The following is a 57671-nucleotide window of genomic DNA, read 5'->3' as shown; positions in this document are numbered from 1 at the left end:
TAACACTTATTTGTCACTAGACCTGCCTTAAAAATAGGAACCAGGGAAAGAATATCTTTATACGTTCCTTGTGAATTCTATTCATGAAGTAAGAGTGCAAAAGTCTTCCTTTGGGACTTGGGGTGGAACTCTTAAATAACATTGTCAGCAACACCAAATTATTTATGCAAGAAGTCTATTAATGATACCAATTTGAAAAAAGAATGCGACAAATAAAGCATATGTAGAGACGCGATTCATCGCGTCTTCACCCAATGATATGTTGCAATCATTAATTGAATTGGTATGAGTAGCGGTAACTGATGCTATTGTGACTACCAAAGTTAGCATCTGTAAAATCACAGAATTGATATCAAATTCATTTGCTCACCTATTTTTTATTGATGGGTGTAGTAACTTATTTTGTTCAGATGTATAAACTTGGTTTTGCCAAGAAAACTGTCATGTCTCAAGCCAAATTAAGACCAACAAATAACTAATAGGAATTTACCATGCACCAACCATTTGAACCACAAAGACGAAAACTTTTACAAGGATTATTAACATATTCAGCCTTAGGATTATCTGGTTTTGCTGCCCCGATAATTGGAGACATATTACAAGCCAATGCTCAGACAAAACGGTCAGGAGTTAATACTAAAATAGTACGAGTGGGTTATCAAACTTCTGGAGATTTAGTCAAAATCAAAAAAGTTTTAGAACCACGACTTAAATCTATCGGTGTGGATATAGAATGGACACCATTTCCGGCGGGACCCCAACTGTTAGAAGCTATGAATGTAGGTAGGGTTGATATTGGTTCAGTGGGAGAAACACCACCAATATTTGCTCAAGCAGCAGGTGCGCCACTGGTGTATATCGCTGGACGCAAACCCAGTAAGGGTGAAGGTAGTGCGATCATTGTCAGAAAAAACTCACCTATTAAGCGAGTTGCAGACCTCAAAGGTCAGAAAGTAGTTTTTCAAAAAGGTTCAGCATCACACTATCTACTTGTCAGTGCTTTAAAAGAAGCAGGTTTGAAATTTAAGGATATTCAAGCCATCAGTTTAGCGCCTGCGGAAGCTCGTGATGCCTTCCTGCAAGAAAAAATAGATGCGTGGGTAACATGGGACCCCTTCTATGCTTTTGTGCAGAAAAATGCTGGCGCTCGCACTTTAAGAAATGCGGCTGGAATTGCTACTCAAGGTGGGTTTTATCTATCACGGCGCGAATTTGCTGTCCAAAATCCTGAAGTGGTGAAGGTAATTTTAGATGAGATAGACAAACTAGGACGATGGGCAGAAAGTAACCCTAAAGAAGTAGTGAAAATTCTGGCTCCTGAACTGAAGCTGGAACCGTCACTTTTAGAAACTGTGGTGCGCCGACGCACTTATGGATTAAGAAGACTTACTCCTTCTCTAGTTGCTGAACAACAGCGCATTGCAGATTTATTTTACGCAGAGAAGATCATACCGAAGAAAATTGATATTAGACAGGCATTACTTACTTCTCAACAATATGCAGCGATCACGCCTCAGCGTATTAGTGGCCGATAGAAAAATCTTGGCATTTTGTAGTTTCTATCCCCTAGCGATCGCACTTTACTTCAAAAATATATACCATAGCAATGAAAATACCATTTCTTGATCAACGGCGTAAATTCTTTAAACAGCTTGTACAATATTCGGCATTAGGATTATTTGCTTTCTCAACACCCCTAGTAGGTAGCTTATTACAGAGTACTCAAGCCCAAACCCAACGAGGATTTGTTGCCAAGGAAATCAACCTAGCTTACCAAACTTCTGGTGATATTGTTAAAGTCCGAAAAGTTGTAGAGCCACGGTTTAAAGCTTTGGGTATCAAAGTGAATTGGGTAGGGCCATTCCCAGCCGGGCCGCAATTGATAGAAGCAATGAACGCAGGTAGAGTTGATATTGGTACTGTGGGAGAAACACCACCGATATTTTCCCAAGCCGCAGGCATCACAGAAGTTATCTACATTGCTGGACGCACTCCTAGTCGGGGTCAAAACCAAGGTGTTGTAGTAAGAGCTGATTCTCCGATTAAAAAAGTAGCTGATATTAAAGGGAAAAAAGTTGCTTTTCAGAGGGGATCAAATGCACATTATTTACTAGCAAAAGCTTTACAAGAAGTGGGCTTAAAAATTAGTGATGTGCAAATTGTTGGTTTAACTCCATCAGAAGCTCGTGATGCTTTCATTCAAAACAAAGTGGATGTTTGGGTAGCTAGTGACCCATTCTTAGCTCTGGTGGAAAAAATTATTCCGATTCGCAATTTGAGGAATGCAGCCAAAATTAACACATTGGGTGGATTTTACCTCGGCAGACGTAGATTTGTCACTCAAAATCCTGAATTGGTAAGGGTGTTTTTAGAAGAAGCAGACAAGGTAGGCGAATGGGCAGAAAAAAATCCCACTGAAGTTGCTAAGGCTTTTGCACCGGAACTGAAATTGGAAGTATCAGTTTTAGAAAAGGTAGCACGCCGACGTACTTATCGCTTAAGAAGACTCTCACCTACGATTATTGCTGAACAACAACGGGTAGCTGATTTTTACTTTCAAGAAAAAATAATTCCCCGCAAAATCAACATAAAAGATGCACTACTACCCCCACAATTATCGGCAGCAATTACACCCAAGCGTCTGAAATGATTGCGATCGCATCTCTGATGAATTAATTGAGCGATTGGTGCAAAATTTATTTTCACTAACAAATGGGCGGCATTTTTCTCAATCGTCGCCTTGCCATATTCCTACAAACTTCAATAAATAGAGATTAATCCTATGCAACCAGATGACAATTTTGATCAACCTTCTCAAGCAGATATACAAGAGCAGAAAGAAACGACAAATCCTCAATCTCGTGGTAGTGGAAAAAGACGTGGCAGACTTTTTGGGCGAGACGGTGTTAGTAGACGTTTATTTCTTGGTCATGCTGGTTTGTTTACTGCTACTAGCGTTGTGACTGGGATGATCGGTTCGTCTTTCTCTGGTTCCAAACAGGGAGATATTGCACAAGCTAGAGAAATTGCTCAGGGTAGATATCGCGTTCGAGATTTTAACTATATAAAGTTTCGTCAGCAAGCCTTTCAAGTCCGCCTCCAAGCAGCGCAAAATAATCGGCAAATTGACATCCCACCCCATCCTACCAACGGCGATGAGGAACGCTATGCCAACAAAATTGCTACAGACACGAGGGGATTACCACACGATCAAAGAGGTGAAGTTGATCTGCAAGCTTATGATTCTTTGATTAAGGCATTAACAACACAGAACCCAGATGACTATGAAAAGATTATTTTGGGTGGTACAAGAAAGTTAGTGAATCCTCAAGGGCCGTTGGCAATTAGTTTAGAAGGAATTAATGCTTCTCAGATAGCAGTTCCACCGCCACCAACCCTAAATAGTGCCGAACAAGCGGCGGAGGCGATTGAACTCTACTGGCAGGCTTTATTAAGGGATGTGCCTTTCAGTCGATTTGCTCAAGATCCGAATGTCGCCGCAGCGATCGCCGAACTCAATAGCCTACCGGAGTTCCGGGGGCCAAAACAGAACGGTTTTGTCACTCCGCAAACTTTATTTCGTGGTAGCGTTATCTATGTTGATCAGCGCGATCGCTCAGGTAGGACAACAAAATACGTTACTCCTCCAGGAGTGCTGGATGGCCCCCACATTTCCCAATTTCTGTTGCGGGAAATTCCTTACAATACTCAATTCATTTCACCCTTGATTCGTACTGCTCTAGCTGGTAGGGACAATGATTTTCTCACTAATTACAATGAATGGCTAACTGTCCAGAATGGAGGTAGTTCTGGCAAGTCCATTAAGTTCGATCCCACACGCCGTTTTGTTTTCACTGTTCGTGATCTGAGCGAACTATCACGCATTGGTGGGGCTTTGTTCTTTGGAGCTTTGTTAATTCTCAATAGCATTAGCGCACCGTTAAATCCAGGAAATCCCTATATCAACTCCAAAACTCAAGTTGGTTCTGCTGCTACCTTTGCATCGGCACATTTCCAAGCCTTACTCAACTTAGCTCCCTCACGGGCAATCAGAGCTTCTTATTGGCAAAAGTTTTACGTACATCGACGTTTACGACCAGAAGCTTATGGTGGATTGGTTTATAACAACATTGTCAATGGAACTAGTTATCCGATTAATTCCCAAGTCTTCAATTCCACAGCCTTAGCTCGCACCTTCAGCACTTTTGGTACTTATTTGTTACCCCATGCGTATCCAGAAGGCGCACCATTTCACTCTTCTTACACTGGTGGTGCTGCTTCGATTGCGGGTGTGCAAGCTACGTTGTTGAAAGCCTTTTTTAATGAGAATTTTGTGATTCCCAATCCTGTAGAACCTGATCCCAATGACCCCACCAAACTAATTCCCTACAGTGGCCCAGCTTTGACAGTCGGTGGTGAGTTGAATAAGCTGGCGACGAACTATTACATCGGTCGTGGTCATGGCGGTATTCATTGGCGTTCCGATGGTGCAGCTGGCTTAGCGTTAGGTGAGGAAGTTGCTATCAGTATTCTTAGAGATGAAAGACTGGGATACAACGAACGGTTTAATGGTTTTACCTTCACCAAATTTGACGGTACAAGAGTGACTGTCTAAATCCAAGGGACTTTTTCTCACGGTCTTCGCTGTTCTCCATACTCCAATTAGCAACAAAAACCAGTTAAGGGATGAGACTTGATTTTCTCTAAATACTTGTGATACTCTGCCTTCATCTATAAATTACAGTTACTTGATAGATTAACCGTAGTTTGTACATACACAGTGTGCATCAAATGGGAATTAGCCCTTATGCCGAAAGATTGGTATGAATGGCACGACCTCTACAACACTGAGCCAAAATTGCAGCAGCGTCTAGAAATCGTGCGGGAATATATTGCTTATAGCTTAAATGCCTTACCAGATGGGGCTATTCGGATAGTGAGTGTCTGTGCGGGTGATGGGCGAGATTTACTAGGAACTTTAAAAAACCACCCCCGGATAAATGACGTATACGCACGACTTGTTGAACTCAACCCCCAGTTAGTTGAACGTGGACGAGCGACTATAGAATCATTGGGTTTAGCCAAGCAAATTGAGTTGATCAACGGTGATGCAACTCTTGCTACTAACTACGTAGGAGCAGTACCCGCAGATATTGTGATTGTGTGCGGTGTCTTTGGCAATCTGGCTGAGGAAGCAGAACTCAATCGCTTACTAGATAACCTGAGTTTTCTGAGTAAACCAGGTGCTTTTGTTATCTGGACTCGTGGACACTCTAATGGTATTCCCTACTCTGACAATGTGCGGAAAATTTTAAGTGCATCTGGATTTGAGGAAGTTAGCTTTAACCTAACAGCCACGGGAGATATGGGCGTAGGTCTTCATCGATACCTCGGTGAAAATTTACCTGAACCCAAAGAGCAACAGTTATTTGTGTTTTCGGGCGTTCCTAGAGCAGCGAGGTAAAAATGTCTATTCAAAACACAGTGTCAGGTTGGGAAGAACTTTTAGCAACTGCTAGAAACCATACTTCTGCGCGTCGGGTCAAAAGGCCAGGGCAATCTCCTTCTACTGCACCCATCCCCAGTAGTTTACATAAACTCCCGCCAAATACAGAACCACCAGTCCTGCTTTACCGAGATACTAATTCCTGGTGTCCTTTCTGCGAGCGAGTTTGGTTCGCACTGGAAGAAAAAGAAATTCCCTTTGCTACAGAGTTTATTGATTTAAGTAACAAACCCAAATGGTATACCGATTTAGTTCCGACAACGCTTGTCCCAGGGGCAAAAATTGAGGGGAAGTTAGTATATGAATCCAAAGATATTCTCTTGGCTTTAGAAGAAAAGTTTCCTCATCCTTCCTTATTACCAGAAAATCCAGAGGAAAACGCTGTTGCTAGACAGTTGGTTGAGGAGGCGGATACTAATGGTTTTAGGAGTATTGCTTTCAGATTCTTGAGAGAAGCGCCTGTAGATGTTGATGAGTTGGCAAAGTTACAGGCAGAGTTTGAAGCTCAGTTAGATGAACTTGAGCAAACTTTGGCGAAGTATCCCGGCCCTTACTTTGTTAGTACATTTAGCTTGGTAGATATTATGTATAGCCCTCATCTGGATAGATTGGCGGCTAATTTACCTGTGTATCGGGGGTATCACATCAAAGGAAATCCGCGTTTTCCTCGGATTAATGCTTGGTTTGACGCACTGAATCAGCATCCTGCTTATCATCGGGTGAAGTCGGATAATATTACCAATAATTTACTGTTGCGTCGCCGATGGGGAGTGGAACCCATTGGTAATCCTCTACCTCTGGATGTGGCGGATAGTGAGAAAATTCAATATAGAGCCGAAGCAGCTGAGAGATTGAGCGATAATCGGGAAGTGGCGATCGCAGATATTATCAAAAACTCTGGAGTCCAAGCACTAGCGGCAGATGGTGACTTTACCACAGTTAAAGAAGCAGTTGATTTTCATTTGCGACAACTGGCTGATTTTTTACTTCATGGTAACGGTGAAACTTTAGCGGGTGGTCGGACTGGTGGTAAAAATAGCACTGTTGATCCTATTTTCGCTGCTGTGGGGGCGATCGCTTTTGCATATTTGAGAAATCGCATTTGCGCTCCTCGTGATATGAGTGCTGGTGCAGCAACGGCGTTTCGAGCGGCAATTGATAAATTGTTGGCTTCTGTTTATTAATTTTGTGGGCGTTGCTGATGATCAAATTACCTCACGCAGAGGCGCAGAGAGTAAGAGAGTTTCATGCTCGAATTTAGCAAAGCTCAAATTTATCAGGAGGGAAGGAAATTGCTAACAGCCTATAGGGAAGATGAACTACAACTGAGCGCTGATGTATTGGTAATTGGCGGAGGCCCTGCCGCAGCATGGGCAGCCTGGTCAGCCGCATCCCAAGGAGCCAAAGTCATCATTGTTGATAAAGGTTTTCTGGGTACGAGTGGTGCGGCGGCGGCCAGTGGTAACGGCATCATGGCTCCTTCTCCAGAGAATTGGGAGAAAGTTGGAGCCGAGCGTTATCGCATCGGGAAAAACCTCGCTAACTTACGTTGGATTGAACGGGTTATCGAAAAAACTTGGCTGAGTTTGCCTCTGGTGGAAAGTTGGGGCTATCGTTTCCCTAAAGAAGATGGGGAATCTGTGCGTCAGAGTTATTATGGCCCTGAATATATGCGGGTGCTTCGCAAAAACCTCTTGCGTGTTGGTGTGCAGATTCTTGACCAAAGTCCTGCCTTAGAGCTTTTATTAGCTGATGACGGCTCGGTGGCAGGTGCAAAAGGTATACAGAGACAACATCATCGTAGTTATACCGTTCGTGCTGGTGCAGTAGTCTTGGCTAATGGCGGTTGTGCATTCTTGAGCAAAGCATTAGGTTGCAATACTAATACAGGTGATGGACTGCTGATGGCAGTAGAAGCTGGTGGCGAACTCTCTAGTATGGAAGCTTCTAATCACTATGCCATCTCGACGGCTTTTAATGCGACGGTAACTAGAGGTGTTCCCTTTGGTTGGGCTAGTTATAGCGATGAAGCGGGTAATGATCTCGGTGGTTATGTCAATGGTCGTCGTGATCCTTCTTTCCTACCTAATGCCCTGCTCAAAGGCTCCGTTTATGCTCGTTTAGATCGAGCTACGCCTGAAGTTAAGGCAGTGATTGAAAAATCTCATTTCATTGCTTTTCTACCTTATAAAAAAGCTGGTATTGACCCCTATACAGAACGAGTGCCTGTGACACTGGTTCTGGAAGGGACAGTCCGTGGGACAGGTGGAATCAGGATTGTGGATGATACTTGTGCTACAAAGGTTCCTGGCTTATATGCGGCGGGTGATGCTGCATCACGGGAGTTTTTAGCCGGTTTAGCTTCTGGGGGTGGCGGCCCCAATGCTGCCTGGGCAATCTCCACAGGGCAATGGGCAGGAGCAGGGGCAGCTGCTTTTGCCAAGAGTTTGGGCGCTCATCCTCATGAACGGGTGGCGCGTCCGGCTGGTCAAGTGGGATTGCGCTCATCTTCTCCTACTTCCGCAACATTCGATAACGAGGCGATTGTGCATGGTGTACAAGCCCAGATGTTTCCGTTGGAGAAGAATTACTTGCGGTCTGAGCAAGGACTTTTAGATTCCCTTGCTAAATTAGAAACGCTGTGGCAGCAAGTACAAGGAAACCCCAAACAAGATACAGTCCGTGATGTAGAATTTTCTCGTCGAGCAGCTGCTCTGACGGCTGTAGCACGATGGGCATATTTTAGCGCGTTAAACCGCGAGGAAACACGCAGCGAACATATTCGCATAGATTATCCCGAAACCGATCCAAATCAGCGTTATTACCAAGCTACAGGCGGTTTAGATAAGCTTTGGGTGAGGCGTGATTGGATTACGGATGCTCCTACTAAACAACCAGTAATCACTACTCCCACCACATCATCTGTATCAAAGTTATAGCAGGAGCAGGTCATGATTGAGCTTGTCAGCCATAAACTCTGTATCAATTGCAATTTGTGCGTCCAAGTTTGTCCTACTAATGTCTTTGACTCTGTACCTGACCAACCACCCATAATCGCCCGCAAGGAAGACTGTCAAACTTGTTTTATGTGTGAGGCATATTGTCCTGCGGATGCGCTCTATGTTGCACCCCAATCTCATACAGATATGGAAATCAATGAGGATGATTTAATTGAAAGTGGCATCATGGGTGAATATCGTCGCCTCTTAGGTTGGGGATATGGTAGAAAAAGCAATAGTGAATTGGATACAGCTCATAAACTGCGCCAATTACCCCGTCCTTATCAAAGTTAATTTGGGTATCTAGGGACTAGATTTTAACTCATCACTCTAAAGCACTTTTTGACGTAGTTCTGGAAAGACTTTAGATACTTTTTTCAAGAGATAATCGCCATAAGTCCCACGAAATTCGTGAACACTAGCTTTATCCCAGCGATCGCTTTGATCATCTTTTACTACTACATCCTTCAGATCAATGGGTTTGACTTCAGCGTTAAAGTTAGGATCAAAGAAGAACGGGAACGAAAGGCGATTACTTGTTGATAGGTTGCGAACGCGGTGGGGTGTGGAGCGATATAGTCCTCTTGTCATGCGATCGAGCATATCCCCAATGTTACATACAAAGGAGCCAGGAATAGGAGGAGCATCTATCCAACCAGACTTGGATTTGACTTGCAATCCGCCGATGTTATCTTGCTTGAGAATAGTTAATACTCCGTAATCTGTATGTTCGCCAACGCCCCATTCAGATTGAGACCCTAAATTAGGAGGGTAATTAAAAATGCGAAATAATATCAATGGATCTTTCGTATAACGTTCTGCAAAGTAAGACTTGTCTAAATCTAGACTCAAGGCTATACCAGCCATGAGGATGTGTCCGAGTTTGGTCATTGAGTCTATATATTCAAGTACAGTTTCCCTAAATCGGGGAATATTAGATGGAAAGAGATTGCGACCGTGCATTGGTGTACCAGCTTTCACCAGTGGGTGATTGTCTTCTAGCTCGGAACCAAAATAAATACCTTCTTTTAAGTCTGGTCTACCTGATGTTAACTCGTTCCCCACAGGGAAATATCCTCGCCACGCTTTACCACCAAGAGCCATAGAAATTCTCAGTTTAGTTTCTTGATCCTGGGCGAAGAACTCTTGACTGAGATGTTCTAACTGCGTTTGCAGTTGTTCATCAACTCCATGTCCAACAATATAAAAAAAACCGTAATCTTGGCACGCTTGTTTGACCTGCTCTGCAAAGACATCAAAAGAGTTATTCTTTTGGCAAGTTAACCCACTAATATCAATGATGGGAAGTTGTAAGACTGTCATACTTTGTTTCTCCTTAGTGTGTGGACACGAATAACTAGAATTATATCGATACCAGAATTTTGAATATGGCGATCGCTAATCTTTTTAGAGGATCAAAGTAGGCGTTTGTCCACATTATCATGTGAATTTTCTTGTAAATACAGGTAATTTGATTGATTTACCGTAGTATTGATTATATAATTTTCATTGATTCACAAAAGAAAAATTATTGAGTAATACAAACTGAACAATAAAAGTTGTCAATTCAATAAATAAATCATCCCAAAATATGCAATATAACCAATTAGGTAATAGCGATCTACGAGTTTCTGATATTTGCCTTGGCACAATGACCTATGGGCAGCAAAATACTATAGAAGAAGCCCATCAACAACTAGATTATGCAATTGCTCAAGGAGTTAATTTCATAGATGCGGCTGAGATGTACCCAGTACCGACCAGCGCTGAAACTTATGGCTTAACGGAGACTTATATTGGAGAATGGTTAAAAAATCAACAGCGAGAGCAACTAATAATTGCTACTAAAATCGCGGGGCCTGGTCGTGGCTTTAAATGGGTACGTGGTGGAGCAAAAGCCATTGACCGCGATAATATCAAACAAGCCGTGGATGATAGTCTGCAAAGATTACAAACAGATTATATCGATTTATATCAAATTCATTGGCCTGATCGTTATGTACCCCGTTTTGGACAAACAGTTTTCGATCCCACTCAGGTAGGGGAAACGATTCCCATCACTGAACAGCTAGAAGTTTTTGCTGATGTCATCAATGCCGGAAAGATTCGCTATATTGGCTTGAGTAATGAAACTCCTTGGGGTGTAGCACAATTTAGTCATGCGGCTAAACAATTGGGATTACCTAAAGTTGTCTCAATTCAGAATGCTTATAACTTGCTCAATCGAAATTTTGATGGCGCACTTGCAGAAACAGTTTATTACGAGAACATTCCTTTATTAGCTTATAGTCCTTTGGGATTCGGCTATTTAACTGGTAAGTATCTTCATGGTAAACCAGAGAAAGCAAGAGTTACTTTATTTGAAAACTTTGGTCAGAGATATTTAAAACCAAATGTTAGCAAAGCAGTAGCAGCTTATGTAGATATTGCCAAAAGCCATCAACTGAGTCCTGCACAACTAGCGATCGCATTCGTGCGGAGTCGTTGGTTTGTTGCTAGTACGATTATTGGTGCTACTACACTAGAACAACTCAAAGAGAATATAGAAAGCATCAATGTAGTTCTTGATAAAGACATTTTGGCAGAATTGGATGCAGTTCACACTCAATATCCAAATCCAGCACCATAAAACAAGATACCCAACTTCTCGAAGAAGTTGGGTATCTCTGAATAAAGCAAAGGTGTAGAAAATTATGGCGATGCTAATAAACCAATCCTTCCTATTCATACAGGAATATCAACATGGCTGAAATTAAGATATACAGCGCGGTAGTTTGCCCTTATGCTCACCGTTCGCGTTTGGTACTTCAAGAAAAAGGCATTGACTTTGATTTGATAGAGATTAATTTGCAGAACAAGCCAGAAGGATTTACAGATATTTCTCCTTATGGCAAAGTACCAGCACTAGTACATGGTAATCATCGAGTTTGGGAATCAGCAGTAATTAACGAATATCTGAATGAGGTATTTCCTCAGCCGCCTCTTCTACCCAGTAGTCCTATTGCTAAAGCCCAAGCTCGTATCTGGATTGATTTTGCTAATACTAGATTCGTTCCGGCTTTTTCTGCTTTGTTGCGTAGTCCCGATATTCAACAGCAAGAAGCGGCTAAACAAGAACTGTATAAACATTTAGAGTTTATCGAAAATGAAGGTCTAGGGAAGTTATCAGGAGACGGCCCCTACTGGTTTGGTGAATCAATTAGTCTAGTTGATTTCACCTTTTATCCCTGGTTTGAGCGTTGGCCTGCACTGAAGCATTATCGAGGTTTGGCGCTACCAGAGGAATTTACTCGTCTACGTCGCTGGAAAAAAGCTGTAAAACAACGTGATTCAGTTGTGGCGATCGCTAATAGTAAGGAGTTCTATATTGAGCGATATGCTAGATTTGCTACTCCTGTCGCTGCATAGTCAACCCTGGGAGAAAGTCAAAGGTTAAAGACATTTTCGCTTTCCCTAAGTGTTCGCCACTCAAATATTTTGGGTGGCGAACAACTAAAAATAGTCAGGCGGGATATTGCTTTAATTAGGATAACTAGTCTGCTATAAATTGGGTAACTCAATCCTGGGGGGAGATTAGCTAGACAGCAGAGCATCTTCTGTTACCAAGCTTGATCTGCGGAAATAAGAAGCGGAATTTAGTCCCATTTTATGGCAAGATTCAGCACACTTGCGGCAAATAGCAGCACAGAACATCATTGTGGCATCACCGCTCATCTGTTCGCAAGCGATAGCAGTGCGATCGCAAATTTGGGCGCACAAGCTACAGGTGTTTCCCATAAACTCAGAACCGTCATTAATCATGTTGACGCACATCATGCACATTTCTGCACAGTCCCGCATCATGGACATCATACTCATATCCATGTATCTACCATTCTGATTCTTGCAATACTTAATAGTATCAATGCAAGTCGTTTGACATTCTATGCAGTTTTGTTTGCAAGCTTCCATTTCAGCAAGTATGGATTCAGTTGTCATCATAGAAATAGTCTCCTTGCTTTTGCAGTAGGTAATGTGGCTGACTTAATTAGCAAGGTAACCCTTTATTTTTGGGAAAGCAATAGTTTCCAAATTTCTAGTAATTTGAAGGACGCTATATCTATGTACTTGACGTAAATTACTCGGCTTGCCAATATTTCATGAGCTTACCATTGGCTACAATCCTCATTAATTAAGGACTTGGACTATTCTGTTAGTCATGATGCACTACTTTGTTGAAGTTCAGGTATCCCTTAATATGCAAAATTTTCCATCCGTTGATTTGATTTGTCATCTTCCTAAATCAAAAAAAGTTGACAAATAATATCTTTTTCATTTACTAGCTGTTTCAGCCTAAAACCCTTATATAGCAAAGATTATAGCTATATAAATCATTGAGGTAAATGATTATTTGAAAAAAAGCTATGAGTACATTTTCCTATAGCTCCTTAATGTCATAGTTTCATGACTTTGAGGCGAAAGCTGAAAATAACTTCATATCTAAATTTCTTTACATAATAGACTTGCCTTTTATTGTTAACCATGCAACACTGCTATATTATCATTAAACTACTTAATTTCTACCGACTAACAGGAGTTAGTTCCAGGAAGTCTTGTTACTACTAAAATAGTTATTTTGTAAAAGTGCTTACAGAGTAAGGTTTTAAGGTTAAGTAGACTCAACAAGAATTAAAGAAAAGTAGCGTTGATGGATAAATCTTGCTTGTTTGTAACACTCCTAATCCCAAAGTTTTAGCCATAGTAATCCTCTCATCGGTTGCGTAAGGTGGATATTCCACCTTATTTACTTAATTTTACATTTTGAAATATTTGGTTCTAAAAAATGAGTCAATTAATAAAAGATTTTGCAAATATATCTCAATCGTGGACAAGTAAACGCACTACTCGTCGTCACGCTTTATTTGCTCTTGGCTGTAGCCTAGTATTGTCTACCACACTATTTAGTTGTAGCCCTTCCCAAAATAATAACCAGCAACAAGCATCTTCTTCCGCATCTAATGTAGCAAATACAAATGCTACTAATAAAGTGGTGAGGATTGTCCGCTCCAAACAATTGACAGCTTTAGCGGTTCTAGAACAAAAACGTATTCTAGAAGAGCGACTAAAACCTTTAGGTTACAAAGTAGAATGGCCTGAATTTGCTGCTGGCCCTCAGCAATTAGAAGCTTTGAATACAGGCGCACTGGATATTGCTTCAACTGCTGAATCACCTCCTATCTTTTCCCAAGCAGCAGGGACACCTCTAGTTTATTTAGCTGCTAATTCTTCTGATGGTAAAGCAGTGTCGCTGTTAGTTCCTGCTAACTCTAATGTTAAAAGTGTTAAAGACTTAAAAGGTAAGAAAATTGCTTCTCAAAAAGCATCTATCGGTCACTATCTTATAGTCAGGGCTGTAGAAAGAGAAGGGTTAAAACTGAGTGATATACAGCCAGTTTATCTACCACCTCCCGATGCGAATGTGGCATTTAGTCAAGGTAAAGTTGATGCTTGGTTTATTTGGGAACCATTTGTGACTAGAAATGTACAACAGAAGGTTGGTAGAGTTTTAACAGATGGTGGCAATGGTTTACGGGATACTAACAACTATGTCTCTACAACCCGTAAGTTTTACCAAGAAAATCCAGAGTTAATCAAAATATTTCTGGAAGAACTGCAAAAAGCCCAAAATTGGGCAAAAAATAACCCCAAAGAACTGGCTAACTTACTTGCTCAAACTACTCAACTTGACCCGCCTACATTAGAAATTATGCACAGTAAGTATGATTTCACACTCATACCAATTACTGAACAAATTATTAATAAACAGCAGGAAGTTGCTGACAAATGGTACCGCTTAGGGCTGATACCAAGAAAGGTGAATGTCAGAGAGGGCTTTTTAACTCCAGAACAATATGCAGCAATTACTCCCCAGGAAGTGCTGGCAAAAAAATAGTATTGGGGAAGGTTTCATAGTTGATAGCGCTGCGTGTGTCAGTGGTTTTAAATCTAGTTGAATATCTTCTTTCTAGGCGGTCGTTAGCTGTTTTGCCAATTACTAACAAAAACTCTATTCCCTTTTGGGTAGAGTTTTTTATTATGTCTACACTTACGTTAAGCTAATGCGCGCCTTAATTGCATAACTACTAATCAGGGCTGTCAACAGCTTTCACGATGGATTGTGCAAATTGCTAATTTAGCAACATTGTATTATTGTCAAGCATTTGACGAAATTAGACAATATGCCATACAATCTACAGTAAGCACATCAAGTTAGTGTTGTTTACTCATTTGGTTGAAGGGAAAAATCGAAATGGCATTAGCCCAACATATCAGTATTCAGAACGATACAAGAGTAAATCTTCCTTTTTTAAGTAAGATATCTCAAACAGTTATAACTTTTTATGGTCGGTTATGGTGGCATACGCAAGCGTATACTACTGTTTTGGGTATGATGTTTTTAGTATTAACTAGTTTAGGATTTTTATCTATTTATTGGTTTGGGAAAAAGCTGACTCAAGGACTTCAGCATGGAACTGTTGCCGAACAAAAATGACTATAGATAAAAGGTTGTGTTTGGTATCTTATCTAGCTCCTAATTGGTGGCAGTTCTATCAAGCGATCGCCACTTATTTAGGTCGGGTTGTACAGATGGAAATCCAACTACAGCCAGGTGAATGTGATCCTCTAGAAGACCCCTTATTATTACAAGACCAACTAGACCTAGCTTTTATTTGTGGATTACCACTAATTCGCTATAGTCAAACAGTTACAACTCAATTGCAAACATTGGTTGCCCCTGTGATGGAATCATCGCGCTATGGTAACCATCCTGTTTACTTTGCAGATGTCATCATCAATACTAAAAGTAAGATGACAAAGTTTGCAGATTTGTCAGGAAAAACATTTTGCTATAACGACCTTGGTTCTAATAGTGGTTACAATTTACTCTGTCATCATTTAATTCAGCAAAGATATCCGGAAAATTTCTTTAGCAACACCCTACAATCAGGTTCACATCAGCGTTCAATTCGCTGGGTAGTTGAGGGATTGGCAGACTGTGCAGCGATTGATAGTGTGGTATTAGAACAAGAATTCAAGGATTTTCCCGAATTATTACAGCATTTGCGTGTAGTGGAAGTACTGGGGCCTGCTCCGATGCCGCCTTTAGTAGTAGCACAGCGTCTAGGTATATCTTTGATTGAGCAAATGCGGTTAGCACTACTCCAACCAGATGCAGATTTGCAAAGAGTGATGGAACGCTTTGGAGTTAGGCGTTTTGCAGCCGTGGAATTAAAAGATTATCAGATATTAAATCAGATTTATAGCGATCGCCTCCACGTTACACTTTGAAAGTGTAAAAGCTCACGCAGAGGCAAAAAGATTTCACATCAGGCGGTAATGCCATAAACCCAACTCTGCTGTTGAGACGACGACACAGCATCTTGATAAACTTGCCCAAATAATACTCGCTGTGCATGACTCCCGCCAATTTCATGCAGACGCGACAAAACAGGCTGGAGTTCTGCAACAGTTGTATGAAAATCTCCTTGGGCATGAGCTACCATACCTCTGGCGGCGGGTAGGGTTATTTCTAACCAACGCCGTCGTTGGAAAGGATTAATACTCAAGGCGTGATACTGCATACTCAACAGCATTTGCTTTACCCAATCATGGTGTCCCGCTTTGGCGAGTGCATAGACATAATGCAAGTCTTGAAATGGTAAAGCGTGTTCATCAATGCGACTGTAAAGATAAGGACTGATACCTTGCCAACGGTTGCCCACATCTACACCGTGTAATTCCAGCCGCAATAATAGGGAAATTGCTCCTACTTGGTCTTTGGGAGATTGTTTATTAGCACGTCTCCAAATGTGCGTATCATACAGGTTGAGAACTTCTCGGTAGTTTTCTAACTGCAAATAATATAGGGCAATGTGCCACCAGTTGTGAGTGTAGAGCATAGAGTTGCAGTTCTCCCAGGTATCTGCAAAACTCTCCATCCAAGCTATTCCCTCATCAACTCTTTTCTGTGTTTCCATAACATGAGCGATCGCATGATGCGCCCAAGGATCATACTTATTTATGGCGATCGCTTGATAAGCCATGTTTTCTGCTGCTTCAAGTTGGTGACACTGTTCTAAACCAAAGGCCACCATGCCATATAAATAATGATTTTCCGGATTGCTAGGTAAAACCTTTTGGGCAATTTGCCATAATTTTTCTTTGTCGCCCAAATAAAAATAGTGATATTGTCCCTGCTGCACAGAAATCAAATCACAGGGGGATTTATCGGTGATTTCTTCATGAATAGCGATCGCTACCTCAATCTCTTGATTTGCCCAGGCGGAAATTGCTTGTATATATAATTGTTCTCTGGCAGTAGCTTTGGCGAAATGCTGTTGTGCTGTTCGCAGATATGGTTGAGCTTGCTGCCAAGATTTACGGTTTTCTTGGGTGAGATAATAAGCAGCAGCATAAGCATGAGCTAATGCACAAGTGGGATCTGCTGCAATTGCTTGTAAAATTGCTGTCTCTGCATCACTACCATAACCCAACATCTGCTGGGTAAAACGGTTAATGGCTGCGATCGCTTTGGCTGAATCTGTGGTTACTACTAGCCCTTGTGCATCTTTAAGCATGATTAATTCCTTGCACCAAAATTTGTAGAGGTGCTAATAACATCTCTAACTAAGTTTTTATAAACTACAGTAAATCGGTCGGATTATCGTTCTTATGACCAAGAGTATGCCACACTCACTACAAAACCGCAAGCATTAAACTACTTAAAGTTGATAGGATAACCGGACTTAATTCCCTCAAAGTCTTGATTTACCTCATGGGCTGTGCGATAGTCTAATAGTATTTTATTAATACGGTAGTTCGATAGATTTACCGTATTAAAGCAACAGTAAATCTTGCTCTGACATAGAAATCATGCAGCTACATTGGTTTATTCCCACTCACGGTGAAGGGCGCTATCTAGGTACTGCCATAGGCGGGCGCGTAGTCAACTTTGATTACTGGCGGCAGATTGCTCAAGCTGTAGATCACTTAGGTTTTACAGGTGCATTATTACCTACAGGCCGTTCTTGTGAAGATGCTTGGATTTTGGCATCAACCTTGGTAACACACACCAAACAGATGAAATTTTTGGTGGCGATACGTCCGGGGTTGATGTCACCGGGAGTTGCAGCCAGAATGGCAGCAACTTTTGATCGCATTTCTGGAGGACGTTTGCTAATTAACGTCGTTACAGGTGGTGATCCAGTGGAATTGGCAGGGGATGGATTGCATCTTACCCATGACGATCGCTACAGATTAACAGATGAATTTTTGGCAGTGTGGCGGGAGATTGCTGCCGGAGAAACCGCCAACTTCCAGGGCGATTATCTCAATATTCAAGACGGTAAGCTGTTATTTCCCCCAGTCCAGCAACCTCATCCACCTCTGTGGTTTGGCGGTTCTTCCCCCATTGCTCAAGAAATCGCTGCCAAACACGTAGATGTATATTTAACTTGGGGCGAACCACCAGAACAAGTTGCCCAAAAGATTGCCTCTGTACGCCGACTAGCAGCAGCACAAGGAAGAACATTAAGTTTTGGGATTCGTCTCCATGTCATTGTCCGGGAAACTGAAAGCCAGGCTTGGGATGCAGCCAATAATTTAATTCGCTACGTAGATGATTCGGCGATCGCCCAAGCCCAACAAGCATACTCTCGCATGGATTCCGAAGGACAACGCCGAATGAAAGAATTACACAACGGCAGTCGAGAAGCTTTAGAAATTAGCCCGAATTTATGGGCGGGAATTGGTTTAGTGCGCGGCGGTGCGGGGACTGCCTTAGTTGGTGACCCCGATACAGTAGCTCAAAGAATGCTGGAATATCAAAAATTAGGTATCGATACCTTTATCTTCTCCGGTTATCCCCATCTAGAAGAAGCCTATCGAGTAGCAGAGTTACTCTTTCCACGGTTACCCCTACAGCATCAACCAACAGTAGCACCACAACTATTGAGTCCCTTTGGCGAAGTTGTAGCCAACCAAGACTTCCCTAAACAGCAAATCGCCACTGTAGATTAAAAACTCCGCGCCACCACCGTTTGCGTAGCGTCTCCGTGAGGAGTTCAAAATCTCTCTCCCTGCGAGACGCTACTCTAACTTCTCTGTGGGTTTAAAAACCCTCAAAAACAGCATTTAAATTCCCGCACCATCCAAAAACTCTTCAATGACTAAATTACTCTCAGCTTTAGTCTCTTGGAGGTGTTGATTGTCCACCTGGTTGATGGATACATGAAAATTACCTCCTAACTGTTCTACCTGCTGTTCTAAATCCTTCACACGTTCAAAGAGGGCGCGGATAGCCTCTGCTTCCATATCGCGGACTTTTCCATGCGCTAAAACATGAGCTTGATCAACCCGAATCAAACGCCCTGGAACGCCTACAACTGTCGTATTGCTGGGAACATCGCGCAAAACTACTGAACCTGCACCAATACGAACGTTGTTACCAATGTGAATATTACCTAATACTTTTGCACCCGCTCCTACAACTACATTTTCACCCAATGTAGGATGACGCTTACCGCTTTCCTTGCCTGTGCCGCCAAGGGTAACACCTTGATAAATCAGTGCATAATCACCAACAATGGCGGTTTCACCAATAACTACACCCATACCGTGGTCGATAAATACGCCTTTACCAATCTTTGCACCAGGATGAATTTCAATTCCTGTCAAAAACCGACTGATACTCGAAATCAATCGTGGAAATAAGGGAATTCCAATCTTATACAACCAATGGGTAAGGCGATGAAACATCAAGGCTTGAAGGCCAGGATAACAAAATAAAATTTCTAGCCAATTACGGGCTGCGGGATCGCGTTCATAAATTGTGCGTAAGTCAGTTAAAAGCATATTTTTGCCCTGAGAAATGATGAGTTAGTTTGAGATTATGGTGATATTTATTACATGAACAAATAAGTGATAACTAAGAAAATTAGGTTTTCATACACTGATTCAGGCTTAAATAAAAAGCTTTATAGACAAATAACGGTAAGCTGATAGACTTATAGTAATTTAATGAATATTCGCAGAACTGTATCTCATAGAACATTGTTTTTAGCAATTTTCTCGTTTAAAGTACAATAAGTCTATCAATTAACAGTGGTATGATGACGCAGAGCTTAAAAAAACAAAACTATACCCTATTGGATCTGTCTGCCAAAGTGGAATATGCACTATTGGCACTTTTAGAACTAGCTAACCAATATGTTCAAAAAACACCCACAACCATGAGTGACATCTCTGCTAAGCATCCGATTCCAGAGCGCTATCTAGAGCAGATTCTTTCTAGTTTGCGGCGGGCTGGCGTAGTGCAGAGTCAACGTGGTTCTAGAGGTGGCTTTGTTTTGACCCGTGAACCTCGGCAATTGACCTTGTTAGAGGTCGTAATTATGTTGGATGGAGAGCAAAAAGAAAAAGAATCTCCTTCTGAAGAAAATTTAGAAAAAAGCTTGGTGTGCGAGATTTGGCAACAAGCGGATGTAGCTGCACAAAATATTTTGAGCCAATATACTATCCAAGACTTGTGTGACCAACGAGAAGCACGTTTACAGAAAGGTCAGATGTATTACATTTAGCGATATAAGAATACTGTTATGAAAATTGCCAGAAATATTACAGAGCTAGTTGGACGTACGCCATTGGTGCGGTTAAATAATATTCCCCAAGCAGAGGGATCTGTAGCCGATATAGTGGTGAAGTTAGAAAGCATGAACCCATCTGCGTCGGTGAAAGACAGAATTGGCGTAAGTATGGTGGAAAGTGCAGAAGAGGCAGGTCTAATTCATCCAGGTAAGACAATATTAGTAGAACCAACTTCAGGAAATACGGGTATTGCTTTGGCAATGGTGGCTGCTGCTAAAGGCTATCATTTGATTCTGACCATGCCGGAGACGATGAGTACAGAAAGACGGTCGATGTTGCGAGCTTATGGCGCACAGTTGGAATTAACTCCAGGTCTGGAAGGGATGCGGGGAGCGATCGCCAGAGCCGAGCAGATTGTGACAGAATTGCCTAATGCCTATATGTTGCAACAGTTCCGTAACCCAGCGAATCCCAAAGTACATCGTCAAACTACTGCTGAAGAAATTTGGTCAGATACCGATGGACAGGTAGATATTGTAGTGGGTGGAGTCGGGACTGGCGGAACATTAACTGGAGTCGCTCAGGTACTTAAAGAACGTAAACCCAGTTTTCAAGCTATTGCTGTAGAACCAAGCAATAGCCAAGTGCTTTCCGGAGGAAAATCAGGAGCGCATAAAATTCAAGGTATCGGTGCAGGATTTATCCCGGCAATTTGTCGTCTGGAATTGATTGATCAGATAATTGCCGTTTCGGATGAGGATGCGATCGCCTATAGTCGCAGATTAGCAAGAGAAGAAGGTTTATTATCAGGTATCTCTACAGGTGCAGCGTTGTATGCAGCTATTCAGGTGGCAAAGCGTCCAGAAAATAGCGGTAAGTTGATTGTTATGGTTCAACCTAGTTTTGGCGAACGCTATTTAAGTACAACGTTGTTCAAGGATTTATCAGAGTTGGAAATATCTGCACTCAATTAATACTGAGTTGTCAGCAAAAATAGTAACTTAGGCCGGAAGTGGAGAGTGGAAATCCAGCATCTTCCATCCTAGTTTACTAATTTCTTTACACTCCATTACTCCAGAATATAAGTATTCAGATAATCTAGAGGAACGGTAAACACATAGTACAGTACACCCCCGCCCAGGAGAATCACAGCCAGACTCGCCAGAAGTATCCAACGGTCTGGTGGTTGATAAGTATCCTCGTCAATATCTTTGCGAACAGCGAAATAATGCTGTGTTGAAAGTAACACCGTCAATACTCCGACTAAGGCAAATGCTAATCCTAACTTCCAACCATTACCAGGAGGCTGTGATGCTAATGGAGGTTGAAGAATCCGCAATCGCACAATCAACACACCAAAACCCATGAGTGCAATACCACTCCGCATCCATGCTAGATAGGTACGTTCATTAGCTAAATGATCTCGGATTCTATCGGATCTATATTTCTTTTTTACTGAATTTTTACTTGGCAATTTTTCGGCTTCTATTGTCATGAGATATATTTATTTATTTGCTTCTCAAGTAATTTTAATATTCCATCTATTTTACAAAATTAAGCTGACATTTTTTAGGAAATCAATAAAGATTTCTCTAACGAAAATAGTAATCAAATTAATTGATTAACTTAGAGATTTTAATAAATGATTTCTATCAAAAATTGGACATTACTGAATATGAAGAGGAAAATTAATTAGGACTTACGCAAGTGTCATAGTCAAAGTAACTGTAGGGTGCGTCAGCCCCAATAATTTCGTACACATTAGAGGATTTTCCATATCTGACGCACCCTACTATTGTGCCAGCTACGTAAGTCCTGTTAATAACTGATCAAGTATCATTGTATTGTGATGCAGGGAGAAAACACCCGCAAAGATATGATGCGCGCGATTCATATTGTGATTCAGTAAAGCTAAATTTTTACTAGCATTAGCGTTTAAAAATTATGTCGTACAGCGACAGGAGAATTTCCACCACAATCAAAATCACTACATACCATTCTACTCGCTGGCTACTGCTATGCTGCATGAACTCCAGCACAGTTTGTGCAGTTTGGGAAATTAGCTCTAGTTTTCGTTCCAAAGCATTATGACGCTCACGGATTTCGTATTCATCTTCCAAACGCAGATATAAGTTTTCTAGTTGTGGTGATTCCCATAGCAATTCCGGCTTATCGATAATTTCTACTCGACCCACAATTTTATGTTGAACTAGCAGGGTAGCTCCAAGTTGACGCAATAATTCCCGACTTTTGCGTTGACTCCTATTGTCACCCTGGAGACTAGCCGCGAACGGTTCAATTTGATCAAATACAGTTGCTAAACTCGTTTCATAGTGAGATAGAACAACACTCTTAGCAAGAATATCAGCCACTATCTGTAAACGTTCTACGCTAAATTCATGCAGGAAAATTTTCCCTTCTTTAACTCTTTCACTTTCCGCAATATTGCGGCGAACATCTACCTCTTCTGTTTCCGGTTCAGTAAAAGAATCACTAACTAGAGAGGATAGTTTGCTCAAAAATGCTACCTTTTCCATAGGCTCAAGGTTGAACAAAACAACTGCACCATAACTCAGAAGCACAGCACAACCTTGTTCACCTACGGTAACTATTAATGGCATAGTCGCCAAGCAATCGTAATTCTCCAATCTTTGTAGGTTAATTTTCTTACCAAGGAATAGGGCTTGCGCTTTAAAGCTATCTTTGCCGTGAAAAAGGAGTTTTTGCATTGTCGCCTGACACTATATTTTTGTCCATCAAGGGAATACCAGGAAATAAATTATCCCATCTTGTGATGCGATTAAGATGCCTGCTACTCATCACGGACAAGTAGGATATCCATCCTAGAATAAATTTTGGGACTTTTTTATGGGGAATTCCCTCTATGGCTATAGATTTTCTAGTAGATTACTAGCCAGTTGTAGTGGAGCGATGACCGAGTACTGTAAATTGGTTGCTGCGTGACTTTACAGCATAGGGTCAACAACTGGCGATTTGTTGCGGCTGTTCCGCTCTCTTGATATCTCATTTAAACTGCAAAATCTAGACAAGTTATGCCAAATTGCCAAAATATTTGAAGTCCGTCATAAATTGACAACAAAAGAGTCGGAAAAATTCCAACTCTTTATTTCTGTGCAATATCTTAGGTGAACAGACCTATTCAATTCCTACCAGTCACTTAATCTTCGATTTTCGCTGTGGTAACTCCTGCATCTAGCGCGGCTTGAGAATTTTCGGGAATAAACCAGTTAACTTCGCCAGATTGGAAAACCTTTGTAGGTGGAAGATTGAATTCAATTTCACTAGTTTGGGGGTTGTTTGTAGCAACTAACCTAGTTCCGTGAAAAATCTTAACAACTTGAGCGGGAGTTGCTGCTTGTTCTGCTGTAGCAGCTTTTCCAGGAAGATAAACACCTTGACAGTCCCACTCATCATCAGTTTCTGCACCACTAGGAAGCAGATATAATTCATTGTCGTAGGTCGAGGTAGATTTTTTCGGTTTTTCACCGTATATCAATAGTGTTTTATCTGTTTCATTGCGACAAATTCCCACAGGTTCTTCACTATTTTCTATAATGTATTTTTGGTATTGCAAGTTAGAAATTTTTTGCTCAATTTCTGGTGTTGATCCTTGGGTTTGTCTATCCTGTAAAGCAGAGTCTAGTGATTTGGTGATTTCTATATAGTCTGGGTCATTAGCTAATTTCTTTCCTGCCCAAGATGGTGAAGCAACCATCAAGTTGACCAAGAGTAATAAGCAAACTAGCGCGGTTTTGAGTAGAGTATTCTTGAAAATTTTCATGGTTTTCTCCTGAAAAATTAGTGGTTTCGGATGCTAACTACCTAATTGAAGGTATTAATTGAGAATTTTTACATCTATCTAATGATGCAAGTTACTAAGATAAAAGCTCATTTTTGTTTAATTCCAGGTATAAGCTCTGCTTCAGGTGCTTCCAAGGAGAATTTATAATTTACTCGCCAAATATTCTTGCTTAAAATTAACAGGTAAGACCCAATGCTTACACAGATTATGAAAAGTAAAATGGGAGTTTCTATCGTTTGGCTTTCTATTAAAATGGAAACACCTAATCCTATTAATATAAAGGGAACTAAAGAATTACCATAGTGGGTAATTGCAGAAGCGATCGCCTTGATCTGAGTTAAGTGATAGGCTAGATAACACCACACACCTACCATCACGAAGAAAACTAGCAAAATTACCAGTAAGTTATCCCATGTATTCGTGGCAAACATGGGCATATAGATACTAATGTTGTCACTACCATTCGCAATTGTGACTGCTGCTACACCATAGGTTTGGGGTGAAAGAAAATTGTTCCACCAAGACGGCGAAGATTCAGGAGTATTTAAATCTTCTGTGTCGCTAGTTTCTTGATTTAGTAAGCGATTGATGCCAATAATTATCGGCACAACACCAAGTAGACCAATCCAAGATGCTGGGATGATGAGTCTACCAAAGAAGCTAGGCAAACTGGCAACTACTAAGGCGCTAAAACCCAAATACTGACCGATAAATATATGGCGACGGCGAAAACAAGCATTTATCTGTGAGAAAAACAGTGACAGGACGACAATATCGTCGAGATTAGTAGCCACAAAAGCCGTGAATCCTGTAGAAATAGCAGTCAGTAGTTCGCTCATGGGTGCGTTGTGTCTCCTCAATGGTAGTGATCGTCAAGCATCTGTATGGGTGGAATGGAGGTTGTGAGTGTGGAAAATGGGTAACTTCAGAAAATCATCAGTGTAGTTAGCACTTTGGTTAGAGGTATAGTTTCACTCTATGGTTACCTATCAATAAGAGCAAACAGTCTTTTTTGTTAAATCCATAGACTGAATTTATGGATGTGCAGATATGACTGCAACAGTGGAAGTAAAGATCATTACAACAATCTACAGTTAGTCGCTAAATTTACCGTATAATTCCTTTAATATCTTCAAAATAACTGCTACGCGATTTATCACAATTGCGGAGATGGTTAATTTTGAATTTTGAATTCGGAGCAGAGCGACGTGACGCTAGAACAGTTACGAATTTTTTTAGCTGTGGCGGAAATGCTGCACTTTACCCGTGCAGCTGAAGCACTTTATATTACTCAACCAGCAGTTAGTGCTGCTATTCAAAGCTTAGAGACAGAATATGGTGTCAGATTATTTCATCGCATTGGTCGTCATATTGAAATCACAGATGCTGGTAAATTATTACAAGGTGAGGCGCAAAAGATTATTGACCATGTACAGTTAACAGAGCGCGGTTTGAAGGAATTAAATAATCTACAACGGGGAGAATTAAAGATAGGTGCAAGTCTCACCGTGGGTAACTATTGGTTACCCGAAAAAATTAGCCAGTTCAAGCAGTTATATCCTGGCATTTTTATCAATTGTCAGTTGGGAAATGCTGAAGAGATTTGTGATGGAACTGCTGTAGGTATGTATGATTTGGGTTTAGTGACAGGGGAGATTAAAGCATCATTACGACAATCTTTAGAGCAAGACGAAGTAGGAAGCGATCGCCTACACATTGTTGTGGGTAAATCTCACCCTTGGTTTCAGTATAATGAGATTTATCTAGATGAATTATTGCGCACAAGTTGGGTGATGCGTGAATCTGGTTCTGGCGCACAACAGATGTTTGAGCAAGCCTTACAAAGTTGGGGAATTGAGCCTAGTCGCTTAAATGTTGTACTTAATCTCAACACTAGTGAAATGGTAAAAGCAGTTGTAGAAAGTGGTGTTGGCGCATCTGCACTTCCAGAATCAATGGTGAAAAAAGAATTACAACTAGGGACATTACGCGCTGTGCAAATTATCAACCCACAGAAACAATCCAAGACGGAATTAGAAATTATCCAGCCAATTTGGAAACTAAAACACCGTCAACGGTTCCATACACGAGTCATGATGGCTTTTGAAGATATGCTCATGCAGGATAATGTACAAGTGGCCTAGTTCGACGTTGGTTGCTTTTTTACTAAAATCGCTAAACAAATACAACTAGCTACCAACTTTATCAAAGTTAAAGATTCTGTTTTTAAAATAATTATTCCACCCAATATTATTAAAGCAAAAGGCAAAATATAGTTACTGTACTGACTTAATATATCAGCTATCTTAGTTTGATAAGTAAATTTATAGGCCACATAACACCAAATTGCTATTAATATAAAAAATACTCCGATAATAATTATAAAATTCACTACATTACTACTAGCAAATAATGGCATATAGACGCTAATATTATCGCTGCCATTAGCGATGGTAATGGCGGCAACGTTGTAAGTCTGTGAATTAAACAAATTGTTGGTGTTTGTATCTTGATATTCTGTTGTAAAGTTTGCCATCTCTAGAGTTTCATTTTCTTCTCCATTCACCAAACTACTGATACCCATTGCCATCGGTATTAATCCCAGGAGTCCAATCCAGTTGGGTGGTAAGATTAATCCACCAAATAACCCAGGGAGACTAGCAATAATTAACACTATAAAGCCTAAATATTGACCAGCGACAATATGCCGACATCTAAAAATAGAATTTACCTGAGAAAAAAGTATTAATAAAATTATGACATCGTCAATATTGGTAGCCACAAAGGCTGATATTGCTACTAAAAATGTAGTAATCAAATCACTCATGAGAGTGTATCCTAATTTATTAAATTTGCTTCATTAATCTCCACAAATTCCACCTAATAAACCAACTTTAAACTCACCAACATTAATATAAAGTAAACCATAAATCGTAGTGGTTTCTGTGGCACAATTTGACAGACTTTAGCTCCTATTAATACTCCTGGTACTGAGCCAAGCCATATTGGTAATACGAGATTCCAATCAACTGTTCCCAAGGTGAGATGTCCAACAGCCGTGAAAATTAACAGAATTGCGGCTTGGGAAATATCTGTACCAACTAATTTCCGCGCATCCAACCGGAAAAATGCAATCAGTACCAAGGCAAACAATGAACCAGAAGCAACACTTGTCAGACCCACAACACAGCCTAAAAACGCTCCTACAATTACCGTCTGTAAGCGTCCTAGCTGAGTAGTTAAGTCAAATTTGGGTAGTTCAGGTAGTTGTAACTGTGGAAAGAAGGTCAATAGCAGCATTTGCATTAATGCCAAAATAGTGACTGATAAAATCGTCACACCCAACAAATGCAGCATAATGTCATTTAAGCTATGTTCGGCTTTCAGTTTTATCAGGTGCAGTATTCCTACTCCCAGCAAAGAACCAGGAACACTCCCCAAAGCCAACCATTTCACCACTTCTCTATCGACGGTTTGTTGCTGCCAATGTTTTACGCTACCAATAACTTTCATTAACGTCGCCGCCACCACATCAGAACTTACTGCTACGGCAGGTGGTACTTGAAAAGCGAAAATCAACATTGGGGTAATGAGAGAAGCACCACCAATTCCCGTTAAACCAACAACGATACCAACTAGAAAGCTGAAAAGAGGCAATAAGAAAAAATCCATACTCCTGTCCTTAACTAGGGTTTTGTGAATGCGGCTTTGTTGAGCCGAAACTAAAAGACTACTTGTAATACCAATTTGAAAAACGAATGGGACAGGTGGATTCCCAGAACCCAGACAGCGATTCTCAATCTAAAATCCAACGTGGTGTAACGCTGTTGTGCAGAATGTTTCGTGTGACCACAAGTTTTTGAATAAATAGTGGGAGAATCTCATTAAGTACTTAAAGTTTACCGATTTACCGTATTTTAGTGTTAAAAGTAATAAAAGTCTATCTTTTTGTAGACCAGAGCAGAATCACAGTATGAATTAATACTTGTATAGGAATAGGATTTTCTGGAAAACAAATCATCACAAATACTTTTACCTCAGTGGCAAAACTATAATAGTATTGATAAAAACTACACTATTTTTATCGTGATAGAGTACTTGATATGCCATTTTTAGAAAAAGTCCGAGATGAAAAGTTGCGATCGCCTATTGGATTTGTGCAAAGATTGTTAACCATACACTGGCGCTCTTTGTTGGTACTGTTTTTGGGAGTATATATACCATTACAAATTTTTGGACTGCTAGCGTTACAGGTGCAGTATAACGAGGGTGGTTTTCCTTGGGATTTACCGATTTTGGTGACGCTTCACGCTGTAAAACTGCCAAACTTGGATATATTTGCCGCTATACTCACAAAATTTGGTTCTTTTTGGACTATAGCCCCTATTTTGACTGTTATTGGCCTGATTTTACTAGTGCAACGGCGCTGGCGTTCTCTCTCGTATTTACTGATTACTGCTGCGGGTAGTGCTACTATCAACCGCACAGCCAAAATATTTTGGCACAGAGTCCGGCCTCATCTATGGGAATCAGTCGCACCAGAGTTTGATTATTCATTTCCCAGTGGTCATGCTATGACGAGTATGACGTTGATTGCCATATTGGTAATTTTAACTTGGGGTAGCACTTGGCGTTGGTTAACAGTGATTTTGGGTAGTGTGTATGTCCTAGCCATTGGTTGGACAAGGCTATATTTAGGAGTACATTTTCCCAGTGACATTATCGCAGGTTGGATGGTGGCGATCGCTTGGGCAATTGGCGTAAGTTTTATCATTCGACCATTATCACAACCAGCCAATATGACAACTGAAAAACCCATGATTGAAGCAAAGTTACTTCCTGAAGAACAGGAATTGCTTCATAATGAGTAAAACTTTCCATAGAAGCATGGAGTATTTTAATACAAAAATCCTATGTATAATTCACCTGTTTCTTAAATTCCCACTTCTGTTTAGCTCTAGACTTTTTTGACTTTTTGCTTTAAAGTACGGTTACACGATAGAATTACTGTACAAAAATGAATGATATCTCAAAGAGTCATCAAGAGTCGTTGTCACACATCTCAGAAACTGTGCCTAAAACATTATTACAGAGGCTCAGGGGTGGATTTTTCTTAGTAATTGGATACTTATTATCGCCATTATGCTGGTGGAATGATTTGGTATTTAATTTACCAATTGCTTATTTTTTCGGCTATATTTGTAGTTTGTTTGCACCTAAATTACTGATGCCTGGCGTGATAATCGGTTACTGGTTATCTAACGTTATTGGCATTTTGTTAATGCAGGCAGGTACAATTGATGTGTTGCAAAAACAAACTCAAGAACGTAACGTCAGAAAAGAAATATTAACAGGTTTAGTTTCTTCAACTGCCTATACATTTTTGATTATGATATTAATCCACTTTAAAGTTCTCGATACTCCTAGTTTTTTTGCTGGTAGTTAGTGAAAAACCCAGTTGCTTTATCTGGGTTACTGCATGATCAGTAACTACTTTAGTTTTAAAATCTCAGGCAAATTTAAAACCTGAGGTGTATCATTAGTTATAATTAGAGGTAATTTACCATCCCATTTTTCCACAGCTTGCCTTACCAAAATATCATTAGTTAAACTATCACCCAATAATCTATTTATTTCTGCTTCTCCCTTAGCTAAATTCACTTTAGCTTCCGCTTGTTTTACCGCTTTCATAGCTATAAAATCTGCCCTTTTAGCATCTTGTTCCGCAATTTGTTTGGCTTCAACTGCTTCACTAAACTTATCTGAAAATCTCACATTAACTAGTGAAATATCATCAACTGCAATATGGTATTCACGCAATCTCGATGTTAATATTTTATCAAAGCTAGATTTTATTTCTCCTCGCCTAGTCACTATTTCTTCTGCTTTGTAGCTGGCGATAACTGCTTTGATGACTTCTTCTATTGCCGGATTGATAATTTTCTCAATTATATCTTTTTCCTCACCAATTTCTTGAAACATTATATTGGTTTCTTCAGGAAGAATATGCCAGTTTAACGCTACATCTATAAAAACATTTTGTAAGTCTTTAGAAGAAGCTTCAGTAGATATTTCTTGTTTTTGGATTCTGACACTGATTTTTTTGACTGTATGGACAATAGGAATAATGATATGTATTCCTTCATCTATGACTGTTTCTTGTACCTTGCCAAATTGCATTAATACACCCCGTTCTCCAGCATTTACAACTACAAAAGGTGTCAGCAAAATTGAAATTAAAAACAAAAGTGCAGTTATTTTACCAGCATTGTTTTTAAATTTAATTTGTTTCATGTCTACCCAATAGCAATAATTATAAAACTGTAAAATCTTATAAAAATAGAATCCACATTTGTATGGTATATTAAATGAAGTAGATTATTCAAAATCTAAAAATTCATAGACAATTATAAAGCAATATAAAAATATGAGTATTATTTTGGAACTTTTAATTTTTGAACTATATAAACAGTATCACTATTTTAAAGCTGATTTCAATACAAGTTGACCACAAATAATGTACTTAAACTTTCTTGTCGTGAAGTACGACAATATTTGCTTAATTATCAGAGTAATTGAATAATATTTTTAACTTTTCAATATCAATTAAATAATATCAGGTTAAGTTTTACAGTCTGACTTTTGACATAAGCGGTTATTTATAAAGCAAAACAGTTCAGTTAAGGTAGCGCGTTTAGTCTAATGTGTTGGGTTAAGTAATCAATGACAATGATGAATTTTTGGTTTTTCATCTGATTAACCCAATATTTTAAGCTTGCCGCGCTACTACCTCTAATGCACTACTTTAGCTGTGTCAGTCCAGTAGTTTGACCTCATACCACAGATAATAATTTCAACTTATTTTTGATTAAGGGCGAAACGCGATCGCTCTATTCTTTAAGAAACGACAGTAAGTCGGTGTTGAGTTGATCTTGGTGCGTATTGGTCAGTCCGTGGGGTGCGCCAGGGTAGATTTTCAGGGTAGCATTCTTCACTAATTTTGCAGCAGCGATCGCCGCAGCACCAATCGGCACAATTTGGTCATCATCGCCGTGGATGATCAGCGTTGGTACGTCGAACTTTTTCAGATCCTCGGTGAAGTCGGTTTCCGAGAATGCCTTGATACAGTCGAAGGTGTTTTTGTGACCCGCCTGCATTCCTTGGAGCCAAAACCAGTCGATCATGCCTTGTGAGACTTTGGCACCCGGACGATTAAAGCCAAAGAATGGGCCACTGGCAAGATCCTTGTAGAGCTGCGATCGGTCAGCCAGGGAACCAGCACGAAGCCCGTCGAACACTTCGATGGGTAGTCCATTAGGATTATTCTCTGTTTTCAGCATCAGTGGCGGAACGGCAGAAATCAGCGCAGCTTTGGCGACGCGTGCTGTACCGTGGCGACCAATATAGCGAGCTACTTCACCACCGCCGGTAGAGAAGCCGATCACAGTTGCCCCATTTAGGTCTAGAATTTCCATCAGTGCGGCGAGGTCGTCGGCATAGGTATCCATCTCGTTCCCTTCCCAAGATTGGCTGGAGCGCCCATGACCCCGGCGATCGTGAGCAATGCAGCGAAATCCGTGGTCTGCGAGAAAAAGCATCTGAGCTTCCCAACTATCAGCATTCAACGGCCAGCCGTGGCTGAAAACAACCGGCTTTCCTACGCCCCAGTCTTTGTAATAAATATTTGTACCGTCTTGGGTTGTGATTGTACTCATAAGGCTCCTATGGATCTTGAGTTGAACAGAAAGATTGCTTGGCGTTCAAGCCGTTGTTCTCATTCTTCAACTTGTATCCAATTCAGACCACTCAACTTCTTTGAGTTAAGCTGCAAATTAGCAATTCCCACTATGGCTCAAATTCGATAAGTAGTTCAGTGTGAAAAATTATCGCTATGAAAAGGCAGGAGAGAGAAGAATCATTTATATATCTAATTCTCCAGTTATGTACTCATTTAGTCACAATCTGCTGTATCTGCTAAACGAATTTCCAAGAGCATGATCGCTTCTTCTATACCTAAAGATATATTTTTAGCCAGAGTTACAATGAGATCCAGGCTAAATTCCATAAAACTGGTATATTCCTGGTGAATATATCACCGATCTCAGTTCCCTAGAATACTTGCTTTATCTTTTTCTACTGCACCACTGGCCAAAATGGATGCTAACGCAACGAAATCCAAGCGCAAACGCTCTACTCATGGACGGGTGAGAGGAATTGTCCTATCTCCTCACGGATGGCAGAGGTTTCAAGCAGCAAAGCAAAAAGCAGAATCTCAGGAAACTTGGGGTAAAAGGTTCACTCAGGAAGATTTGAGCGATCGCACCAGACTATCACTCAATACCCTCGCCCGTATTTTTAAACGTGAACTCGGAGTTGATCGCCAGTCATTAGAGCTTCTCTTCCAGGCGTTTGGGATGGAATTAACCCACACTGATTATGTAACCCCGATTACATCTGGAGCAGAATCAGCAAGTCATTGGACAAATCCTCAACAAGACTGGGATAACGCGGTCGATGCCTCGGTGTTTTATGGTCGTGAGGCGGAGTTATCACAACTGTGGCAGTGGATAGTGACTGAACGCTGTCGCGTGGTTGGGCTACTAGGAATTGGAGGGATTGGCAAAAGTACGATCGCCGTAAAAGCAGCCCTGCAAATGCAGACAGAATTTGAAATTGTGGTCTGGCGATCGCTGGCTAATGCACCTTCACTAGATGAACTCCTGACCAGCCTGCTGAAATTTTTTATGCCACTTCAGGGTGATGATCCCATCATCCCTGCCACTCTCGAAGAAAAGCTTTCTCTATTGATGCAGTATTTACGCTCCCAGCAATGTTTGTTGATTTTAGATAACACTGAAACCATTCTGCACAGTGAACAAGCCGGTCAATGGCGGTCAGGTTATGAAGCTTATGGACAACTTTTAAGAACTCTCGGTGAAACGCCCCACCAAAGTTGTTGCTTGCTAACCAGCCGTGAGAAACCACAGGAAATGGCATTGATGGAAAGCGCCCAGGGTAGAGTGCGATCGCTATCTTTAAGTGGACTCACACCCGATGATGGCCGCGCCATCTTTCGAGAAAAGGGAGAATTTACAGCTTCAGAAGCTCAGTGGCAAACGCTAATTAATCACTATGGAGGCAATCCCCTGGCGCTGAAGATGGTGGCAGCCGCTACCCAGGATGTATTCAACGGCAGCATTGCTGAGTTTTTAGCTTACATCAGTCAGGGAATTTTCATCTTTGAAGACATCCGTAATTTACTTGATCGTCAGTTTAATCGCCTATCGCCAGGGGAGCAGAAAATATTATATTGGTTTGCCATTTACAGAGAACCAGTAGCGATCGCAGAGATTATTCACAATGTCGTCGGTTCAGCCGCCGGGCAAAGCGTTCCCCAACAGGTAAACTCACTACTGAGGCGATCGCTCATCGAAAAAATAGATGGGTTATTTTTCTTACAGCCTGTTGTCATGGAATATGTCACAGAACGATTGATTCAACAGGTCTGCACAGAATTTGCAACTCGGCAGCTTGATGTATTGCAAAGCCATTCATTGATTCTGGTACAAGCAAAGGATTATATCCGAGAGATTCAACTGCGATTAATCATGCAGCCTGTGGTGGAATGGCTTTTATCTTGTTACAGAAATCTGTCAGAGGTTGAGGACAGAGCCAGGCAATTATTGGCACAGCAGCGACAGCCATCAAGACATAGGGCAGGATATGCCGTGGGTAATTTGATCAATCTTCTGGTGCAGATGAAAGTGGATTTGCGTGGCTCTGACTTTTCTGAACTCGTAGTACAGCAAGCCGACCTGCGCCAGGTCAACTTAGCAGGGGTCAATTTTCAAAATGCAGATTTAACCAAGTCCATTTTTTCAGAAAGCTTAAATAGTGCCATGTCCATCGACATCAGCCCAGACGGTGAGACTGTTGCCGTTGGCGATTCAACTGGACTTATCTATCTCTGGCAGATCACTACCACTAAACTATTAGCTACCTTTGAAGGTCATACAAGCTGGGTATGGAGCGTTGCCTTTAGTCCCGATGGTCACAAGTTAGCCAGTAGCGGTAGTGATACTTCGATACGGTTGTGGGATGTCCAAAGCGGACAGTGCTTACGGGTTTTAACAGAGCATACAGGCTGTGTTTGGTCAGTGAACTTTAGTCCCGATGGTCAACGGTTGGCCAGTGGCAGTGACGATCAAACGGTAAGAGTTTGGAATTTACAAGGAGATTGTCTTCAGGTTTTAAAGGGACATACGAAAAACGTTTACTCAGTTCACTTCTCGCCTGATCATCAAACCTTAGCAAGTGGCAGCAAAGACGAGTCTATTCGGATTTGGAACGTAATCGATGGAAACTGTCTCAATGTGTTGCAGGGACATACTGAAGGCGTTCATTGTGTACGTTACAGTCCTGATGGTCAACTGCTAGCCAGTGGTAGTTTTGGTGGGTCGATTCGACTCTGGAGTGGGCAACTTCACTCCAACGCCTATCAATCAAAAGTGCTGCATGGACACACCAATTGGGTTTGGAGTATGGCATTTAGCCCAGATGGTAGCATTTTGGCGAGTGGAAGTGACGATGGTACTCTCCGCCTTTGGAATGTCCAAGATGGACAGTGCATCAACGTTCTAAGCGGTCACACCGACGATGTTTTGGCTATTGCCATTAGAGGACAGCTAATGGTGAGTGCAAGTCAAGATCAAACGGTGCGGCTGTGGAATCTGCACGGGCAAAGCCTGAAAACATTGCGCGGGTGTACCAGTGGAATTCGCTCTCTCAGCCTCAGTCCAAATGGTAAAACCCTTGCTAGTAGAGGGCAGGATGAAACAATTCACCTATGGCATTTGCAGTTCGATGGCGATTTATCATCACCCCTTCGCCCTGACAAAACCTGGCAAAGAGTGACTGATACAACTGCTGGTTTAACTAGTTGGACTTCATATTTAAGCTTTAGCCCTGATAGCCAAACAGTTGCAACTAATGGGCAGGATGGCTCGATTTTGATATGGAATCTGCAAACGGAATCTCTCAGTGAGTGGTCAGGTCATGATGCGCCCGTGTGGACAGTAATGTTCAATCCTGGCGGGAAAACCTTGGCAAGCGGTAGCCACGATCAAACTGTGCGGTTATGGGATGTACAAACTCATCAATGTCTACAAGTGCTGCGAGGTCATCAGGATGGTGTGCGAGCGATCGCCTTTGATGCTAATGGTCAACGCCTGGCAAGTGGCAGTTCTGACCAAACCATTCGCCTGTGGGAGGTGCAATCTGGGGCTTGTCTGGGAGTGTTGCAGGGTCACTCTGGGGGAGTGTTCACCTTGGCCTTTACTGCCCATGATCAGCAGTTAATTAGTGGGAGTTTTGACCAAACTATTCGCTTATGGGATCTCCAGACAAGAGAGAGCATACAAATACTGCGGGGACATACAGGTGGAATCTGGACTATTGCCATTAGCCCCGATGGTAAAACCCTGGCAAGTGGCAGTGGCGATCAAACCGTTCGCCTATGGAATTTGCAAACAGGACATTGTCTACAAGTGTTGCATGAGCATAGGAGTTGGGTAACTTCGGTGAGCTTTAGTTCCAATGGTCAATTTTTACTGAGTGGCAGCGACGATCGCACAATTAAGGTGTGGGACATAGGGACAGGACGCTGTATAAAAACATTGATAGTGGATCGGCTGTATGAGGGCATGAATATTCAAAGGGCAAAGGGATTAACGAACGCTCAAAAAGCAACATTGAAAGCGTTGGGAGCCTTGATGTAGTCTATGCCAAAGTAAGTGCGTTAGCGTAAAGCCTACGGCATAGCTTCGCTTACCGCGTAGCGTCTCGAAGAGATAGCTTACCGAAGGTATCACCTTAACTGGGTGATTAACTGGTGGATCTTGAGTGGTGTAATTTGGTCAGATTTTGCAAACTGAGTTCGTGTTGCAACAGCTTATGCCATAAGCCATTGAAAGGTAAAGCACATTTAATTTGTACAACTCAATGGTTTCTGATTCTGGAGAACATTCTGCAATTCCTCATTCCCAGTAACTCAAATTAGGAGAAATACCTTATGTCTACATTCAAGTACAACCGTCTAGATAAGAATAATGCTGCGGTTCTGCTGGTCGATCACCAAACTGGACTGTTCTCACTTGTGCGTGATATTGGTGCTGCCGACTTCAAAAATAATGTGCTAGCCCTAGCAAGTGCAGCCAAGTTTTTTAACCTACCTACAGTTTTGACAACTAGCTTTGAGCAAGGCCCCAATGGAGTCATCATGCCTGAACTGAAGGAAAAGTTTCCAGATGCTCCCTTTATTCCGCGCCCTGGACAGATCAATGCTTGGGACAACGAGGACTTTGTTAAAGCCGTAGAAGCAACAGGTAAGAAGCAATTGATCATTGCCGGAATTGTCACCGATGTGTGTGTTACTTTTTGTGCGCTTTCGGCATTAGAGGCAGGTTATGAGGTTTTTGTTGTCACCGATGCCTCTGGAACCTTTGATGAAGCCTGTCGCTATGCAGCATGGGATCGAATGTCTCGTGCTGGAGTTCAGTTGGTCAATTGGTTTAGCGTTGTGTGTGAATTGCACCGTGACTGGCGTAACGATATTGAAGGACTAGGTAGTCTCTTAGCCGGGTTTATTCCTGACTACAAAAACCTGATGACCAGCTATGCAGCAAACTCAAGTGCTGGATCTCCCTAGTAGTGAGCCACATAAACTTTGCATGGTGGTGATCTGAGAGGCAAAATATCAAAATACTCAGAATTTTAAATTCTATGTTCGATGAACCGTTAGCAAGCAATACCAGTGAAGAAAGCTATCCAGTCACAGCAGTGATCTCTCATGTAGTGAAAACGGGGCGCGAGCAAGGTTACGAAGCATGGTTTCACGGTATCGCCGCAGATGCACGAAAATTCAAGGGACATCTGGGTGTCAGCACTATTCGACCCCAGGATCACACCCATCTTGAATATGTGGTCATTCTCAGGTTCGATTGCTACGACAATCTCAAAACGTGGCTGGAATCTGATATTCGGCGAGAGTGGATTGAGCGATTGCAGCCCTTGATTGAAAAGCCTGAAACAGTTCAAACACTAACCGGATTGGAAACCTGGTTTACTCTTTCAGACAGGCCGATGAAGTCTCCACCACCCCGCTACAAAATGATGTTAGTAACGTGGTTGGCAGTGTTCTTAACTCTCCCTATGCTCAATCGTTTGCTAGCACCGTTGTTGTCTGGCTTGCCTGTATTGCTCAATCAACTGATTAGTACAGGACTCGGTGTCGCCCTACTCACCTACGTGATCATGCCGCGCCTAACACAATTATTTCGCAAATGGCTGTATCCTACTCCATAAAACTAGATCCTTCGAGAAGTTTACATCTTCAAAATCAATGTAAACTCAACCAGACTACCTAATCACCAGGTTGATTGAATACATCTAAAATATGGCGGCAAACTTGTTTAAGCTGATTACCAACTTGAGGCGAAGGTACAGACTCACCAACAAAAGCCCAGTTTTCAACGGTAGACAGTCGCCATACTTCACCCCGATGGTCAAATCCGGCTGCCTCCAAACCGATCGCCCGGCGTAATTTTGTGATCGGGTCTTGGTAAAATCGGATCTGGATTAAAACACTACGACTACGCCAAGATTTACTGACCCCAGGAAAATGAAAACCAATATCAATAGAATCTGGATCAACTAACTCTCTAGTTTCCGGATCATTCTTCCAAGGTTTTAAATCTGATTTGGCATCAGGAAACTCAAACTTAAATAAATTGACTACTGTGGCAATCTTGCTGGCGAGTTCAAGGTTGATTGCTTGTTCAGATGCGTTCACTAATAAAACACTCCTTTATTTTGTCAGTCTAGGGGGAATGTGACAACAAAAAATCGCCAGAAGGCTTATTGTATTGGTGTTTTAGCTTATCAATACCTTAGAAATTTCGCAACTCTATAATCATGCTTTCCTCATAATGACGGTGAGGTAAATTGAGTAATGAGTCTTTGATTTACAGTTCGGACAGTATACTAAATTATCTTGGGTAATTATACTCAAAAAAACTGGTTACTGCATCCTTTGGAGAAAATACCAAGTGAGCAAATTAAAAATTTTCGACAAAATCATTTATTAGTCAGAACGATAACCTACCTTTGCGATCTAAAATTACACTGTGAATCGGCAAAAGGAAACCAACCAATTTCAGTGTATGGCGCGTCAACGCTCAATTATTTCATTACTTCTGGTATTATTAGCAACTTTCCTGATTAGTTGTGGTAGTCCCACCACCGCAGTTGTACCCCCAACCTACACAGCTGCACAACTTGAGAAAATTCAAGGATACGCACCTGATATTCAGGCCGTACGCGATCGCGCGGACGAACTAAAAAACCTCATCCAGAAAAAAGAATGGATCAAAGTAGGTAATTTTATTCACGGCCCCATTACGGAAGCCAGATTAAACATGACCTACATCACACCTAACCTGCTACCCAAAGACCAACCCACAGCACGGCAAATCACCAAAGATTTGCTCAACCACCTAGTCAAAATCGATCAGGCCGCTAGTGTTGGTAATTCTCCCCTGGCTCTAAATAACTATCAAGCTGCTGTTGCAGATATTGATAAGTTTGTTCAACTCCTACCTGACACCAGTAGTCAGTCAGAAGAAGGTTAAGACAAGGGAAAATAAGAGATGAGGGAGGAGAAGAAGCAGGGGTGCAGGGGAGTAGGGTGCAGGGGAAAATTTTTTCCTTTTTCTTAGCTTATTTCCTCATTCTTCCTCTTCTCCTCCCAATCTCCCATTCTGTAAAAAAAACTCATGGATGTAGCGATTATTGGCTGTGGCGTAGTTGGTGCGGCGATCGCCTATGAACTCAGTCAAGTCCCAGGAATCAAAATCACGGTTTTTGACAAACAACCACCCGCCCAAGCTTCTACAGGCGCAGCACTGGGTGTTTTAGTAGGCATCATCAGCCAAAAAATCAAGGGTAAGGCTTGGCAGATGCGACAAACTAGCATCCAACGTTATGAAACTCTGATTCCTGAATTGGAAGCTATTACAGGGCGGAAAATCCCTTTTAACCGTCAAGGAATTCTCAGTCTGTGCTTAGAAGCAGAAAAATTAGAAAGCTGGGAAAATTTAGCAGCCATTCGCCACACCCAAGGCTGGAAATTAGAAATTTGGGACACGAACAAACTCAAACATATCTGTCCCCAAGTTGATCATCCGCAAATTGTCGGCGCTGTCTACTCTCCACAAGACCGCCAACTAGACCCTACAGCTTTGACTTTAGCTTTAGTTGAGGCTGCCCAACATAAGGGAGTAACCTTTAAATTTGGTGTGACTGTATTAGGTTTCCCCTCCACAGAAGCCACCCAATCCACATCCATCGAGACAACAGACGGTAAAATCACCGCAGATTGGATAATTATCTCAGCTGGTTTGGGTTCCACAGCCATCACAGCACAACTGCATCAACCAGTAGATATTCGTCCTGTGTTGGGACAAGCTTTACAAGTACGATTAGGGCAATCATTAGGGAATCCCGACTTTCAACCAGCAATTACAGGTAATGACGTGCATATAGTCCCTGTAGGTGGTGGAGACTATTGGATAGGTGCAACAGTGGAATTTCCCACAGATAGCGATGAAATCCCGCCCAATCAAGAATTACTGGAATCAGTCAGACAACAGGCGATCGCTTTCTGTCCAGAATTAGCCACAGCCGAAATCATTCGCACTTGGTCAGGATTACGCCCCCGCCCCGAAGGTCGCCCCGCACCAGTCATTGATGAGTTACCAGGGTTTAGTAACGTGCTATTAGCCACTGGACACTATCGCAACGGTGTTTTACTCGCACCCGCCACGGCAAAGGCAATTCGTGAGAAGATTTTCAAATAGGGATTGGGGAGAAAAAAGTCAAAAGTCAAAAGTCAAAAGTCAAAAGGTAAAAGATTTTTTCTTTTGACTTTTGCCTTGAACTGGGGATTGGGGATAAATTAAATTCTCTTTCACTACTCATGATTCCTTACCCATTGCCCATTCCCAGCATTTTAAAAAATTTTTAGGGAAATCGCGTGTCAATAACAGAACATAAGATAACAGTAAATTCTTTAGAGTGGTTTTATCGGGAATCTGAACCAGTTGGCAGAAGTGACTTACTACCCGTGTTGTTACTGCATGGCATACCATCACAAAGTTACAGTTGGCGCAATATCATACCAGCTTTAGCGGCTCAAGGAACGCGAGCGATCGCCCCAGATTGGATTGGTTCTGGCTTTTCTGCCAAGCCGGAGAAACACGAATTTGCTTACACTACTGAAGCCTACATCACGGCCTTAGCAGGATTTATTCAAGCTTTAGAAATTGAGCGTTTTTCTCTGGTTGTGCAGGGATTCTTAGGGTCTGTTGGTCTACAATACGCCTTAAAATATCCCGAACAAATCGCCAACATAGCTATACTAAATGCACCAATTTCTACTGACGCTAAACTACCTTGGAAAATTAAACAAATGGGTCTACCTTTTATCGGTGACATGATGACTCAAGACCCATTATTAATTGACCGGACTCTCGAAGGTGGTAGCCGTTATCGCATCGAAGACAAAGATTTAGATGTTTATCGTAAACCTTTTTTGAAAACTTCGGCTGTGGGACGGGCGCTTTTAAATACAATTCGTAACTTGCAACTCCCCGCAGCCATGACAGAAATTGAATCAGGCTTTAAACAATGGCAACAACCAATTCTGGTTCAATGGGGTATGATTGACCCCTGGTTGCCTGTAGAAGTAGCACAAAAGTTTGTTGAGACTGCACCCAATGCTGAATTAATCAAACTCAATAACGTCGGTCACTACCCACAAGAACACTACGATAAAACAATCCTAGAAGACCTTCTGCCTTTTGTGCGCCGTGCTGAATCTTGATTTCTCAATTGTGAATTGATGAGTTAGGAATATATTCAAATCGGCGATCGCAATTAATCGGTTCTGCTAAAGCTGCGGCTACGGCCTCTATACTCCTCACATCTCTCAGCATCCATGAATGCAATGCTACGGGAATACTCAGTTCTTTACCAACTGGCATTTTTGAACTGTGGGTAGGTACAATCATCAAATCATAAGGTGTCCAAATAGAAGTGAAATTTAACTCCTCTAACATTTGGACATCATGATTCAAATCTTGAAGGAAAAGGCTATTAGGACGCATCTGCACACAGCCAGGACGCTGAGAAGCATAGGCAATCACAGTACCATAGTGAGGAGAAGAAATCGTCACAAAGCGTTGCACACGACTAATACCCCCCAATCTCTGCACATAATAACGGCTGACAATTCCCCCCATACTAAAGCCAACTAAATCGAATGGTTGTTCGGGAGTAATGTTTACAGCAACATAATCAGCTACCTGCTGTGCTAATACATTAAGCGGGGCTTCGCCGTTGTTAGGTACTAAATTCAGTGTGTATACAGTCCAACCCATTTGTCTTAAATAAGCTGCCATTTGATCAAATACAGCTTCTGTATCCGTAATGCCATGCACTAGCAATATGGGGTTGCGTTGCAGATTTCGAGTTTCCATTGACAAAATTGCTTGTATTTCAGTCTGTAGAAAATTTAACTGAGTCTGAATACTGTCTGCCCAAAGATTATGACAGTCCTCCCACTGGTTTAGAACAAAACCATTATTTATATCGATGTATAGCTATAGAAGAAAGTAATATTAATTTTTATTAAGCAAGCTTTCAGAATCTTGCTCTAAGTTGGGGTAAAATTTAATAATTATTCTTGGTATCTACAGCTTGTAAGTATTTGCCAATAAGACCTGAAAACACTTAGCCCGTATTATTAAGGTTGATGAAGCCCAGACCTACTAGGTTTGTTACTAAGTAGCTGATAGTCAAAAACATAGTATTCCGACGTAATTTTTAACATTACGGTCAATTGAAAAATATAAAACTTCAGGAGCCATTCTAATGTTCGGTTTTATCAAAAAAATCATCGCTGGGATTTTGAGTTTCCTTACCGGATTGATCGGAGGTAAGAAAGGTGGTAGCTACTACCTAGAACTCAAAGAAGATACCACTGATGAAAAAGCAACGATACCAGCCCCAAAAGCCGCACCAGCAGAATCTAATGGTACAAAAGCTGCTGTGAAAGCAGAAGCACCACCAGCTACAGAGAAAAGCCCCGCGCCTACACCTGCCAAAGTAGCTAAGGTGGAGGCATCCAAAAATGGCAAGAATGGTAAAACTGCCCCTGCTGAACCAGAAAAAGCGCCAGTTGCTAAAACCACTAAACCATCTGAAACTACATTTGCCCCTAAATACTTAGCGCCTTCAGGTTCCGGTGCTAATGGCCGTCGTCGCCCTGGTGCGAATATGAGTTCCTACTTAGATATGGCAAGCCAAGTAAAAACTCCTGGCTAAGTTTTCGGCATTCCTTGAATAAATATCAATCCACTATATAAATGAAATGCTGGGTCCCAGTTAGTCTCTTCCCTACGATATAGGTGAATATGAGACTGAAGGTTATCCAGCATTTCTTTTTGTTCTAATACTGTCTCAGCAAAATGTGTAAAATCTGCCCAAATCTTGACTTCTGGTAAATAGAGGTTAACCCAATCTAGTAAGTTATTCCAATTGATTCTGATGGTGTTTTGACTAGCTGTAGGAGAAACTTCTACACCTTGTTGAAATTCATAGCCATGATCATAGAGTCTCAAAATACAACGTCTGCTAGGTAAATGTAAATCACAAAACTGAATGTAGTCTTGGGTTTGGGTTTTGCGTTCAAGTTTGCGCCTAGCGTCAATGTCTACAACTTCCTCAAAAATGGGTAAAAGTCCCATCACTCGTGCGGAAACTTCTGACCAATCAAATGTGAGTGAACCAACTTGATTTGTCTGATTGCAGCAGATAGCAGTAGCTTTTGGTTGAGATGCTGAAAAATTTCTGACTTGAAAAACTTGTATTTGTTCAATGGCGCTGATGGCTGTCCAAAAGCAAGGAATACCTGCTTGCTGTAGCTGTGTACCGTAAAACTGGAGTTCTCCCACACGCCCAATACGGTAAAATTTCCAACTACGACTAGGCAGTACTAACCTAGCACTGTAGGGGTCTAGCTGCATGATTTCTGCAAACTTGGCTGCGGCTTGGGCTTTTAGTTCATTGCTGAGAGGTTCTAGTATAAGTATGCCTTGTTCAGTATTGCCAGGTTCTGCTGTTGCTTGAGCGATCGCTCTTTGTCTTTCTTCTTGCTCAATTTCTTGTATGCGCTGCAAACCTTGTCGGGCGAGGGTAACGATTTTGTTATTTTGTGTGCTGCGTAATAATTGCCGATAAATATTTTCTGCTTCTCGGCGCTTTTGTGAAACTTCGTACAATCGCCCTTGATAAAACTGCACCCAAGGATTTTCTGGTGATTCTTTTAGCAGCTGTCTGAGTAATTTAGCGGCTGTTTGATAGTCTTTATGTTCAAAGGCGATCGCAACTTGCTCAATCATGAGATCCATTCAATGCACGCTATTGATATGGTTCCCAAAAAAAAGAGTTATACCAATTCAAAATTCAAAATTCAAAATTCAAAATTAAGAGATGACAAGCGTTTGGGGCAGGGTATTTTGAATTGATTCAACCTTCACAAGCTGCGCTAATTAAGGATAATGCTACTAGTGGGGCTGTAACTGCACGTAGGATTCGCCGCCCTAAGGATACTGGTTGAAAACCAAAGGTGACAGCTTCTTCTAATTCTCTATCTGTCCATCCTCCCTCTGGGCCGATCGCTATCACCATTTCCCCAGATATGTCTGTGAGAAGGTTTTGCAAATGCACATACTCGCCACGGGCTTCACAGATGTATCGATATGTGGCTGTAACATTATTAACGGCATCACTAAAAGCCACAGGCTCTAAAATCGTCGGCACAAATGCCCGTTCCGATTGCTCTGCTGCTTCGGCGGCTATACGTCGCCAACGTTCTAGCTTTTGGGTACTGGGATTTAGTAAAGTGCGATCGCTCAACACTGGTGCAATACAAGCTACTCCCAACTCCGTACAACTCCGCACAACTTCATCAAATCCACTACCTTTAGGTAAAGCAATCATCAGCGTAATTGCTACAGGTAATTCTGTTTTTACGGCTAATTCTTCTAATACCTGGGCTTGTTCCTCCGTGAGGCTAGCCAACCACCACTTACCCAGTCCATCCATCACAATAAAGCGATCGCCCTTACGCAACCGCAACACCCGTTTTAAGTAATGTTTTTGTTGGGTTGTCAGTAAAACTTGTTCTTGTTGGAGTTGAGAAGGTGCGATCGTAATGCGTTGTAATTGGCTCATGAAAATTTATTCTTACTCCCCTTCCCTTGTAGGGAAGGGGCTGGGGGTTAGGTCTGTATTTGACCCCTTTTTAAGAAAGGCTTTGGAAGTAAGCCTCTAGGGCATCTTTGACTAAATCAGTCATTGAACGGCCTTGACTTGTTGCTGTCGCCTTCACTTTGTTATACAAATCATCATGCAGGCTGACCCGATACCGGGCTTTGCGCGATTTAGATACAGCTTCAGGCTGTTCCGGTTCTATGGTGACTGGTGTGGTTTCCGGTTGATACTGGGCAACAAATTCACGAATACCATCAAAGCCGACGCGATCGCAAAAATCACCGAAGCTTTCCCCAGACTTGCGAGATTTTTTGAAATACACGAAAATCGGCTCTAGGAAGCTTTCTATATCCTTATCGTGCAGTTTCTCTACATAAGGCTGTGCCAGGCGTGTTTGATTGGGCGAACCCCCTAACCACACTTGGTAACTTTCTGGCGCGCTACCGACAAAGCCCAGTTCTGCCATGTAAGGACGGGCGCAACCGTTGGGGCAACCTGTCATCCTCACCACAAAATGTTCATTTTGTAAACCAACTTTATCTAAGAGAGTGCGAATCCTCTCCAAAATGCCGGGAATGGCTCTTTCTGATTCTGTAATTGCTAAACCGCAGGTAGGTAGGGCTGGACAAGCCATTGCGTAGCGGACTAAAGGGTCGATGGTGGTGGGGTCGGAAACTACACCGCAACGGTCGAGGATGGCTTGAATTGCTGGCTTGTTCTCTGGGGTGATTTCGTAAAAAATCAGGTTTTGATTGGGTGTGAGGCGGATGGGTAGGTTAAATTGCTCGACAATTTCCCGTAAGGCGGTTTTCAGTTGAAATGCGCCTTCATCTTTTACCCGACCATTATCGATGGAAATACCTAAAAATAAATTGCCATCGCCTTGTTCATGCCAACCAAGGAAATCGTGATATTTAAACTCTGGTAATTGCTTGAAAGGAGCAATGGGTTTACCAAAATATTCTTCTACCTTAGCGCGGAACTTCTCCACACCCCAATCATTGATTAGGTATTTTAACCGAGCGTGACGGCGGTCAGTGCGATCGCCATAATCTCTTTGAGTCGCAACAATGGCTTTAACGGCATTATATACATCTTCCTTGGCTACATAACCAATGGGGTCTGCCAATCGAGCAAATGTTTCTTCCTTGTTGTGTGTCCGTCCTAAACCGCCACCAGCAAAGATATTAAATCCTTCTAAGTTGCCTTTTTTATCAGTCAGGACAACCAATGTCAGGTCTTGAGAATATAAATCAATGGAATTATCCCCTGGTACAGTCACACTGACCTTAAACTTACGCGGCATATAATAAGTGCCGTAGAGGGGTTCTTCGGTGTCGTGAATGATTGTCCCGTTACCATTGCTTTGTCTAGCTGCTTTTACTTCTGGACTTTCTTCCGCACTGATGGCTTTTTCACCATCTAGCCAGATTTCGTAATAAGCTCCAGTTTGGGGTGAGAGTAAGTCCGCGATATTTTGGGCATATTCCCAAGCGTACTGGTATTCAGCCCGTTTTTTGAAGGGGGCTGGGGGAGCCATGACGTTGCGGTTGATGTCGCCACAAGCACCCAAGGTTGAACCTAAGTTTTGCACAATTGTAGCGATCGCTGCTTTGAGATTTTTCTTTAAAATCCCGTGCATTTGAAAACCTTGACGAGTGGTAGCTCGTAAGGTATGGTTGCCATATTCATCAGCTAGCTTGTCTAAGGCCAAGTAAAGCTGCGGCGGAACCAAGCCACCCGGATTTTTTGTCCGCAGCATAAATTGGTAATCTTTCTCTTGACCCTTGGTACGATTGTCACGATTATCTTGCTGATAAGAACCGTGAAATTTCAGGATTTGTACCGCATCTTCAGTAAAGTGAGTAGTATCCTCAAGGATTTGCGTTGCTACAGGTTCACGTAAAAAATTACTGTTTTCTTTCAGCCCTTCGACTTTAGAAGGTTTACGGCCAGTGGTAGGGGGAGGAGCAGATTTAACCATCAGAGTTCTATAGGATTCTCAATAAGGCATCAGTAATCGCCGAAGCAGCAAATTAGGGGCATTTTTGCGGCTGATAGTTTCCCGGTAATCCGGTCGGAAATATGAATAATACCTCAATTTTAACACGGCGAAAAGCCGACTTAGTCAGTGATTCTACACCTAATTAAACCAGCTTTTTGTATTTGTGAGTAATGAGTAATGAGTAAGCTGTTCTACTTTTGAGTTGCAAAATCCATCGTGAGGGCTGTTGACAGTTAACAGCCCTTATTAGTAGAGACGTTGCATGCAACGTCTCTACATCATCTATTTGGCGCAACTTCATAGAGAATTGGTATTAGAAGTTGCTTACACCAGTTTCAAATCAGGATACTCAGCAAACAAATCATCAGAAGTGAGAGTATCGCCTTCAGCTTGTGGTGTCCACAAAACTTCAAATGCTAAAAGTTGTTCAGCCGGAATGCTACCAATTTGCCGTAAGGCTTGGCGCAAGTCATCAGAACTATTAACAGCAGGGAGTTCAAACTTACCCAATGTCGCCGCCAACAAGGTGACGATAATATATTCGCCAGGGCCTTCTGTAATTAGACGGGTGGGATTATCTATTTCATCAGCCCCAGGTAAAGCATCTTTAGTCCGGGCTGCTTTTAGCTGGTTGTTGACGTTAGACAGGGTTTCTTCGCTGAATTTACTACGTTCTGCTAGTGCTAGGCGGTTAAATTGAGATTCTGCCGAATTTAACTTCGCCTGTTGTGTACCAACACCTGCATATACCCAATATTCAGGGTGACGCAGCAAAGCTAGGCTGGCTTCTTGCAGTACTTCTGTACGTCCTGTAGGGGAATTGGTATCAGCCGTTTCCGCGATGTGGTTAAGTTCTGGTTGCAAATCTCGCGCTTGCGCTAACAAGCCAACTTGCAAGCGAGTCACGGTAACGGTGGGGTTGCTGTTGTAGCCAACATCTTCGCTGACTTCACCACTAGAGACACGACGGAAGGTTTGTACTAGGAAATTAGCGATCGCAAAAAATATTAAAATGCCAAATAAACCGCCAAATCCTCCCCCTATACCCCATAAAGGCAGCAAGAAGGGAAAGCCAAAGCCACCACCGGGGTAGGGAGAATAACCATATCCACCACCTGGTGGTGCGTAACGTGGTGAATAGGTGCGGCTAGAAGGCGCTCTAAAGGAACCACCACCGATTCGTCCACCACTGCGAGCTGCTAACGCGCCATCGGCGTTTCCTAACGCCAACACCAATACTAGCCCCAGGGTAAAGACGGTTTTTAAGAAAGGTTTGATGCTTTGTAGTAGTTTTTTAGGCATAGTCACATTCGCTTGAAAAACGATATTACTTATTTCATTGTTATCTTTGGTGGAAGCATGACGGTGCTTATGTGATGCCAGCCAGTAATTCAGTCAGCGATTTTTATGATTGGCAGTAGCTCGGTGTACTCCTTGGCTACATATTCAATCTATCGCGTCTTGTCTTGGCTGGGCAGCAAACCCAGGGGGGATTTCTGTAGTAGATAACCGTACCTCAAAAGTTACCCCCTTTAAGTGAACTTTGGGATGAATTAAGAATTAATATCGGAAAAGAGGAACAGCCAGGGGATCAATTGCGGAGGGGCAGGGGTAAAAAATCATAACCAATTACCAATTACTTATTACCCATGCCCACAATATGTTTTTGTAAACAAAAATCTCCCTCTAACTTCATAACATGAGGCATTTTGGCATGATGTTATCATGTTCTCAAGATATTATTTGAATAGAAGATAATTTTAGTAGTTTTTGTGTCAGTTTTTTATTTAGTCATACGAATCAGATTATTATATTTTTGTTCTATAAATGTTTTTTGCTGACAGTTTTTTTTTACAAAAAATCAATGCAATAAATAAAATATTTAATTAATAAATACTTCATCAAATTAATAAATAGATATCCATATTCTCTCTTTTAAAATAGAGTTATACCCTAACTCTCAAATCCTTTGCATTTAGGATAGAAAGTATGGAATAACACAAAAATACACGCTTTTTAGCTGGCATTGAGTTAATTACAGTTTGTAAAATTTTATTAAAAAAATCTGTAAATACTGAGATTTTTGAGGCTAACCGTTGGCTAAATAGAAAAAAGGGGAGAAAATTAGATACAAAACCAGCATTTATTTCAGTAAATCTACTACTTTTACGGCTAATTCCTGTAAAAAGATGTATTAACCATAACAGTGATTTTCGGTTACAAGTAAGTACTAGCTCATGTAGGTATAAATGTAGTAACTCCTAGCTTTGATCACAACAAGCAAGCTCACACTCATTATTTTGCTTTAGTTGCAGTTTGAACTAATACAACTTATTTGAATTAACTTCATTCAACTTAACATGGAACATATCTCGCAACTGGCTACAAAAATCAGAGACACGACTGCATCCCCAAATATCTTAGTAATATCGCGTTTTTTCTTGCCTAAAGAAGCTGTAATTGGGGAATATCTCTACAATCGCTGTCTTCAAGATCCAGAACAAGTAATAGTTCTGGCAGCTAGTTGTAGAGGTGATAAAGTGTTTGACCAAGCACAAAAATTTCCTGTATATCGCTGGCCTAACCCTAAATACTGGCTTGGTGGTTTTTTAGGAAGTTGTCTACAACCTTTGTTTAATTTGATTGCACCATTTGTTCTGGCGCTCAAACTTTATTTTCGTTATCACTACCGCTATATTGAATGGGGACATGGCTATAACTTCCCATCACTCCTATTATTAAGCTATATCTTACCCATACGCTTCTTTATTTACTTACACGGTAATGACCTTGGTAGCGTTGTAGACAATCCTGTATGGCGATCGCTCTTTAAGTTAACACTGTCACGAGCTGAAGGCATTGTGTGTAACAATTCCTTAACCCAAGATTATCTGAGAAATACCTTCCGGTTACAAACCCCTACCCACGTTATCCATCCAGTAGTTAGACCAGAAAAATTTGGACTGGGAAGCAATAGCCAGAGTCTAGATGAATTAGGTGATGGCATTCTACCCACCTTAGGCGATCGCCTGCGTCAAGCTTATAATATCCCCCAAAGTGCCATAGTCATTCTTTCCGTAGGGCGCTTAGTCAAACAAAAAGGCTTTGACCGTGTTATTGAAAACCTACCACTACTTTTAACAATTGGTGTAGATGTTCATTACATCATCTGTGGTCAAGGTCCTTGTGAGTCTGAACTAAAAGCCTTAGCAGAGAGGTTGCGTGTAGATAAGCGGGTACACTTTGCCGGGTATGTAAACAATCGAGAATTAGCAGGTTATTACGCAGCTTGTGATATATTTGCCATGCTCACTTTGTCAAATACTCCAGCTAGCCGATTAGAAGGATGTGGTATTGTCTACTTAGAAGCTAGCTATTTTGGTAAACCTGTAATTGCTTCTCGTCACCCGTCCTTAATTGATACGGTACGCCATGAAGAAAATGGCTTGCTGGTAAATCCCAAGTCTGGTTACGAAGTTTTTCAAGCATTTAAACAATTGTGCCAAAATCAGCAATTGCGTGAACAACTCGGTCGTCAGGGTAAAGAATTAGCCAAGCGCAAAACCTTACACCGTTCGTTATACCTTGGGCAAGGGGTGAGAAGCTAGGGGCTAAAGTTACAACTAACCACCACCGACAATTGTCACTACCTCTAAGCGATCGCCTGATTGTACTTGAGTCTGTTCCCAGAACTGGCGATGTAAAATTTCCCCATTATACTCAACCGCCACTAATCGGGGATTGAACCCCAATTGTTGGAGTAAATCGGGTAAGGGAGTTTGAGATGAGCAATTATGGGTTTCCCCATTTACTTGTAAGGTAATTGGATTAGACATAAGAATAATTCGTAAGTCGTAATTAACATACACAAAAATTAGACATCTTTTACCAATTGGCTGCCAGATGTCTTGATAAGCTTTAAATTGTCAGTTGATTAACTTTCTGGCTGAATGCGATGGAGTTGAGAAATCAAATATTGTGTGACTAGGGTAGGTTGTTCCGCCTGCATGAGCGATCGCACTACCGCCACTCTTTCAGCTCCTGCATCAATCACATCATTGATATTATTGGCATCAATGCCCCCAATAGCAAACCAGGGAACCGAACTATTTTGAGCTGCATAACTCACATATCCTAAACCAGCCGCCGCCTTACCTACTTTGGTGGGAGTTTCGTATACAGGCCCTACACCTATATAGTCTGCACCTTCAGCGATCGCCCTTTGCATTTCATCAGCATTGGTAGTAGAACGACCGATAAGACGTTGGGGGCCTAGTAATTGCCTAGCAGTAGCGATCGGCATATCTTGCTGACCTAAATGCACACCATCAGCATCCACAGCCAGAGCCAAGTCCACTCTGTCATTGATAATAAATAAAGCACCGTAGCTGTGACAGAGTTGGCGGAGTTTCGTCGCCAGTTCCAAACGCACAGAATCATCAGCGTCCTTGTCACGATATTGTAACAATGTCAAGCCACCCTTGAGAGCAGCTTCCACCGTTGGCAACAAACTTTCCGATGGGGAAGTGACCAGATATAAACGCGATCGCCGTAGCAGTTGATGGCGCTGATGACCCATCAAATTAGTTTCCAGGCTATAAACTCGATATCGCATCTGCTTACAAGCCTGTCCCATTTTCGGGTGATAAAGCTTACCGTATTCCTCCAACACCCGCAAAGCTTCTTCCACACGACAAAAGTTAGCTTGTAACAACGCCTTAATACTAGAACGCTGTTCCTCATGTGGATGGCTCAAATCAGTGCCAGGATCACCTGCTGTATCTCTTGCTGCTCGCAATTCTTCTGTGTGCCAAACAGCCACCTCTTGGCGCAAGTACTTACATTCCCCTGCCAACTGGCCGCTATTCAACCCAAAGCGACACCATTCTTCAATAATTCGCAACCCTTCACGAGCGCGGTCTAAATTAGCATCTAATATACGGTAAACAACCTGCTGGATTTGCTTTTGTTGGCTGTATGGTTCTACCATTACAACTACCCCATTAGTGATGCTTTCATCGTAATAGCCAGCCTCTTTCATATTTGCAATGTTTCTCGCATCAAGGATTTGCATAGGGATTGGGTATCTGGGATTGGGTATCGGGGATTGGGTATTGGGTATTAGAGAAGTTTCTTCTCCCCTGCCCCCTGCTTTCCCCAGTCCCCAATCCCTTTATTAATTACTTTGTATTCAAAATAGCCAATAGGTCAATATAGCGGATAACATAATCGACATACTGAATATTGCGAGTATGAAACTTTATTATTAGTTCTAAGGAGTGGTGTGAATTGGTTTCCCCCATTTTGTTTAAATATCATCCATTAGACACCTTGCAAGTTAAGCCAACTTCCCTGGAATTAGCAAGGTATGCGGTTTCTAGCCTGTCTATACTATCTACTCTGGCAGTATGCAGTATAACCGTGCTGGGTACTATCCCTGGCAGTGTTATTGCTCAGATGCCGCCTGTAGCAGAGCAGATGCCCCTCAGTGAAAGAACAATGTCTCAGGTTAATGTACTCTTTGTCAACCCAAGTGCCGGGGATGACACAGTAGGTAATGGTGGTGAAAATACACCTTTGAGGACTATTACCCAAGCACTGAAAGTAGCCAGCCCTGGTACAGTAATTAAACTGACACCGGGTAATTACAGTGTGGAAACAGGGGAGACGTTCCCTTTAATGCTCAAACCAGGTGTTTCGATTCAGGGAAACACCAGTAACAAAGGGCAGGAAGTTAAAATTCAGGGCGGAGGACTGTTTCTCAGTCGCAGTTTTGGAGGGCAAAATGTCGCCATCGTTGGTGCTAATCAAGCAAGCCTAACAGGGGTGACAATTACAAATACCAATCCCCGTGGTTATGGTTTATGGGTTGAATCGAGTAATCCAGTCATTAGTGAAAATACTTTTACAGGCAATACCCAAGATGGTATTTCTGTGACTGGTAACAGTGCTACCACAATCACCAAAAACTATTTTTACCGTAACGGAGCTAACGGTATCACTATTGGTGGTAATTCCCCCGCCCAGGTGCGAGAAAATGTGTTTGAGGAAACTGGTTTTGGCATCAATGTCGCCCAAAATGCCGTGCCAATGTTGGTGAGTAATCAAATTCAAAATAATCGTGCAGGAATCATCGTTCAAGCTAATGCTCGCCCGATTTTACGGAATAATTTAATTCAAGGTAGTAAAGAAGATGGCGTAGTGGCGATCGCTCAAGCAATGCCGGATTTAGGTAATGCTACTGAATCAGGTGGTAATGAATTTCGCAACAATGCCCGTCATGACATTAATGCTAGTGCAGCTAAACAGGCGATCGCCGCAGTTGGTAATACAATTGACAGCAAACGAATTACTGGTAAGGTAGCCCTCAACGCCCAAGATGCACCCGTGGCTAATAATGCCCCGCCTACTGCCGTATCCAACCGTGCGCTGCCAACCATCCCTAATGAGAGGGAAGTTATATTTACTGCTCCTAATGTATCTAATACTACCAATAAACCAAGTAAGTCTGTGGTTCGTAGCCAAGGTAATAGCCAATTACCAGCACTAGTATCAGCTGATGCGCCCTTGACTGTACCTAGATACAATCAACAACCACCAGCCCCGATTCCCGAACGAGTCACAAACCAAAATATACCAGGAAATATTCCCGCCATTTCTACAACTAATTTCCCCCCCGTAGCCACAACGAGGACACAGACAGCACAGTTAAATTACGTGCAGATTGACCCCAACACCATTGAGTTTGTCGCACCCCAACCCGAACAACCAGAGCAAATCGTCAATACTCAAGTACCACCCTTGAATGTACCCCCCCAATCAAGAGTTAGTGATACTAGTATTTTGCCTGTACCTGCTGGTAATATTCCCCTGGGTGACACCCGCAACTTGCCCAAGATAGCAGCACCTCAAGCTAATACAACGGGTTTTGGTGGTAATTATTTATCAGCCACCAGTGGCAACTCTGTACGCTATCGCGTGGTAGTAGAAGCCACAAATGACAGAGAGCAAGAATTAGTGAAATTTTTGGCTCCTGGGGCATTTTCCACCTTCTGGCAAGGTCGCAGGGTGATTCAAGTGGGAGTTTTTAGCGATCGCAGTAATGCTGATGAAATGCTAAGAGTTCTCAATAGTAGTGGCTTAAGAACCATTGTAGAGCCATTAAATTAATTACCACATTTGGGCTAAAAACTACGTATAAAAACTGAGTAGAGGGCAAGGGCAATTAGCCCATGTCCTCTACCATCATCAACACCAAGCAATATTCCAAAGGCGGCACACATTAATTACGAGTTACTAACAGCCCTCCTCTGCTTCGCCCAATATCCTCTGGGCGGCTTGTCTATCCCATAAGCCTTACACCACTTTTCCACAGATTTATCTGACACACCAAAATCTTTACCGATTTGCGCTGTTGGCTTTTCCCACACCAACTTTTCTAATTCTTCCTTAGACGGCCTGACAACTTTTCTCGTAAGAACTCTGGCTTCTAGGTTCACCTTCCTAGTTGTCAAATCAACCCCAAACTCCTTATAGGTTCGCTTAGGCGCTTCTTCAGTAAAATCTGTGAAATCTTCCCACCAGTAAAAGGGATTAGGAGATTTAGGCGGTTTTGTTCTAATTCCACATCCACCAAACTTGATGGATGGATAGACTACTTGATTTATATCTGGCAAATAAACCCCGTAGAAGTCAAAGTCATCAGAGTTGTACTTTCTCTCATGACAACCATTCTTATCCGCCCAATTAGTTTTATTTTTGAGAATGCCTGTGCTGGTATATTTGGCTTGAATTCTGTAACATTTGCCGTCTTTGTAGGCAATTAAATCGAAGGGTGCGTGTTCAGTTACCACTGGTACAAAAACTGAGTATTCTTTCTCAACTAAATCGGCTATCACTTTAGCTGCTGCCAAATCACCCTTATCTTTCGTGTGGTGCATCTATAAAATACCCAACATCTCAGCATATTGAGTAATATATCATACAGTAACTTAGGGAGAGTTTACTCTTAGCTAAAACGAGCGCGGCAGGGTTCGAACCTGCGACCAACGGATTAGAAATCCGTGGCTCTATCCACTGAGCTACGCGCCCAAGTTAATACTCAGGCTCCCATAGGAGTTATCCAGGTAATTATATCGTTTTCTTTCATAAGAAGCAAACAAAAAATTGCAGATTTACAGATCGCAAGGCTAAGATGCTAGTCGCCAGTTAGTTGATTTAGATTAAAAATGCGGCAAACTGGCTATTGATTAGCTATATTGTGTGGTCAATGGGCAGTTATTTGCGTGTTGAGTTGGAAACTGACTGGTTCAGTTAGTCTAAAGTAAATTCTTTTACAAGCACTAGTCTGATTCCACCCACATCACGTAAGTAATCGCACTCTTGGCGATACTGCTAAATCAGACTATAAATCGCTTATCTACAAAGCCCCTGTGAGGAGTTATTTGCTAGTGCCATGTTTATTTTGAAACGGCAGGATGTTGAAATATCAAGCATTCAGCACCCAAAAAAGGATCAGCAAGTGCCGATCCTCCATTATCAGGGGCAGACTTTTCGCTTGATTAGCGTATTCAAGGCTGGACAAGAGGAAGAGGCTAGAGCCTTGTGGAGAGAATTAACCGATAATCGGGGTAAAGCTTGTGTCTTGCTGGAAGAACCGGATCGCTTTAGCGTTTGGGGTAAGGTACGCTTAGACCAACTAGGTAATGATACTGGTGGCCATAATAAAAATGGGGTGTTTGTTCAGGCGAGTATTTTGCTGTTCCAATCCGTCCATATGGATATTGAAGATTTTTTAGGTACAAAACAAGCTGCACTATTTGAAAAAGATATCGCTGAAGTCATGCGACAACAGCAGTTTCCAGAAACTGCTTCTATTGAAGCAGTCAAGCATTGGGTGAAAACTAATCCTTTGGAATCCGCCAAACTCCCCGCCTGGAAGGAAAATCATGTGACCAGCTTCTTGCAAGAACTACATAAGCTGGGGAAAACATATTTTGGTAACGCCAACTTTGCTTGCCAAGTAGCCGATAAGTTACAAGATATGCCAGAAGGTGAGCGATCGCTCTTTATATCTTGGCTAAATCAATCTTCACTGAGTAAACTGTGGCAATAGCATAAAACTTGTAGAAAAAAAGTAACTATTGGCAGTTGTGGGGAAAACAAAAAAGTGCTGGGTGCTGAGTCCTGAGGTAGGAATCAAGAATAATTACTTCCTAATACCCAGTCCCCAATCCCCTCTACAAGTTCTTGCACAACAAAATCTTACCAGAGTGCATTTAGTTAAACCTTATGAATAGTTCTTACAAGAATTCGCCTCAAACTGTTAAATCCTTGTTCACTACCCAGAACATCGTTTTAGCTAGCATTGGTTGGGGTGTACTGGCACTGTTATACTTTTTGTTATTCAGTGCCAAGATCCCAGGAGCAGATGGTGTCGAAAGTCGGGCAGAATGGTATGTACTAGGGACAAATATTTTTGAAGCCTTAGCTTACCTAAATGCGGGGATATTGTGCTTGCGGAATTGGCGGAGTCCACAAATTGTGAGTAGTCGTAATGTGTGGCTAGCGATCGCCATAGGTATGATTTCTTATTTCCTGGGGGGGATATTTTTTGGCTATACAGAAATAGTTTTAAAAGAAGAACCGGATGCTTCTATTGGCGACGTGTTTTTTGTATTAAGTTATGTATCTCTAGGCGTAGGCATGATTTTAGCAGTAGCTACCAGGCGAATTAATCTGGAAAAATGGCAATGGCTCATTGTCTTGGCAATTGGAGTATTCGGGAGTTTATTGGCATGGTGGATTTCTATCCAACAAGCAACAGGCTCACAAGAAACAATAGTCACGATTTTGAATTGGTTTTACATCGTCAGCGACGTATTGCTATTAATCATCGCCACCACCCTATTACTAGCTTTTTGGGGAGGACGTGTTTCCCAATCCTGGAGAATGATTGCGGCGGCCGCCTTTTCGCTCTACATTGCAGATATGTGGTTTAAATACGCTCAAGGTCCCAATTATCAAAGTGGAGAAATACTAGAAGTGTTTTGGGTGTTTAGTGGAGTGTTATTTGGTATGGGCGCTGCCCTAGAATATGACGCATCATTAAGCCGGACTCGGCGGGAGCGCGGAAGAAAACGAGCATAGAAAAGATTGGTATCTACCGTGAGAAAACTAACAAATTCTGACAAACAAGAAATTCTCAAGCTATATCGAGAAACTGCTGAAACGACCTCAACCTTAGCAGAACGCTATGACGTGAGTAATTCCACAATTAGCCGTCTGCTCAAAAGTACCTTGCCTGAAGATGAGTACGAATTCCTCGTTTCTTTGAAACGTGCCGCTAGGACTCCTGAAGGCAGAGCGCAAGTCAGTTACGACCAAATTCCTTTTGTCGTTCAACCAGAGGAAGCCCCGGTCATCAGCACTCAGAAGGTTGAGTTACCAGAGCCAATCACAAAACCGGAACCTTCACGGGTAGAAGACAAGCCAACCCCAGTCATTAGAAAGGGACGGCAAGCTAAACCGGCACCTCTGCCGGAAGAAAAACCCCAACCTTTGTTGGCAGAGGAGGAAAAACCAACCCCTGTAATTAGAAGGGGACGGCAAGCCAAGCCAGCACCTTTACCTGAAGAAGAGAAACCAACCCCAGTTATTAGAAAGGCGCGGCAAGCCAAACCAGAGTTCTTTCCTGAGGAAGAAGAAAAACCAACCCCAGTTATTAGAAAGGTACGGCAAGCCAAACCAGAGTTCTTTCCTGAGGAAGAAGAAAAACCAACCCCAGTCATTAGAAGGGTGCGGCGACGTTCTGCCTCGGAGGAAGAAGACAGGGAACCCATAGCACGGCAATTGGAAATTCCGGTAGGGAAACCCCAGGAAATTATCAGTATTTCCAGTCCGTTGCTAGAAGATGAAACGGCGGAAGTAACACCGATGGGTTATGCTCCACCGCAGGTAATCGCCGAAATGCTTGGTGAAGACTTACTAGACGAATCCGAGGATTTAGATGATCTAGAGGAGGACTTAGACGACGATTTAGATGAAGAAGACTACGAGGACGAGGAAGACGACTTAGAGGAAGCAAGACCTCTAGTTACCAGAAGAAGATTTGGGGATGCCGCAGTGCAAGTCCTGCCCCTATCTGTGGCATCTTTGCCCAAGACCTGCTATTTGGTTATTGATCGCTCCTCGGAGTTAATTACCAGACCACTCAAAGACTTTGGTGATTTGGGGCAAATTCCTAGTCTAGAAACTCAGCAAAGAACCCTACCGATATTTGATAATCACCGTGTGGCTAAACGCTTTTCTACCAAGCGCGAT

At 42.0% G+C, this 57671-nt stretch carries 51 protein-coding genes and 1 tRNA gene (1 of these 52 running past the window's edge); 30 read left to right on the top strand and 22 right to left on the bottom strand.

What is annotated here, in order from left to right; genetic code table 11:
• Window positions 1-491: 491 nt before the first annotated feature.
• The 7 genes from ACM5QX_RS04990 (at window position 492) to ACM5QX_RS04960 (ending at window position 8799) form a co-directional block, all read left to right on the top strand.
• Window positions 492-1535 (top strand): sulfonate ABC transporter substrate-binding protein, encoded by a 1044-nt coding sequence (locus ACM5QX_RS04990; RefSeq protein WP_414752633.1) that lies wholly within the window; start codon window positions 492-494, stop codon window positions 1533-1535.
• 71 nt (window positions 1536-1606) lie between these two features.
• The gene (locus tag ACM5QX_RS04985; RefSeq protein WP_414752632.1) at window positions 1607-2650 is read left to right on the top strand and encodes an aliphatic sulfonate ABC transporter substrate-binding protein; all 1044 of its coding nucleotides are present in this window, start codon (window positions 1607-1609) and stop codon (window positions 2648-2650) included.
• A 132-nt stretch (window positions 2651-2782) separates the two neighbouring features.
• Window positions 2783-4615, top strand: a complete 1833-nt coding sequence (locus ACM5QX_RS04980) for a vanadium-dependent haloperoxidase (RefSeq protein ID WP_414752631.1) — start codon at window positions 2783-2785, stop codon at window positions 4613-4615.
• Between the two features lie 192 nt (window positions 4616-4807).
• Window positions 4808-5464 (top strand): class I SAM-dependent methyltransferase family protein, encoded by a 657-nt coding sequence (locus ACM5QX_RS04975; RefSeq protein ID WP_414752630.1) that lies wholly within the window; start codon window positions 4808-4810, stop codon window positions 5462-5464.
• Window positions 5465-5466: 2 nt separating this feature from the next.
• Window positions 5467-6690 (top strand): glutathione S-transferase family protein, encoded by a 1224-nt coding sequence (locus ACM5QX_RS04970; RefSeq protein ID WP_414752629.1) that lies wholly within the window; start codon window positions 5467-5469, stop codon window positions 6688-6690.
• 63 nt (window positions 6691-6753) lie between these two features.
• Complete coding sequence (locus ACM5QX_RS04965) at window positions 6754-8445, top strand: FAD-dependent oxidoreductase (protein ID WP_414752628.1); 1692 nt, start codon at window positions 6754-6756, stop codon at window positions 8443-8445.
• Window positions 8446-8457: 12 nt separating this feature from the next.
• Window positions 8458-8799, top strand: coding sequence for a 4Fe-4S binding protein (locus ACM5QX_RS04960; protein WP_011321658.1), 342 nt, complete (start codon window positions 8458-8460; stop codon window positions 8797-8799).
• Between the two features lie 36 nt (window positions 8800-8835).
• Here the strand turns inward: ACM5QX_RS04960 and ACM5QX_RS04955 are convergent, their stop codons facing one another.
• The gene (locus ACM5QX_RS04955) at window positions 8836-9828 is read right to left on the bottom strand and encodes an isopenicillin N synthase family dioxygenase (protein WP_414752627.1); all 993 of its coding nucleotides are present in this window, start codon (window positions 9826-9828) and stop codon (window positions 8836-8838) included.
• A gap of 268 nt (window positions 9829-10096) precedes the next feature.
• Between ACM5QX_RS04955 and ACM5QX_RS04950 the strand changes: the two genes are divergently transcribed.
• Together ACM5QX_RS04950 and ACM5QX_RS04945 are read left to right on the top strand one after the other, a co-directional pair.
• The gene (locus ACM5QX_RS04950; RefSeq protein ID WP_414752626.1) at window positions 10097-11134 is read left to right on the top strand and encodes an NADP(H)-dependent aldo-keto reductase; all 1038 of its coding nucleotides are present in this window, start codon (window positions 10097-10099) and stop codon (window positions 11132-11134) included.
• Between the two features lie 113 nt (window positions 11135-11247).
• Complete coding sequence (locus ACM5QX_RS04945; protein WP_414752625.1) at window positions 11248-11913, top strand: glutathione S-transferase family protein; 666 nt, start codon at window positions 11248-11250, stop codon at window positions 11911-11913.
• 165 nt (window positions 11914-12078) lie between these two features.
• Here ACM5QX_RS04945 and ACM5QX_RS04940 read toward each other — a convergent pair whose 3' ends face one another.
• On the bottom strand, window positions 12079-12492 hold the full coding sequence (locus tag ACM5QX_RS04940) for a four-helix bundle copper-binding protein (protein WP_414752647.1): 414 nt from the start codon (window positions 12490-12492) through the stop codon (window positions 12079-12081).
• Between the two features lie 835 nt (window positions 12493-13327).
• On the opposite strand from ACM5QX_RS04940, the gene ACM5QX_RS04935 reads away from it, so the two are divergent.
• The 3 genes from ACM5QX_RS04935 (at window position 13328) to ACM5QX_RS04925 (ending at window position 15834) form a co-directional block, all read left to right on the top strand.
• Window positions 13328-14437 carry an aliphatic sulfonate ABC transporter substrate-binding protein gene (locus ACM5QX_RS04935; protein WP_414752624.1) on the top strand — a complete coding sequence of 370 codons (1110 nt, stop codon included), beginning with the start codon at window positions 13328-13330 and terminating at the stop codon, window positions 14435-14437.
• Between the two features lie 357 nt (window positions 14438-14794).
• Complete coding sequence (locus ACM5QX_RS04930; RefSeq protein WP_414752623.1) at window positions 14795-15037, top strand: hypothetical protein; 243 nt, start codon at window positions 14795-14797, stop codon at window positions 15035-15037.
• Window positions 15034-15834 (top strand): PhnD/SsuA/transferrin family substrate-binding protein, encoded by an 801-nt coding sequence (locus ACM5QX_RS04925; protein WP_414752622.1) that lies wholly within the window; start codon window positions 15034-15036, stop codon window positions 15832-15834. Before ACM5QX_RS04930 ends, ACM5QX_RS04925 begins: the two co-directional genes overlap by 4 nt.
• A gap of 38 nt (window positions 15835-15872) precedes the next feature.
• On the opposite strand, the gene ACM5QX_RS04920 is transcribed toward ACM5QX_RS04925, so the two are convergent.
• Window positions 15873-17123 (bottom strand): tetratricopeptide repeat protein, encoded by a 1251-nt coding sequence (locus tag ACM5QX_RS04920; RefSeq protein WP_414752621.1) that lies wholly within the window; start codon window positions 17121-17123, stop codon window positions 15873-15875.
• 295 nt (window positions 17124-17418) lie between these two features.
• Between ACM5QX_RS04920 and ssuD the strand changes: the two genes are divergently transcribed.
• Entirely contained in the window at window positions 17419-18564 is a 1146-nt protein-coding gene (ssuD, locus tag ACM5QX_RS04915) for an FMNH2-dependent alkanesulfonate monooxygenase (protein ID WP_414752620.1), read from the top strand.
• Window positions 18565-18678: 114 nt separating this feature from the next.
• Here ssuD and cysE read toward each other — a convergent pair whose 3' ends face one another.
• Complete coding sequence (gene cysE, locus ACM5QX_RS04910) at window positions 18679-19398, bottom strand: serine O-acetyltransferase (RefSeq protein ID WP_011321667.1); 720 nt, start codon at window positions 19396-19398, stop codon at window positions 18679-18681.
• Between the two features lie 257 nt (window positions 19399-19655).
• On the opposite strand from cysE, the gene ACM5QX_RS04905 reads away from it, so the two are divergent.
• Window positions 19656-20123 carry an RrF2 family transcriptional regulator gene (locus ACM5QX_RS04905; RefSeq protein WP_041456525.1) on the top strand — a complete coding sequence of 156 codons (468 nt, stop codon included), beginning with the start codon at window positions 19656-19658 and terminating at the stop codon, window positions 20121-20123.
• A gap of 18 nt (window positions 20124-20141) precedes the next feature.
• Window positions 20142-21104, top strand: a complete 963-nt coding sequence (gene cysK, locus ACM5QX_RS04900; RefSeq protein ID WP_011321669.1) for a cysteine synthase A — start codon at window positions 20142-20144, stop codon at window positions 21102-21104.
• A 95-nt stretch (window positions 21105-21199) separates the two neighbouring features.
• Here the strand turns inward: cysK and ACM5QX_RS04895 are convergent, their stop codons facing one another.
• The 4 genes from ACM5QX_RS04895 to ACM5QX_RS04880 all read right to left on the bottom strand — a co-directional run bounded on the left by ACM5QX_RS04895 (window position 21200) and on the right by ACM5QX_RS04880 (window position 24792).
• Entirely contained in the window at window positions 21200-21625 is a 426-nt protein-coding gene (locus ACM5QX_RS04895; RefSeq protein ID WP_011321670.1) for a YidH family protein, read from the bottom strand.
• A 433-nt stretch (window positions 21626-22058) separates the two neighbouring features.
• Window positions 22059-22859 carry an RMD1 family protein gene (locus ACM5QX_RS04890; RefSeq protein ID WP_011321671.1) on the bottom strand — a complete coding sequence of 267 codons (801 nt, stop codon included), beginning with the start codon at window positions 22857-22859 and terminating at the stop codon, window positions 22059-22061.
• Window positions 22860-23308: 449 nt separating this feature from the next.
• Window positions 23309-23932 (bottom strand): hypothetical protein, encoded by a 624-nt coding sequence (locus tag ACM5QX_RS04885; protein ID WP_414752619.1) that lies wholly within the window; start codon window positions 23930-23932, stop codon window positions 23309-23311.
• A 107-nt stretch (window positions 23933-24039) separates the two neighbouring features.
• On the bottom strand, window positions 24040-24792 hold the full coding sequence (locus ACM5QX_RS04880; RefSeq protein ID WP_414752618.1) for a cadmium resistance transporter: 753 nt from the start codon (window positions 24790-24792) through the stop codon (window positions 24040-24042).
• 369 nt (window positions 24793-25161) lie between these two features.
• Between ACM5QX_RS04880 and ACM5QX_RS04875 the strand changes: the two genes are divergently transcribed.
• Window positions 25162-26097, top strand: a complete 936-nt coding sequence (locus tag ACM5QX_RS04875) for a LysR substrate-binding domain-containing protein (protein ID WP_414752617.1) — start codon at window positions 25162-25164, stop codon at window positions 26095-26097.
• On the opposite strand, the gene ACM5QX_RS04870 is transcribed toward ACM5QX_RS04875, so the two are convergent.
• The gene (locus ACM5QX_RS04870; protein WP_414752616.1) at window positions 26094-26780 is read right to left on the bottom strand and encodes a cadmium resistance transporter; all 687 of its coding nucleotides are present in this window, start codon (window positions 26778-26780) and stop codon (window positions 26094-26096) included. The two genes, ACM5QX_RS04875 and ACM5QX_RS04870, sit on opposite strands and share 4 nt — an antisense overlap.
• Window positions 26781-26833: 53 nt before the next feature.
• Entirely contained in the window at window positions 26834-27625 is a 792-nt protein-coding gene (locus tag ACM5QX_RS04865) for a sulfite exporter TauE/SafE family protein (RefSeq protein ID WP_414752615.1), read from the bottom strand.
• Between the two features lie 431 nt (window positions 27626-28056).
• Between ACM5QX_RS04865 and ACM5QX_RS04860 the strand changes: the two genes are divergently transcribed.
• Complete coding sequence (locus ACM5QX_RS04860) at window positions 28057-28824, top strand: phosphatase PAP2 family protein (protein ID WP_414752614.1); 768 nt, start codon at window positions 28057-28059, stop codon at window positions 28822-28824.
• A 146-nt stretch (window positions 28825-28970) separates the two neighbouring features.
• Window positions 28971-29399: a hypothetical protein gene (locus tag ACM5QX_RS04855; RefSeq protein ID WP_414752613.1), complete on the top strand. Its 429-nt coding sequence runs from the start codon at window positions 28971-28973 to the stop codon at window positions 29397-29399.
• A 44-nt stretch (window positions 29400-29443) separates the two neighbouring features.
• On the opposite strand, the gene ACM5QX_RS04850 is transcribed toward ACM5QX_RS04855, so the two are convergent.
• Together ACM5QX_RS04850 and ACM5QX_RS04845 are read right to left on the bottom strand one after the other, a co-directional pair.
• On the bottom strand, window positions 29444-30247 hold the full coding sequence (locus ACM5QX_RS04850; RefSeq protein ID WP_414752612.1) for a prohibitin family protein: 804 nt from the start codon (window positions 30245-30247) through the stop codon (window positions 29444-29446).
• A 596-nt stretch (window positions 30248-30843) separates the two neighbouring features.
• Window positions 30844-31668, bottom strand: a complete 825-nt coding sequence (locus tag ACM5QX_RS04845) for an alpha/beta fold hydrolase (protein WP_414752611.1) — start codon at window positions 31666-31668, stop codon at window positions 30844-30846.
• Window positions 31669-32106: 438 nt separating this feature from the next.
• On the opposite strand from ACM5QX_RS04845, the gene ACM5QX_RS04840 reads away from it, so the two are divergent.
• The 3 genes from ACM5QX_RS04840 to ACM5QX_RS04830 all read left to right on the top strand — a co-directional run bounded on the left by ACM5QX_RS04840 (window position 32107) and on the right by ACM5QX_RS04830 (window position 37315).
• A complete protein-coding gene (locus ACM5QX_RS04840) occupies window positions 32107-35730 on the top strand; it encodes an NB-ARC domain-containing protein (protein ID WP_414752610.1) in 3624 nt (1207 codons plus the stop codon).
• Between the two features lie 293 nt (window positions 35731-36023).
• Window positions 36024-36659, top strand: coding sequence for an isochorismate family cysteine hydrolase YcaC (gene ycaC, locus ACM5QX_RS04835; protein ID WP_414752609.1), 636 nt, complete (start codon window positions 36024-36026; stop codon window positions 36657-36659).
• Between the two features lie 74 nt (window positions 36660-36733).
• Entirely contained in the window at window positions 36734-37315 is a 582-nt protein-coding gene (locus ACM5QX_RS04830) for an antibiotic biosynthesis monooxygenase (protein WP_414752608.1), read from the top strand.
• Between the two features lie 58 nt (window positions 37316-37373).
• Here the strand turns inward: ACM5QX_RS04830 and ACM5QX_RS04825 are convergent, their stop codons facing one another.
• Window positions 37374-37802: a hypothetical protein gene (locus ACM5QX_RS04825; protein ID WP_414752607.1), complete on the bottom strand. Its 429-nt coding sequence runs from the start codon at window positions 37800-37802 to the stop codon at window positions 37374-37376.
• Window positions 37803-38136: 334 nt separating this feature from the next.
• On the opposite strand from ACM5QX_RS04825, the gene psbQ reads away from it, so the two are divergent.
• The 3 genes from psbQ (at window position 38137) to ACM5QX_RS04810 (ending at window position 40892) form a co-directional block, all read left to right on the top strand.
• The gene (gene psbQ / locus ACM5QX_RS04820) at window positions 38137-38640 is read left to right on the top strand and encodes a photosystem II protein PsbQ (protein WP_373368711.1); all 504 of its coding nucleotides are present in this window, start codon (window positions 38137-38139) and stop codon (window positions 38638-38640) included.
• Window positions 38641-38784: 144 nt separating this feature from the next.
• Window positions 38785-39867, top strand: a complete 1083-nt coding sequence (locus ACM5QX_RS04815) for an NAD(P)/FAD-dependent oxidoreductase (RefSeq protein WP_414752606.1) — start codon at window positions 38785-38787, stop codon at window positions 39865-39867.
• Window positions 39868-40043: 176 nt separating this feature from the next.
• On the top strand, window positions 40044-40892 hold the full coding sequence (locus ACM5QX_RS04810; protein ID WP_414752605.1) for an alpha/beta fold hydrolase: 849 nt from the start codon (window positions 40044-40046) through the stop codon (window positions 40890-40892).
• 4 nt (window positions 40893-40896) lie between these two features.
• Here the strand turns inward: ACM5QX_RS04810 and ACM5QX_RS04805 are convergent, their stop codons facing one another.
• Window positions 40897-41547 carry an esterase/lipase family protein gene (locus tag ACM5QX_RS04805; protein WP_414752604.1) on the bottom strand — a complete coding sequence of 217 codons (651 nt, stop codon included), beginning with the start codon at window positions 41545-41547 and terminating at the stop codon, window positions 40897-40899.
• 394 nt (window positions 41548-41941) lie between these two features.
• On the opposite strand from ACM5QX_RS04805, the gene ACM5QX_RS04800 reads away from it, so the two are divergent.
• The gene (locus ACM5QX_RS04800) at window positions 41942-42394 is read left to right on the top strand and encodes a hypothetical protein (RefSeq protein ID WP_414752603.1); all 453 of its coding nucleotides are present in this window, start codon (window positions 41942-41944) and stop codon (window positions 42392-42394) included.
• Here the strand turns inward: ACM5QX_RS04800 and ACM5QX_RS04795 are convergent.
• The 4 genes from ACM5QX_RS04795 to ACM5QX_RS04780 form a co-directional block, all read right to left on the bottom strand.
• Window positions 42391-43470 (bottom strand): tetratricopeptide repeat protein, encoded by a 1080-nt coding sequence (locus ACM5QX_RS04795; protein WP_414752602.1) that lies wholly within the window; start codon window positions 43468-43470, stop codon window positions 42391-42393. The genes ACM5QX_RS04800 and ACM5QX_RS04795 overlap by 4 nt on opposite strands.
• Before the next feature lie 127 nt (window positions 43471-43597).
• Entirely contained in the window at window positions 43598-44305 is a 708-nt protein-coding gene (locus tag ACM5QX_RS04790; RefSeq protein ID WP_414752601.1) for a 16S rRNA (uracil(1498)-N(3))-methyltransferase, read from the bottom strand.
• A 70-nt stretch (window positions 44306-44375) separates the two neighbouring features.
• Window positions 44376-46328, bottom strand: a complete 1953-nt coding sequence (gene sir, locus ACM5QX_RS04785) for a sulfite reductase, ferredoxin dependent (RefSeq protein ID WP_414752600.1) — start codon at window positions 46326-46328, stop codon at window positions 44376-44378.
• Between the two features lie 345 nt (window positions 46329-46673).
• Window positions 46674-47651: a DUF1517 domain-containing protein gene (locus ACM5QX_RS04780; protein WP_414752599.1), complete on the bottom strand. Its 978-nt coding sequence runs from the start codon at window positions 47649-47651 to the stop codon at window positions 46674-46676.
• A 1058-nt stretch (window positions 47652-48709) separates the two neighbouring features.
• On the opposite strand from ACM5QX_RS04780, the gene ACM5QX_RS04775 reads away from it, so the two are divergent.
• Window positions 48710-49957: a glycosyltransferase family 4 protein gene (locus ACM5QX_RS04775; RefSeq protein WP_414752598.1), complete on the top strand. Its 1248-nt coding sequence runs from the start codon at window positions 48710-48712 to the stop codon at window positions 49955-49957.
• A gap of 15 nt (window positions 49958-49972) precedes the next feature.
• On the opposite strand, the gene thiS is transcribed toward ACM5QX_RS04775, so the two are convergent.
• Window positions 49973-50185 carry a sulfur carrier protein ThiS gene (thiS, locus tag ACM5QX_RS04770; RefSeq protein ID WP_011321696.1) on the bottom strand — a complete coding sequence of 71 codons (213 nt, stop codon included), beginning with the start codon at window positions 50183-50185 and terminating at the stop codon, window positions 49973-49975.
• A 98-nt stretch (window positions 50186-50283) separates the two neighbouring features.
• On the bottom strand, window positions 50284-51390 hold the full coding sequence (locus ACM5QX_RS04765; protein WP_414752646.1) for a thiamine phosphate synthase: 1107 nt from the start codon (window positions 51388-51390) through the stop codon (window positions 50284-50286).
• Window positions 51391-51806: 416 nt separating this feature from the next.
• On the opposite strand from ACM5QX_RS04765, the gene ACM5QX_RS04760 reads away from it, so the two are divergent.
• Window positions 51807-53519 carry a DUF1565 domain-containing protein gene (locus tag ACM5QX_RS04760; protein ID WP_414752645.1) on the top strand — a complete coding sequence of 571 codons (1713 nt, stop codon included), beginning with the start codon at window positions 51807-51809 and terminating at the stop codon, window positions 53517-53519.
• Window positions 53520-53635: 116 nt separating this feature from the next.
• On the opposite strand, the gene ACM5QX_RS04755 is transcribed toward ACM5QX_RS04760, so the two are convergent.
• Together ACM5QX_RS04755 and ACM5QX_RS04750 are read right to left on the bottom strand one after the other, a co-directional pair.
• The gene (locus tag ACM5QX_RS04755) at window positions 53636-54289 is read right to left on the bottom strand and encodes a group I intron-associated PD-(D/E)XK endonuclease (RefSeq protein ID WP_414752597.1); all 654 of its coding nucleotides are present in this window, start codon (window positions 54287-54289) and stop codon (window positions 53636-53638) included.
• 78 nt (window positions 54290-54367) lie between these two features.
• Window positions 54368-54440 (bottom strand) — tRNA-Arg (locus ACM5QX_RS04750).
• Window positions 54441-54804: 364 nt separating this feature from the next.
• On the opposite strand from ACM5QX_RS04750, the gene ACM5QX_RS04745 reads away from it, so the two are divergent.
• The 3 genes from ACM5QX_RS04745 to ACM5QX_RS04735 form a co-directional block, all read left to right on the top strand.
• Window positions 54805-55464, top strand: a complete 660-nt coding sequence (locus ACM5QX_RS04745) for an Npun_F0813 family protein (RefSeq protein ID WP_414752596.1) — start codon at window positions 54805-54807, stop codon at window positions 55462-55464.
• 176 nt (window positions 55465-55640) lie between these two features.
• A complete protein-coding gene (locus tag ACM5QX_RS04740) occupies window positions 55641-56498 on the top strand; it encodes a hypothetical protein (protein ID WP_414752595.1) in 858 nt (285 codons plus the stop codon).
• Between the two features lie 18 nt (window positions 56499-56516).
• Window positions 56517-57671: the 5' portion of a hypothetical protein gene (locus ACM5QX_RS04735; protein ID WP_414752594.1), read on the top strand. The gene runs 117 nt beyond the window's last position; only the first 1155 of its 1272 coding nucleotides appear in the window; the start codon lies at window positions 56517-56519; its stop codon lies beyond the right edge, outside the window.

The sequence above is a fragment of the Anabaena sp. CCY 9910 genome (genome assembly GCF_963920875.1).
Classification (GTDB): domain Bacteria; phylum Cyanobacteriota; class Cyanobacteriia; order Cyanobacteriales; family Nostocaceae; genus Trichormus; species Trichormus variabilis.
This window is presented reverse-complemented; position numbering and strand designations above follow the sequence as displayed.

What these genes read in the sequence shown, in the direction of transcription:
- ACM5QX_RS04990 (WP_414752633.1), top strand. Translation starts at nt 492, where the DNA reads ATGCACCAACCATTTGAACCACAAAGACGAAAACTTTTACAAGGATTA.
- ACM5QX_RS04985 (WP_414752632.1), top strand. Translation starts at nt 1,607, where the DNA reads ATGAAAATACCATTTCTTGATCAACGGCGTAAATTCTTTAAACAGCTT.
- ACM5QX_RS04980 (WP_414752631.1), top strand. Translation starts at nt 2,783, where the DNA reads ATGCAACCAGATGACAATTTTGATCAACCTTCTCAAGCAGATATACAA.
- ACM5QX_RS04975 (WP_414752630.1), top strand. Translation starts at nt 4,808, where the DNA reads ATGCCGAAAGATTGGTATGAATGGCACGACCTCTACAACACTGAGCCA.
- ACM5QX_RS04970 (WP_414752629.1), top strand. Translation starts at nt 5,467, where the DNA reads ATGTCTATTCAAAACACAGTGTCAGGTTGGGAAGAACTTTTAGCAACT.
- ACM5QX_RS04965 (WP_414752628.1), top strand. Translation starts at nt 6,754, where the DNA reads ATGCTCGAATTTAGCAAAGCTCAAATTTATCAGGAGGGAAGGAAATTG.
- ACM5QX_RS04960 (WP_011321658.1), top strand. Translation starts at nt 8,458, where the DNA reads ATGATTGAGCTTGTCAGCCATAAACTCTGTATCAATTGCAATTTGTGC.
- ACM5QX_RS04955 (WP_414752627.1), bottom strand. Translation starts at nt 9,828, where the DNA reads ATGACAGTCTTACAACTTCCCATCATTGATATTAGTGGGTTAACTTGC.
- ACM5QX_RS04950 (WP_414752626.1), top strand. Translation starts at nt 10,097, where the DNA reads ATGCAATATAACCAATTAGGTAATAGCGATCTACGAGTTTCTGATATT.
- ACM5QX_RS04945 (WP_414752625.1), top strand. Translation starts at nt 11,248, where the DNA reads ATGGCTGAAATTAAGATATACAGCGCGGTAGTTTGCCCTTATGCTCAC.
- ACM5QX_RS04935 (WP_414752624.1), top strand. Translation starts at nt 13,328, where the DNA reads ATGAGTCAATTAATAAAAGATTTTGCAAATATATCTCAATCGTGGACA.
- ACM5QX_RS04930 (WP_414752623.1), top strand. Translation starts at nt 14,795, where the DNA reads ATGGCATTAGCCCAACATATCAGTATTCAGAACGATACAAGAGTAAAT.
- ACM5QX_RS04925 (WP_414752622.1), top strand. Translation starts at nt 15,034, where the DNA reads ATGACTATAGATAAAAGGTTGTGTTTGGTATCTTATCTAGCTCCTAAT.
- ACM5QX_RS04920 (WP_414752621.1), bottom strand. Translation starts at nt 17,123, where the DNA reads ATGCTTAAAGATGCACAAGGGCTAGTAGTAACCACAGATTCAGCCAAA.
- ssuD (WP_414752620.1), top strand. Translation starts at nt 17,419, where the DNA reads ATGCAGCTACATTGGTTTATTCCCACTCACGGTGAAGGGCGCTATCTA.
- cysE (WP_011321667.1), bottom strand. Translation starts at nt 19,398, where the DNA reads ATGCTTTTAACTGACTTACGCACAATTTATGAACGCGATCCCGCAGCC.
- ACM5QX_RS04905 (WP_041456525.1), top strand. Translation starts at nt 19,656, where the DNA reads ATGACGCAGAGCTTAAAAAAACAAAACTATACCCTATTGGATCTGTCT.
- cysK (WP_011321669.1), top strand. Translation starts at nt 20,142, where the DNA reads ATGAAAATTGCCAGAAATATTACAGAGCTAGTTGGACGTACGCCATTG.
- ACM5QX_RS04895 (WP_011321670.1), bottom strand. Translation starts at nt 21,625, where the DNA reads ATGACAATAGAAGCCGAAAAATTGCCAAGTAAAAATTCAGTAAAAAAG.
- ACM5QX_RS04890 (WP_011321671.1), bottom strand. Translation starts at nt 22,859, where the DNA reads ATGCAAAAACTCCTTTTTCACGGCAAAGATAGCTTTAAAGCGCAAGCC.
- ACM5QX_RS04885 (WP_414752619.1), bottom strand. Translation starts at nt 23,932, where the DNA reads ATGAAAATTTTCAAGAATACTCTACTCAAAACCGCGCTAGTTTGCTTA.
- ACM5QX_RS04880 (WP_414752618.1), bottom strand. Translation starts at nt 24,792, where the DNA reads ATGAGCGAACTACTGACTGCTATTTCTACAGGATTCACGGCTTTTGTG.
- ACM5QX_RS04870 (WP_414752616.1), bottom strand. Translation starts at nt 26,780, where the DNA reads ATGAGTGATTTGATTACTACATTTTTAGTAGCAATATCAGCCTTTGTG.
- ACM5QX_RS04865 (WP_414752615.1), bottom strand. Translation starts at nt 27,625, where the DNA reads ATGGATTTTTTCTTATTGCCTCTTTTCAGCTTTCTAGTTGGTATCGTT.
- ACM5QX_RS04860 (WP_414752614.1), top strand. Translation starts at nt 28,057, where the DNA reads ATGCCATTTTTAGAAAAAGTCCGAGATGAAAAGTTGCGATCGCCTATT.
- ACM5QX_RS04855 (WP_414752613.1), top strand. Translation starts at nt 28,971, where the DNA reads ATGAATGATATCTCAAAGAGTCATCAAGAGTCGTTGTCACACATCTCA.
- ACM5QX_RS04850 (WP_414752612.1), bottom strand. Translation starts at nt 30,247, where the DNA reads ATGAAACAAATTAAATTTAAAAACAATGCTGGTAAAATAACTGCACTT.
- ACM5QX_RS04845 (WP_414752611.1), bottom strand. Translation starts at nt 31,668, where the DNA reads ATGAGTACAATCACAACCCAAGACGGTACAAATATTTATTACAAAGAC.
- ACM5QX_RS04840 (WP_414752610.1), top strand. Translation starts at nt 32,107, where the DNA reads ATGGATGCTAACGCAACGAAATCCAAGCGCAAACGCTCTACTCATGGA.
- ycaC (WP_414752609.1), top strand. Translation starts at nt 36,024, where the DNA reads ATGTCTACATTCAAGTACAACCGTCTAGATAAGAATAATGCTGCGGTT.
- ACM5QX_RS04830 (WP_414752608.1), top strand. Translation starts at nt 36,734, where the DNA reads ATGTTCGATGAACCGTTAGCAAGCAATACCAGTGAAGAAAGCTATCCA.
- ACM5QX_RS04815 (WP_414752606.1), top strand. Translation starts at nt 38,785, where the DNA reads ATGGATGTAGCGATTATTGGCTGTGGCGTAGTTGGTGCGGCGATCGCC.
- ACM5QX_RS04805 (WP_414752604.1), bottom strand. Translation starts at nt 41,547, where the DNA reads ATGGAAACTCGAAATCTGCAACGCAACCCCATATTGCTAGTGCATGGC.
- ACM5QX_RS04800 (WP_414752603.1), top strand. Translation starts at nt 41,942, where the DNA reads ATGTTCGGTTTTATCAAAAAAATCATCGCTGGGATTTTGAGTTTCCTT.
- ACM5QX_RS04795 (WP_414752602.1), bottom strand. Translation starts at nt 43,470, where the DNA reads ATGATTGAGCAAGTTGCGATCGCCTTTGAACATAAAGACTATCAAACA.
- ACM5QX_RS04790 (WP_414752601.1), bottom strand. Translation starts at nt 44,305, where the DNA reads ATGAGCCAATTACAACGCATTACGATCGCACCTTCTCAACTCCAACAA.
- sir (WP_414752600.1), bottom strand. Translation starts at nt 46,328, where the DNA reads ATGGTTAAATCTGCTCCTCCCCCTACCACTGGCCGTAAACCTTCTAAA.
- ACM5QX_RS04780 (WP_414752599.1), bottom strand. Translation starts at nt 47,651, where the DNA reads ATGCCTAAAAAACTACTACAAAGCATCAAACCTTTCTTAAAAACCGTC.
- ACM5QX_RS04775 (WP_414752598.1), top strand. Translation starts at nt 48,710, where the DNA reads ATGGAACATATCTCGCAACTGGCTACAAAAATCAGAGACACGACTGCA.
- thiS (WP_011321696.1), bottom strand. Translation starts at nt 50,185, where the DNA reads ATGTCTAATCCAATTACCTTACAAGTAAATGGGGAAACCCATAATTGC.
- ACM5QX_RS04765 (WP_414752646.1), bottom strand. Translation starts at nt 51,390, where the DNA reads ATGAAAGAGGCTGGCTATTACGATGAAAGCATCACTAATGGGGTAGTT.
- ACM5QX_RS04760 (WP_414752645.1), top strand. Translation starts at nt 51,807, where the DNA reads ATGCCGCCTGTAGCAGAGCAGATGCCCCTCAGTGAAAGAACAATGTCT.
- ACM5QX_RS04755 (WP_414752597.1), bottom strand. Translation starts at nt 54,289, where the DNA reads ATGCACCACACGAAAGATAAGGGTGATTTGGCAGCAGCTAAAGTGATA.
- ACM5QX_RS04745 (WP_414752596.1), top strand. Translation starts at nt 54,805, where the DNA reads ATGTTTATTTTGAAACGGCAGGATGTTGAAATATCAAGCATTCAGCAC.
- ACM5QX_RS04740 (WP_414752595.1), top strand. Translation starts at nt 55,641, where the DNA reads ATGAATAGTTCTTACAAGAATTCGCCTCAAACTGTTAAATCCTTGTTC.